The organism is Ensifer adhaerens, from assembly GCF_013283195.1.
GTDB classification, from domain to species: Bacteria; Pseudomonadota; Alphaproteobacteria; order Rhizobiales; family Rhizobiaceae; genus Ensifer; species Ensifer adhaerens_G.
Genome location: NZ_JABEKT010000004.1, coordinates 1 through 57388 on the forward strand (window position 1 = coordinate 1; position 57388 = coordinate 57388).

Annotated in this window: 49 protein-coding genes and 1 pseudogene (1 of these 50 cut by a window edge); 28 read left to right on the top strand and 22 right to left on the bottom strand. The window is 62.1% G+C overall.

Going from position 1 to position 57388, the window contains the following annotated elements; all coding sequences use genetic code 11:
• Positions 1-188 (top strand): annotated as a pseudogene (locus LPJGGPFB_RS33365) (sulfate ABC transporter ATP-binding protein); the annotation flags it as partial.
• A 62-nt stretch (positions 189-250) separates the two neighbouring features.
• Here the strand turns inward: LPJGGPFB_RS33365 and LPJGGPFB_RS26590 are convergent.
• The 4 genes from LPJGGPFB_RS26590 to LPJGGPFB_RS26605 all read right to left on the bottom strand — a co-directional run bounded on the left by LPJGGPFB_RS26590 (position 251) and on the right by LPJGGPFB_RS26605 (position 5045).
• Entirely contained in the window at positions 251-1693 is a 1443-nt protein-coding gene (locus LPJGGPFB_RS26590; protein ID WP_173422949.1) for an amidohydrolase family protein, read from the bottom strand.
• Positions 1686-2792: an amino acid ABC transporter permease gene (locus LPJGGPFB_RS26595; protein ID WP_234903099.1), complete on the bottom strand. Its 1107-nt coding sequence runs from the start codon at positions 2790-2792 to the stop codon at positions 1686-1688. Before LPJGGPFB_RS26595 ends, LPJGGPFB_RS26590 begins: the two co-directional genes overlap by 8 nt.
• 3 nt (positions 2793-2795) lie before the next feature.
• On the bottom strand, positions 2796-3944 hold the full coding sequence (locus tag LPJGGPFB_RS26600) for an amino acid ABC transporter permease (protein ID WP_173422950.1): 1149 nt from the start codon (positions 3942-3944) through the stop codon (positions 2796-2798).
• A gap of 72 nt (positions 3945-4016) precedes the next feature.
• The gene (locus LPJGGPFB_RS26605) at positions 4017-5045 is read right to left on the bottom strand and encodes an amino acid ABC transporter substrate-binding protein (protein WP_173422951.1); all 1029 of its coding nucleotides are present in this window, start codon (positions 5043-5045) and stop codon (positions 4017-4019) included.
• Between the two features lie 240 nt (positions 5046-5285).
• Here LPJGGPFB_RS26605 and LPJGGPFB_RS26610 point away from each other — a divergent pair, with 240 nt between their 5' ends.
• Positions 5286-5972 carry a GntR family transcriptional regulator gene (locus tag LPJGGPFB_RS26610; protein ID WP_234903100.1) on the top strand — a complete coding sequence of 229 codons (687 nt, stop codon included), beginning with the start codon at positions 5286-5288 and terminating at the stop codon, positions 5970-5972.
• Positions 5973-5992: 20 nt separating this feature from the next.
• Positions 5993-6343: a hypothetical protein gene (locus tag LPJGGPFB_RS33370; protein WP_427858509.1), complete on the top strand. Its 351-nt coding sequence runs from the start codon at positions 5993-5995 to the stop codon at positions 6341-6343.
• Here LPJGGPFB_RS33370 and LPJGGPFB_RS26620 read toward each other — a convergent pair.
• The 4 genes from LPJGGPFB_RS26620 to LPJGGPFB_RS26635 form a co-directional block, all read right to left on the bottom strand.
• On the bottom strand, positions 6340-7011 hold the full coding sequence (locus LPJGGPFB_RS26620) for an HAD family hydrolase (RefSeq protein WP_173422953.1): 672 nt from the start codon (positions 7009-7011) through the stop codon (positions 6340-6342). The two genes, LPJGGPFB_RS33370 and LPJGGPFB_RS26620, sit on opposite strands and share 4 nt — an antisense overlap.
• A 127-nt stretch (positions 7012-7138) precedes the next feature.
• On the bottom strand, positions 7139-7804 hold the full coding sequence (locus LPJGGPFB_RS26625) for a metallophosphoesterase family protein (protein WP_173422954.1): 666 nt from the start codon (positions 7802-7804) through the stop codon (positions 7139-7141).
• 197 nt (positions 7805-8001) lie between these two features.
• A complete protein-coding gene (locus LPJGGPFB_RS26630; protein WP_173422955.1) occupies positions 8002-8382 on the bottom strand; it encodes a hypothetical protein in 381 nt (126 codons plus the stop codon).
• 181 nt (positions 8383-8563) lie between these two features.
• On the bottom strand, positions 8564-10294 hold the full coding sequence (locus LPJGGPFB_RS26635; protein WP_173422956.1) for a phosphoethanolamine transferase: 1731 nt from the start codon (positions 10292-10294) through the stop codon (positions 8564-8566).
• Between the two features lie 279 nt (positions 10295-10573).
• Between LPJGGPFB_RS26635 and LPJGGPFB_RS26640 the strand changes: the two genes are divergently transcribed.
• The 8 genes from LPJGGPFB_RS26640 (at position 10574) to LPJGGPFB_RS26675 (ending at position 19794) form a co-directional block, all read left to right on the top strand.
• A complete protein-coding gene (locus LPJGGPFB_RS26640; RefSeq protein ID WP_077505651.1) occupies positions 10574-11248 on the top strand; it encodes a response regulator transcription factor in 675 nt (224 codons plus the stop codon).
• Positions 11245-12618 carry a sensor histidine kinase gene (locus LPJGGPFB_RS26645; protein WP_173422957.1) on the top strand — a complete coding sequence of 458 codons (1374 nt, stop codon included), beginning with the start codon at positions 11245-11247 and terminating at the stop codon, positions 12616-12618. The genes LPJGGPFB_RS26640 and LPJGGPFB_RS26645 overlap by 4 nt, the downstream gene beginning before the upstream one ends.
• Positions 12619-12775: 157 nt before the next feature.
• Positions 12776-13942, top strand: coding sequence for an HPP family protein (locus tag LPJGGPFB_RS26650; protein WP_173422958.1), 1167 nt, complete (start codon positions 12776-12778; stop codon positions 13940-13942).
• A gap of 145 nt (positions 13943-14087) precedes the next feature.
• Complete coding sequence (locus LPJGGPFB_RS26655) at positions 14088-14792, top strand: CerR family C-terminal domain-containing protein (RefSeq protein WP_173422959.1); 705 nt, start codon at positions 14088-14090, stop codon at positions 14790-14792.
• A complete protein-coding gene (gene hlyD, locus LPJGGPFB_RS26660) occupies positions 14789-15799 on the top strand; it encodes a secretion protein HlyD (protein WP_173422960.1) in 1011 nt (336 codons plus the stop codon). The genes LPJGGPFB_RS26655 and hlyD overlap by 4 nt, the downstream gene beginning before the upstream one ends.
• A complete protein-coding gene (locus LPJGGPFB_RS26665) occupies positions 15796-17535 on the top strand; it encodes an ATP-binding cassette domain-containing protein (protein WP_173422961.1) in 1740 nt (579 codons plus the stop codon). The genes hlyD and LPJGGPFB_RS26665 overlap by 4 nt, the downstream gene beginning before the upstream one ends.
• A complete protein-coding gene (locus tag LPJGGPFB_RS26670; protein ID WP_173422962.1) occupies positions 17532-18680 on the top strand; it encodes an ABC transporter permease in 1149 nt (382 codons plus the stop codon). The genes LPJGGPFB_RS26665 and LPJGGPFB_RS26670 overlap by 4 nt, the downstream gene beginning before the upstream one ends.
• A 1-nt stretch (position 18681) precedes the next feature.
• On the top strand, positions 18682-19794 hold the full coding sequence (locus LPJGGPFB_RS26675) for an ABC transporter permease (protein WP_173422963.1): 1113 nt from the start codon (positions 18682-18684) through the stop codon (positions 19792-19794).
• 3 nt (positions 19795-19797) lie between these two features.
• On the opposite strand, the gene LPJGGPFB_RS26680 is transcribed toward LPJGGPFB_RS26675, so the two are convergent.
• Both LPJGGPFB_RS26680 and LPJGGPFB_RS26685 read right to left on the bottom strand, forming a co-directional pair.
• Positions 19798-20400 (bottom strand): alpha/beta hydrolase, encoded by a 603-nt coding sequence (locus LPJGGPFB_RS26680; protein WP_173422964.1) that lies wholly within the window; start codon positions 20398-20400, stop codon positions 19798-19800.
• Between the two features lie 66 nt (positions 20401-20466).
• Entirely contained in the window at positions 20467-21399 is a 933-nt protein-coding gene (locus tag LPJGGPFB_RS26685) for a VOC family protein (RefSeq protein ID WP_173422965.1), read from the bottom strand.
• A 248-nt stretch (positions 21400-21647) separates the two neighbouring features.
• Between LPJGGPFB_RS26685 and LPJGGPFB_RS26690 the strand changes: the two genes are divergently transcribed.
• Positions 21648-23474 carry an ATP-binding protein gene (locus LPJGGPFB_RS26690; RefSeq protein WP_173422966.1) on the top strand — a complete coding sequence of 609 codons (1827 nt, stop codon included), beginning with the start codon at positions 21648-21650 and terminating at the stop codon, positions 23472-23474.
• The gene (locus tag LPJGGPFB_RS26695; protein WP_173422967.1) at positions 23471-24838 is read left to right on the top strand and encodes a sigma-54-dependent transcriptional regulator; all 1368 of its coding nucleotides are present in this window, start codon (positions 23471-23473) and stop codon (positions 24836-24838) included. The genes LPJGGPFB_RS26690 and LPJGGPFB_RS26695 overlap by 4 nt, the downstream gene beginning before the upstream one ends.
• A 76-nt stretch (positions 24839-24914) precedes the next feature.
• Here the strand turns inward: LPJGGPFB_RS26695 and LPJGGPFB_RS26700 are convergent, their stop codons facing one another.
• Genes LPJGGPFB_RS26700 through LPJGGPFB_RS26715 form a run of 4 tightly spaced genes read right to left on the bottom strand, consistent with a single transcriptional unit; the run spans position 24915 to position 30217 of the window.
• Positions 24915-26516 (bottom strand): ABC transporter ATP-binding protein, encoded by a 1602-nt coding sequence (locus tag LPJGGPFB_RS26700; RefSeq protein WP_173422968.1) that lies wholly within the window; start codon positions 26514-26516, stop codon positions 24915-24917.
• Between the two features lies 1 nt (position 26517).
• Positions 26518-27648: an ABC transporter permease gene (locus tag LPJGGPFB_RS26705; RefSeq protein ID WP_173422969.1), complete on the bottom strand. Its 1131-nt coding sequence runs from the start codon at positions 27646-27648 to the stop codon at positions 26518-26520.
• Positions 27641-28564 (bottom strand): oligopeptide ABC transporter permease OppB, encoded by a 924-nt coding sequence (oppB, locus tag LPJGGPFB_RS26710; protein ID WP_173422970.1) that lies wholly within the window; start codon positions 28562-28564, stop codon positions 27641-27643. The genes LPJGGPFB_RS26705 and oppB overlap by 8 nt, the downstream gene beginning before the upstream one ends.
• Before the next feature lie 54 nt (positions 28565-28618).
• Positions 28619-30217 (bottom strand): peptide ABC transporter substrate-binding protein, encoded by a 1599-nt coding sequence (locus LPJGGPFB_RS26715; protein ID WP_173422971.1) that lies wholly within the window; start codon positions 30215-30217, stop codon positions 28619-28621.
• A 754-nt stretch (positions 30218-30971) separates the two neighbouring features.
• Between LPJGGPFB_RS26715 and fba the strand changes: the two genes are divergently transcribed.
• The gene (fba, locus tag LPJGGPFB_RS26720) at positions 30972-32015 is read left to right on the top strand and encodes a class II fructose-bisphosphate aldolase (RefSeq protein ID WP_057211221.1); all 1044 of its coding nucleotides are present in this window, start codon (positions 30972-30974) and stop codon (positions 32013-32015) included.
• A gap of 21 nt (positions 32016-32036) precedes the next feature.
• On the opposite strand, the gene LPJGGPFB_RS26725 is transcribed toward fba, so the two are convergent.
• Entirely contained in the window at positions 32037-32849 is an 813-nt protein-coding gene (locus LPJGGPFB_RS26725) for a MerR family transcriptional regulator (RefSeq protein ID WP_173422972.1), read from the bottom strand.
• A 230-nt stretch (positions 32850-33079) separates the two neighbouring features.
• Here LPJGGPFB_RS26725 and LPJGGPFB_RS26730 point away from each other — a divergent pair, with 230 nt between their 5' ends.
• The gene (locus tag LPJGGPFB_RS26730) at positions 33080-34348 is read left to right on the top strand and encodes a 4-aminobutyrate--2-oxoglutarate transaminase (RefSeq protein ID WP_173422973.1); all 1269 of its coding nucleotides are present in this window, start codon (positions 33080-33082) and stop codon (positions 34346-34348) included.
• Positions 34349-34485: 137 nt separating this feature from the next.
• Positions 34486-35961, top strand: a complete 1476-nt coding sequence (locus LPJGGPFB_RS26735) for an NAD-dependent succinate-semialdehyde dehydrogenase (protein WP_173422974.1) — start codon at positions 34486-34488, stop codon at positions 35959-35961.
• A gap of 23 nt (positions 35962-35984) precedes the next feature.
• On the opposite strand, the gene fabI is transcribed toward LPJGGPFB_RS26735, so the two are convergent.
• From fabI to LPJGGPFB_RS26755, 4 genes are read right to left on the bottom strand one after another with little or no spacing between them, the layout of a single operon-like run.
• Positions 35985-36770: an enoyl-ACP reductase FabI gene (fabI, locus tag LPJGGPFB_RS26740; RefSeq protein ID WP_173422975.1), complete on the bottom strand. Its 786-nt coding sequence runs from the start codon at positions 36768-36770 to the stop codon at positions 35985-35987.
• 17 nt (positions 36771-36787) lie between these two features.
• Positions 36788-37972, bottom strand: coding sequence for an acetate/propionate family kinase (locus LPJGGPFB_RS26745; RefSeq protein ID WP_173422976.1), 1185 nt, complete (start codon positions 37970-37972; stop codon positions 36788-36790).
• Between the two features lie 2 nt (positions 37973-37974).
• The gene (locus LPJGGPFB_RS26750; RefSeq protein WP_173422977.1) at positions 37975-38931 is read right to left on the bottom strand and encodes a phosphate acetyltransferase; all 957 of its coding nucleotides are present in this window, start codon (positions 38929-38931) and stop codon (positions 37975-37977) included.
• Positions 38932-38951: 20 nt separating this feature from the next.
• The gene (locus LPJGGPFB_RS26755; protein WP_173422978.1) at positions 38952-41156 is read right to left on the bottom strand and encodes a DUF3141 domain-containing protein; all 2205 of its coding nucleotides are present in this window, start codon (positions 41154-41156) and stop codon (positions 38952-38954) included.
• A gap of 339 nt (positions 41157-41495) precedes the next feature.
• Between LPJGGPFB_RS26755 and htpG the strand changes: the two genes are divergently transcribed.
• Complete coding sequence (gene htpG, locus LPJGGPFB_RS26760) at positions 41496-43385, top strand: molecular chaperone HtpG (protein ID WP_173422979.1); 1890 nt, start codon at positions 41496-41498, stop codon at positions 43383-43385.
• Positions 43386-43445: 60 nt separating this feature from the next.
• Here the strand turns inward: htpG and LPJGGPFB_RS26765 are convergent, their stop codons facing one another.
• Positions 43446-44639, bottom strand: coding sequence for a CaiB/BaiF CoA transferase family protein (locus tag LPJGGPFB_RS26765; protein ID WP_173422980.1), 1194 nt, complete (start codon positions 44637-44639; stop codon positions 43446-43448).
• 10 nt (positions 44640-44649) lie between these two features.
• Complete coding sequence (locus LPJGGPFB_RS26770; protein ID WP_173422981.1) at positions 44650-45837, bottom strand: acyl-CoA dehydrogenase; 1188 nt, start codon at positions 45835-45837, stop codon at positions 44650-44652.
• 94 nt (positions 45838-45931) lie between these two features.
• Here LPJGGPFB_RS26770 and LPJGGPFB_RS26775 point away from each other — a divergent pair, with 94 nt between their 5' ends.
• The 10 genes from LPJGGPFB_RS26775 (at position 45932) to phnN (ending at position 56315) form a co-directional block, all read left to right on the top strand.
• The gene (locus LPJGGPFB_RS26775) at positions 45932-46810 is read left to right on the top strand and encodes a hypothetical protein (RefSeq protein ID WP_173422982.1); all 879 of its coding nucleotides are present in this window, start codon (positions 45932-45934) and stop codon (positions 46808-46810) included.
• A 182-nt stretch (positions 46811-46992) separates the two neighbouring features.
• Positions 46993-47949, top strand: a complete 957-nt coding sequence (locus tag LPJGGPFB_RS26780) for a LysR family transcriptional regulator (protein ID WP_173422983.1) — start codon at positions 46993-46995, stop codon at positions 47947-47949.
• Positions 47950-48029: 80 nt separating this feature from the next.
• Positions 48030-49157, top strand: coding sequence for an NAD(P)/FAD-dependent oxidoreductase (locus LPJGGPFB_RS26785; RefSeq protein WP_173422984.1), 1128 nt, complete (start codon positions 48030-48032; stop codon positions 49155-49157).
• A gap of 167 nt (positions 49158-49324) precedes the next feature.
• Positions 49325-50167: a phosphonate ABC transporter ATP-binding protein gene (gene phnC / locus LPJGGPFB_RS26790; protein ID WP_173422985.1), complete on the top strand. Its 843-nt coding sequence runs from the start codon at positions 49325-49327 to the stop codon at positions 50165-50167.
• An 86-nt stretch (positions 50168-50253) separates the two neighbouring features.
• A complete protein-coding gene (gene phnD / locus LPJGGPFB_RS26795) occupies positions 50254-51159 on the top strand; it encodes a phosphonate ABC transporter substrate-binding protein (RefSeq protein WP_173422986.1) in 906 nt (301 codons plus the stop codon).
• 107 nt (positions 51160-51266) lie between these two features.
• Positions 51267-52229 (top strand): phosphonate ABC transporter, permease protein PhnE, encoded by a 963-nt coding sequence (phnE, locus tag LPJGGPFB_RS26800; RefSeq protein WP_173422987.1) that lies wholly within the window; start codon positions 51267-51269, stop codon positions 52227-52229.
• Positions 52230-52238: 9 nt separating this feature from the next.
• The gene (gene phnE / locus LPJGGPFB_RS26805) at positions 52239-53756 is read left to right on the top strand and encodes a phosphonate ABC transporter, permease protein PhnE (RefSeq protein WP_173422988.1); all 1518 of its coding nucleotides are present in this window, start codon (positions 52239-52241) and stop codon (positions 53754-53756) included.
• Between the two features lie 126 nt (positions 53757-53882).
• The gene (locus LPJGGPFB_RS26810) at positions 53883-54590 is read left to right on the top strand and encodes a DUF1045 domain-containing protein (protein WP_173422989.1); all 708 of its coding nucleotides are present in this window, start codon (positions 53883-53885) and stop codon (positions 54588-54590) included.
• 1 nt (position 54591) lies between these two features.
• Positions 54592-55731, top strand: coding sequence for an alpha-D-ribose 1-methylphosphonate 5-triphosphate diphosphatase (locus tag LPJGGPFB_RS26815; RefSeq protein ID WP_173422990.1), 1140 nt, complete (start codon positions 54592-54594; stop codon positions 55729-55731).
• Entirely contained in the window at positions 55728-56315 is a 588-nt protein-coding gene (gene phnN, locus LPJGGPFB_RS26820) for a phosphonate metabolism protein/1,5-bisphosphokinase (PRPP-forming) PhnN (protein WP_173422991.1), read from the top strand. The genes LPJGGPFB_RS26815 and phnN overlap by 4 nt, the downstream gene beginning before the upstream one ends.
• A gap of 280 nt (positions 56316-56595) precedes the next feature.
• Here phnN and LPJGGPFB_RS26825 read toward each other — a convergent pair whose 3' ends face one another.
• Positions 56596-56796, bottom strand: coding sequence for a hypothetical protein (locus LPJGGPFB_RS26825; protein ID WP_173422992.1), 201 nt, complete (start codon positions 56794-56796; stop codon positions 56596-56598).
• A 459-nt stretch (positions 56797-57255) separates the two neighbouring features.
• On the opposite strand from LPJGGPFB_RS26825, the gene hutI reads away from it, so the two are divergent.
• Positions 57256-57388: the 5' end (the start) of an imidazolonepropionase gene (hutI, locus tag LPJGGPFB_RS26830; RefSeq protein WP_173422993.1), read on the top strand. It continues 1112 nt past the right edge of the window; 133 of the gene's 1245 nt are visible here — the first part of the coding sequence; its start codon is at positions 57256-57258; its stop codon lies off the right edge, out of view.

Genomic DNA, 57388 nt, shown 5'->3' on the forward strand with positions numbered 1-57388 from the left:
TCGACCTCGGCCGTAACCACCCGCATGCCGAAATCGAACTGCCGCCAGAACGCACCACAACACAGGACCGCGCAAGGGTCGCGTTCCGACCGACAAAGTGGAAACTGTTCAGGGACGGGCACGCTCTCGCCACGCCGAAGCAGGACGGTGCTGCGGCTGAAGAACCGCAACTGGTCGCGCAAGCCTGAAACACGAAAGCGCCGGCACTGCCGGCGCTCCCCCAGTTCATGTTCGCGGATCGCTCCGCTGCCTACTGCCCGACGGGCAGCGACAGCGGCGCCAGGTCGCGCATCGGCCGTTTCTTCGGATCGTTTTCCGGCGCCTTGCGACACGCGTAATCCTGGGCTTCCTGCAGCAGCGCCACGGCGCCGTCGTAGTCGATCATGGTCGGACGTCCATCACGCACGACGCATTGCCCGTCGACATAGACCTCCTCGACCGCCCGTTCGGCCGCGCAATGCAGCAGGTTGCGCAAGGGATCATAGACCGGCTGCATCGCGTGGTGTTTCAGATCGACGACAAGAAAGTCCGCCTTCGCGCCGACCGCAACCCTGCCAATATCGTCACGGCCAAGCGCACGGGCGCCTGCAAGCGTTGCCGTCTCGAGAATATCCGCGGTCGAGACGTCGAACACCGATTTGCCGGAAAGCCTGGCGCAGATCATCGCCTGGCGCATCTCTTCCAGCATGTTGAAGGGATAGCTGTCGGTGCCGAGCGCAACGTTGACGCCGGCGCGGCGATAGCGGCCGACCGATTCCAGCGCCATGCCGCTTCGCGAAAAGGTGACGGGGCAATGGCCCACAGTGGTGCGCCGTGCCGCCAGCAGGCCGAGATCGATGTCGGTGCGCTGGCGTGTCCAGGAATGGCTGTCGACGAAGATGCAATGGCCAAGGATCAGGTTGTCGCCGAGGACGCCGAGGCTTTCCAGATACTGCACCGCAGTCAGGCCGGTCCGGCGCAGAAGTTCTTCATGCTCCGCCATCGTCTGGGCGGAGTGGATGGTGATCGGCATGCCGCGCTTGCGCGCCTCGGCTGCCGCGTCCTGCAGCAATTCGGCCGAACAGGTTTCGATCTGCGATGGCGCCACCACGCCACCAAGGCGGCCTGAGGGATGGCTTGCGGCCGCATCGACGACATCGAGCGCCCGGGCGAACGCATCGCGGCCGCGCGCCTTGTCCCAGATGAAGTCGAGGCGATGGCTGTCTTCGACGTGCCACTGCGCTTCGCGGAAACCGGGAGCGACGAAGGCGCGGGCGCCGCTTCGCGCCAATGTCGGCAGCCAGCTTTCATGGGGTCCGGCAATATCGAGCAGCGTCGTCACGCCGCTGCGCATCAGGTCGCCCAGCATCACGGTCAACGACGCCTCGATGGCACCGTCGTCGATCTCCAGCAGGTTGGAGTATTCGTAGAGAGCATTGCCCCAAAGCGCTGACGTCCCTGCATCTTCGAAGATGCCCTTGGAGATCGGCTCCTCGCCGGAATGGCAATGCACATTGACGAAACCGGGCATCACCATGCGGTCAACGCCTGAGTTTTCGCTGGTGAAGGCACCGTCGTAGTGTCCGCCGACATGCACGAAGCCGGTCTCGTCATAGGCGACGTCGGCGTCGTAGAGGTAGACATGGCTCTTCGCTTCGGCATTGAAGCCGACGACGGTGTGCGCCTTGCGGATGACGTGAACTGACTTAGTCATGCGTGGTCCTGAAATATTGCTCGAGGAAACGACTGTAAGCGCCCATCAGTGCGCTGAAAAAGAAGTAAACGACCGCGGCGAAGACGTAGCCTTCGAGCACGGCGATGCCCTGCCATTGCGGGTCGCGCATGGCGGTACGCACGGTATCGAGGAAATCAAGCAGGCCGACGATGGTTACCAGCGTCGTATCCTGGAAGAAGCCGATGAACAGGCCAACAAGCGGCGGGATGACCTTCTTCAACGCCTGCGGCAGCACGATCTTGGACATGATCTGCCAATAGTGCAGCCCGAGCGAATGGCCAGCTTCGATCTGCCCCTTGGGCACTGCCTGCAGGCCGCCGCGCACGATTTCGGCGATATAGGCGGCGGCAAAGAGAATGATCGCCACCTGGGCCCGCAGCAATTTGTCGATGGTGATACCGTCGGGCATGAACAGCGGCAGCATGACGGTTGCCATGAACAGGATGCTGATCAACGGGACGCCGCGGACGATCTCGATGAAGCCGACGCCGAGGACACGGATCGCCGGCAGGCTCGAAGCGCGCGCAAGGGCAAGGGCGATCCCCAGCGGCAAGGCACAGGCGAGCCCGACGAAGGAGAGCATGAAGGACAGCGGCAGGCCGCCCCATTGCGTGGTCGGCACCGGTGTCAGGCCGAACATGCCGCCGGCCATCAGCGTGTAGAGCGTCGGCAGGATCACGACGATCCAGGCAACGGCAAGTACCCTGCCCCAGGTCCGCGGCACCATCGAGGCACCGCAGGCGCCGAGGAACAGAAGCATCGCCGTCAGCGGCCGCCACTGCTCGTCGAAGGGGTAGAAGCCGAAGAAGATATAGCGCAGCTTGGCAGACAGGAACGGCCAGCACGCGCCGCTGGACGCCTTGCACTCCGCCGGCGTGCCGGCAAAGATCGCATCGACGAACAGCCAGCCGATCGCGAGCTTGGCAAGGCCGAAGATCGTGCCGAGGCAGACGATCGTAATCAGGGCGTTGCCTGGCGTTCCGAAATAGGCCGAAAGCCAGGTGCGGTTGTGGGCGGGCGGCCGGGCAGCGGGCGCCATCAGGGTCGGGTCGGCAACGAAGCCTTCGAACTGGGCCATGGCTCAGCGCTCCCTCAGCGCAACGCGTGCGTTGTACCAGTTCATCACCAGCGAGATCAGGATGGACAGGCCGAGATAGACGGCCATGAAGATGGCGATGGCTTCGATCGCCTGGCCGGTCTGGTTCATGATCGTGTTGGAGACCATCACGAGATCGGGGTAGCCGATGGCAATCGCGAGCGAGCTGTTCTTGAAGACCGTCAGATAGGTATTGGTCAGCGGCGGCACGATGATGCGCAACGCCTGCGGCAGGATGACGAGCTTCAGCGTGCGCGAGCGCGGCAGGCCGAGGGCGGTTGCCGCCTCCCATTGTCCCTTGCTGACCGCTTGAATACCGGCACGGACGATTTCGGCGACGTTGGCCGAAGCGCTCAGTGTCAGGCCGATCAACAGTGCCACGAATTCCGGGCGCACGTGGTAGCCGCCGGTCAGGCGGAACCGGCCGAGCTCGGGGACGTCAAGAGACACCGAGATGTCGGCGAAGAGCAAGGTTGCCGCAAGCGGCAGCAGCAGGGCGAGCGCGGCGAAGGTCGCAATCGGCATGTCCTTGCCGGTCGTAATCCGGCGGCGAGCAAGGATGCGCTCGATCACCACGGCGGCAACGATGCCGACGACAACGGCGACAAATAGCGCCTCGAAACCGCTTGCCCAGCGCATGGCCGGCATCACCAGGCCGCTATTGGACAGGAAGACGCCCGGCAACATCTCGATCGCCTGCTTGACGGGCGGAAACACCGAGATGATCAGCGAATACCAGAGCAGGAGATAGAGGAGCAACGGAACGTTGCGCAGCGCCTCGACATAGGCAAGCATCAAGCGCGACAGCACCGGGTTGTGCGAGAGACGGCCGATGCCGACGAGCACGCCGAGGATCGTTCCGAAGAAAACGGCGAGCGCCGAAACCTTCACCGTATTGGCGATACCGACAAGGATGGCACGGCCGAAGGTATCCGTCGGCTCGTAGGCGATCGCGGTCTCGGTGATGACGAAACCCGCCTGGCGCGCCAGGAAGCCGAAGCCGGTGGCGATATCCTGCTTGGCAAGGTTGGCGCTCGCCGTACTGAACATCGCCCAGGCGACGAAGACGACGGCGCCGATCGCGACCAGTTGGTAGAGGAACGCGCGGATGCGCGCGTCATAAATCAGGGACATGGCGACACGTCTGCCGGGCAAGGGGAACGTCGAAGACGGAAAGGCCCGCGCCTAGGCGCGGGCCGACGAATATCAACGGAACGGCGGTGCGTAGAGCAGGCCGCCTTCGCTCCAGCGGGTGTTCGGCCCACGGGTCAGGCCAAGCGCCGTCTTGGTGCCGAGGTTGCGCTCGAACACTTCACCGTAGTTGCCCACACCCTTGACGATGTTGTAGCCCCACTTGTTGTCGAGGTTGAGCATCTTGCCGAGCTCTTCGCTGACGCCGAGCATGCGCTGGATTTCCGGATCCTCGCTCTTGGCCATCTCGTCGACATTGGCCTGAGTGATGCCGCGCTCTTCAGCCGCCATCAGCATCCAGACCGACCAGGAGACGATATCGCGCCAGTTGGAATCGTTCTGTCGGACGGACGGCGCAAGCGGCTCCTTGGAGATCGTCTCGGGCAGAACGACATAGTCGTCCGGGTTGTTGGCGACGGCGCGGATCGATGCCAGGTCAGAGCGGTCGGACGAGATCGCCTCGCAACGGCCGGAGAAGAAGGCGTTGCGGTTTTCATCCGGGCTTTCGAAGACGACCAGCTCGAACTTGCCGCCGATCGAGCGGAAGAAGTCGCTGAGGTTCTGGGCAGTGGTCGTGCCGGGCAGCGTGCAGATTGCCGCGTCCGTCAATTCCTTGGCGCTGTTGACGCCGAGCGACTTCGGCACCATCAGGCCCTGGCCGTCGTAGAACACAGTCGGACCGAAATCGAGACCGAGCGAGACTTCACGCGAAAAGGTGTGGGTGGTCTGGCGCGACAGCATGTCGATTTCGCCTGACTGCAGCGCCTGGAAGCGGGTGTTGATGTTCGTCAGGACGAAATCGACCTTTTCCGGATCCCCGAAAACCGCCGAAGCAACGGCACGGCAGACGTCGACGTCGAAGCCCTGCATGTGACCCTTGGCATCTGCTGTGGCAAAGCCGGGCGTGCTCATCGAGACGCCGCAGATCAGCTTGCCGCGCGCCTTGACCGTTTCAAGCGTGGTCGCAGCGTTGGCGGCAAACGCCGTCAGGCCGATCGCCATGCCGGCTACCGTGGCGCAGAGTTGCAGAATTCTTTTCTTCATTTTCCCCTCCCGATGACTACGACAATCTCGACCTCTTGCGGGTCACGCGATCCTCTTCGCATGCCTCCTCCCGCATGGGCCGGCACCAAGGGTGTACCACCGGCGCCATCAATTGCATACGATAGTCGGATACAAATGGCAACATTATTGTATACAATATTGACGCGCATGGCTGGGGGCGCTATCGAAGTCATGGGACATGTTTTGCCGACCGCATTCGGCTTGCTTGGGGAGGCAACCTTGTCTGAGAGATCTAGCCGCAGCGAGGTCGTCTATCGGTTGTTGCGCCAGGCAATCCTGGAGCAGGCCCTGAAGCCAGGCACCAAACTTTCCGAAGACACGATCGCCGATCATTTCAAGGTCAGCCGCACCAGCGTGCGCGGTGCGCTCGTGCGCCTGAACGCCGAGGGGATCGTCGATCTCAGAGCCAACAAGGGCGCATGCGTGGCCGAACCGACGCTGGAAGAGGCGCGCGACATCTTCTCGCTGCGCCGCATGCTGGAGGCGGAGGTCATCCGGCGCCTCGTGGCGGACCTCGGCACTACAGGCTTCAAGCGCCTTGAGCAGCATGTGCGCGAGGAGCAGGCGGCGCTTTCCGATCACGGACCGCTGTCGATACGTCTTGCCGGCGAGTTTCATATTCTGCTCGCGGAATTGACGGGCTCCCAGGCGCTGACACGGTTTGTGCGTGAAGTCGTCTCGCGCTGCTCGCTGATCCTCGCCCGCTTTGCCCGCCTGCACTCGCCAGAATGCGCGGTCGACGAACATATTCAGATCATTCGCGCGCTGCGGTCGAAGGATATTGCCGCGGCCGAAAAGATCATGCTTGAGCATCTCGACGCCGTCGAGCTTCGCGCCGAACTCAACCCTGACAAGGCCGAGCCGGATATTTCCGAGATCCTGAAACGCTACGCCGGCGAGAGCTGACAGCCGTTACAGCGCCGTTGTTGGCGTTCAACAGCCTCCTCGCTTACAGGCGGCATCACCATCGACCTGAGGCGCGAACCGCGCGACCGACGCAGGATCAAGTCTATTCGATCTCCCATCTGTCGATGGCCGAGTTGAACGACACCCGCTTTCTACGCGAAGACTTCGTCGAGCTGATCCCTGCCGCCCACGGCGAACTCGACGAGGGCGGCGGCTGGATCGACGATCCGAATGGCGAACTGACGGGGGGCCACGGCCAGGTTCGTCAAAAGGAAAAGCCGGAGGCCCTGGATCAGGCTCTCCGGCAATCATCAGCGTCTTGGCTTAAGCAGCTCTCGCACCGGCGAGCGCCGCCCGATGCCGACGCTTAGCGGCGGCGCAGCGACAGCATGCCGTCGTCGGCAATACCCGCTTCGATATCGTTGTAGCGGGCGAGCGTCATGTGCTGCGTGTCGGCTGCGGCGTCATGCGCACCGGTGATGACGATGACTTCCGCGCCGGCTGCCCTGCCGGCGAGAATTCCGGCCGGTGCGTCTTCGAAAACGATGCAGTCTTCCGGGCGAACACCCAGTTTCTCGGCAGCCAGGAGATACCCTTCCGGATGGGGTTTTCCGACAGACACATCTTCGCCGGTGATCATCAGCTTCGGCGTCGGGATGCCGGCGGCCGCGAGGCGGCGAACGGCGAGGTCGAGCGGCGCCGACGTGACGATCGCCCACTTCTCCGCCGGCAATGAATTGAGAAAGGCAATGGCGCCCTCGATCTCGATGATGCCTTCGACGTCGGCGATTTCAGCGAGCGCAAGCTCGTGGGCTTCATGCTCCGGATCAACGCCCGGCAGTTCAAGTGTGCGGATCGTGTCCACGGCGCGAACGCCATGGACCGTCTTCATCATTTCCACGGGATCGAGACCGTTGCGCACGGCCCATGCACCCCAGACGCGTTCGACGACGGCCATAGAGTTGAGCAGCGTGCCATCCATATCGAAAAGGAGAGCAGCAAAATTCTTGGCGAAGAGAGATGAAGGCGCGGTATCCAACGGTGATCCCCTGAAGCTGCGATAATGGGCGGGAAAGCCAGCCCGACAGTTTCGGCACACCTACAGCCTGCCGGGCAGGCGCACAACGCAATTCGGCGAACCCTTGATCATCTTCCGCAACGCCAAGTTACAAACGGTCACCGCCGCCAACGCTCAGAAAACCGATGGGGCCGCCCGGAATGTCGTCGTCAAAGATGGCGCAGGAAAGACTGCCGCCGAACACGGCAGCCGAATCCACATTTGTGCGGTTGCCAACCGTCGAAGGGTTTCTTCGGCTCGGCGTGTGGCCGTGGCAAAGATGTTTGCCCCAATAGTCACCCGAATAATGATCCGGGCGCCGGATCCAGAGGAAGATTTCGTCGCCCTGCCGCTCCAGCGGCATGGTCTCGTCGACGCCCGCATGCACGAAGATGCGAAACGGCTCGACGATAATGGAAGGAAGCTGCATCAGCCACTTCAGATGGGTTCCGGGAATGACGTTGTCGTAGGATGCCAGTGTCTCTTTGCCACCGTTGAATAACCACCAGTCGACATCGCTCTCGCCGCTACGGGCACCGAGCAGCATTTCCTCATGGTTGCCCTTGAGTGCCAGCCAGCTCCAGCCCTGCTTCTGCGGACCTGCCATGATCAACTCGACGACGCCACGGCTATCGGGGCCGCGATCGATCATGTCGCCAAGAATGATCACCCTGCCCTCAGGCGCATAAGCTTCGATCTGAAGCAGAAGCGCCTGTAGCTCGGCCAGGCAGCCATGGATATCGCCGACGGCAAAGGTCAAATGCTGCGCACACATGCGCCAGTCCTCCGGCGTTCGACGAACACATAGACGCCGCAACGGATGTCCGACGTTTGAATGCGAACGCCGATAGACTGCACGGATGGCGGAAACACGGCAAGGCCGCCAATCGCAGCGCCGGCAAAACAGACGACCCGCCGGTCAGGAATGACGCCTCGTCTCAGGTTCGAACTGGAGCACGGAAATCGTCGTCGCTAGCGACGGGAATTTCCCTTGGCGATAGCCGAACTGGCAATGGAAACGGGATCGCTGGCCGGAAAGGTGTCTTCGAGACCTTCGTCGAGCTGCTCTTCCATCGTTCCCGTGTCATGCGCAGTGCGCGCATTGGGCAGGGGGTCCCTCGCCGCGGCACCCGGACGCGGTTGATTGGACGCCTCCAGCGCCGTTTCGTCGGCTTCAATCGCCGCCGACAGAATGGCCTTTGCCCTGGCCACCGCATTCAACCTGTTCAACGACGCCTGCGCATCCTGCGGACACGTGACCGTGACGACTTCGCCTTCCGCGCCAACGAACTCTACGGTGAAGCCGGCCTTGCCGGCGCGTTCAGCGGAAACCTGTATTCCGACGACCTGCATCAGTTTCTCCCTCAGCAAAAGGACGGATTGCCGGCGCCGACTGGCGTGGCGTCTCCGTCCCCACGCGCTTGCAGCAGACTTGCTGCCGCAAACAAATGGATATGCAGGGAAGTGCGCGGACGGATGCTTTGTTCCAAGCGTCGATCCGATTTGTTCTGCCTCCAGCGGTCGGGCTGGACCGTTAGAGCGCCTTGGCGTCTGGCGGGGCGGTAACAGGCACGACCGCGGCCGGCAGGTCCTTCGCCGTATCGGCAGCCTGGAAGGTTGACACGGCCGGTTTGCCCGCAGGCCCCTGCCGGGTGCAGTTGGCGAATGCATCGAGATCGCGGTTGTAGACCTTCGTCTCAACATCCATCATGCCAAGCACGGTGTGGAACAGGTTGTCATGTGACTTCGGCTGGTCCGTCTCCTTGGCAAGGCAGCTCGTATCGACGCCCATCGCCGCCTGATACGGCTTTGAAAACCATGTGACGAAAGGGACCTGCGTCTGCTCGCGCGGGGCGATCGCATAGGGCGCGCCGTGCAGATAGATGCCGTTCTCGCCGAGGGATTCGCCGTGATCGGACATGTAGATCATCGCGCCCGAGATGTCGTTCTGATGCTTTTCCAACAGGCGGGCAACGCTTGCGAGCACATAGTCGGTGTAGAGGATGGTGTTGTCGTAGGCGTTGGTGATTTCCTCGACCGAGCATTTCATCAGTTCGGGCGTGCGGCAATCCGGTTTGAACTTCCGGAATTTTTCCGGATAGCGCAGATAGTAGGACGGACCGTGGCTGCCGAGCTGATGGAGCACGATGACGCTGTTCGACTTGGTCGCCGACAGCTTCTTGTCCAGTTCGCCGAGAAAAATCTCGTCGAGGCATTCGCCATTGTTGCACAGCGGGCTGTTCTTCTGGCCGGTCATGCTGGCGAAGTTGATGAGGTCGGCGATGCCCTTGCTGCCGGTGTTGTTGTCCCACCAGGACACGGACACGCCAGCGCGGGTCAGCACGTTCATGAGGTTTTCGGTCGAACGGGCCTTCCAGTCGCTATACTCGTTGCGCGGATAGACGGAGAACATGCAGGGAAGCGAAATCGCCGTTGCCGTGCCGCAGCTTGTTGTGTCCGTGTAATTGATGACCCCGAGAGATTTGAGTTCGGGATTGGTTTCCCTCTCGTAGCCGTTCAGCGAGAAGTTCATCGCCCTGGCGGTTTCACCGGCAACGACGACTACGACGACCGGCTTGCCTGCCGCCGCAACGCGCGCGCCCTGCCGGGCATCGGTGCCGAGCGGCTGCACCACGAGGTTGCGCTCCTTGTAAGTCGAGGAAGCGTATCTGACGGCCGCGGAAACGGGCCCGGTCGGATTGAAGCGCTTCATCAGATCCTTGTGCTCGCGGATGACATAGGCAACGCTGGCGAAATCCGAATAGATCAACCCGCCGCTGACGAGCAGGCACGGGGTTATGACGGCGAGATTGAAAGCCGCCTTGGGCAGAAGGCGCCGATGGCGAACCTTGACCCAAAGCACGAACATCGAAGGAATGACCGCATAAACCAACAGGTGCAGCATCAGGCTGCCGGTCAGAAGATGGCCCGCTTCCGCCTGGGTGGTGACGGCCGCATTACCGATCATGTCCTTGTCGATGATCACACCGAAATAGTCGACGAAATAGGCTGACGACGCGGAGACGACGATGAGGAAGATCAGCACCGGCTTCATGACGTATTTGACCGACGCAAACGTCAGAACAGCGAAAGTCGCAAGCGCGAGCGCTGTCCCGAACGACAGCAGCGACAGCCGCGAGTGATCGAAATAGATCACCGCGTGCTTCCAGAAGGAATTGTTGGTGATAGCGAGCAGATAGATGCTGACGATTGCGCTGAGCGTGATGCTGCCGAGCACTGGCCGGCGAATTCTTGGGACCATCAAAACAGTCTTCTCCTGCTGCGACTGCCGGGCCGATTTTTGGCATGCGGCCAACGTTGTCGCGGGCATCCATTAGAGGCGGAGGCCGCGTCATGCGGGGTCGCCGGTTCGATTGCAGCCTCCTCCTGCCCTGTCGAGATACGCCCGGTAAGCTGTCGAAACCCCGTCAAGATTGCCTATTGGCTCTTCGACACCCGTTTTGGTTGGCCCCGGCGAAGGAGTTGGCAGCCGCGGAGAAAGCCCATATGGTCGGGCCAAGAATGGTCATACCGAGACGACTCGATGCGCCTGCTCCTGGTTGAAGACAGTCCGCGACTGGTAGAACTGGTCGGAGAAACCATGCGCGACGCCGGCTGGCGGCTCGACGCGGTCTCGAGCGTTTCGGACGCTGAAGCCGCCATCGCGGCTCAGGAGCACGATCTGATCCTGCTGGACCTCGGCCTGCCGGATGGCGATGGACTGGCGCTGTTGCGCCGCGTTCGCCAGGAGTATCCTGGTCTGCCCGTCTTGATCATCACCGCTCGGGGATCGGTCGACGAGCGGATTGCCGGTCTGGATGCCGGCGCCGACGACTATCTGGTCAAGCCCTTTCACCATCGCGAGCTATTGTCGCGGTGCCGCGCCATGCTGCGGCGAAATCCGCAAGCCGTGCAGCCGGTGCTCGAGGCGGGCACTCTGCGCTACGACCCTGCAACCGCAGACCTGACCTGCGACGGCGTCGTCGTCCCGCTGCCGCCACGCGAACGTTCGCTGATCGAGATCCTCATGCGCGAGGTCGGTCGCGTCGTGCCCAAACGGAAGCTCGAAACCGCCCTCTCGGAGTATGGCCAGGAAGTCAGCCCCAACGCACTTGAACTCGCGGTTTCTCGGGTGCGCAAGCGGCTGCAGGCCTACGAGACCGGCATCCAGATCGAGACCGTGCGCGGAATTGGTTATCTTCTCAGGCGCGCTTCATGACGAAGCCGAACCCGTCGCTGATCGGTATCGTCTCCCGTCGCATCCTCGCCTTTTCCCTGCTCGCGATGGCAATCCAGATCGGCGTTGTCTTTGCGGACTACTGGTTCGACGACGACAAGCTCAGCGTCCTCATGCTGCAGCAGGAAACGGAAGCGCTTTCCAGCGCCATCCATGTCCGCAATGGCATTGCGAGTTTCGAGCCGGACCGCGAACTGAGTGAACGTTACCTGGACCGCCATGACCGCGATGGTTCGATCTTCCTGAGGGTGCGAACGGCGTCTGGCGCTTTGCTCTACTCAAACTGCACAACGGAATGTGCCGAGCATTTTTTGCCGCTCAGCATCGATGCGCCGAATTTCTGGAAGCGCGAAATTCAGCCGGGCAAGCCGTTCAGCGTCGCCGGAGGGCAGACCTTCGAGCGTGCTGGCGCGACGGTCCTGGTCGAACTGGCCATCCTGAAAGATCCGAATGGCTTCATGTACGGCGCGCTGCTGCACGAGATGTTTGATTCGATGATCGTGCCGATGACCTTGATGTTCTGCCTCGTCATCGGCGCGACGATCTGGTCGATCCGAAGCGCACTGAAACCGGTGGCCATGGCGGCGGCGGCGGCGGATCGGCTGGATCCGCGCGACAGCAGTGCACGCCTGCCGCTCACCCGCATGCCGGAGGAGATTGCGCGTCTGGTCACGGCCGTCAACCGTATGCTGGCCCGGGTTGCCGACCTCATCCAGTCCCAGAAGCTGTTCTCCTCTTCCATCGCGCACGAGATCCGCACACCTGTTTCGATCGCGAAGATGGAACTCAGCCATATCGACGACCCGCGCGCCCGCAACGCCGAGCGGGATCTCGACGCCCTCACGCATATTCTCGAGCAATTGACCTCTCTTGCCCGCGCCGACGCCGTCGATCCGTCGGCCTATCAGGCGGCGGATCTTTCTCAGATCGGTGCTGGCCTTGCGGAGGCGATCGCGCCCTTTGTCTTCGATCACGACAAGTCGCTGGAATTCGTCGACGAGGGAACGCCCACTGTCACGGTCATCCCGGCGCTCGTCGAAAACATGCTGCGCAACCTGATCGAGAACGCGGTCAAGCATAATCCGCCGGGCACCCGTATCGTGCTAGCCTGCGGCCCGGGCGCAACGGTCAGCGTCGAGGATGATGGCCGGGGGCTGGTCGACCTCCCCGAACATCATGAAGATCTTGGCTACATCAAACGATCGGGTCAGATTGGTCTCGGGTTGAAAATCGTCCAGCGTATCAGCGAGTTGCATAATGCCCCGATCACGGTCGAGACTGCGCCCGACAAAGGGACGAAGATTACCATCGACTTCTCAGCGGCGCGGTCTGACGGCATGACGGTTTCATGATCAGCGGCTGCGCGGCTTGCGCCCACAATGCTTCCGATGCAGGCGCCATGCATATATTTTAATCCGTCGCGTTTTTTTGGATGCAGATTCCCTGCCCAATCCATCGCCATATGCTATTGGACTGAGCAATCAGTGATCCAGTCGCCCGCGAGTTTCCATGTCGAAGGCCAGCGCTTATCTCAAGCGTTTCATCCCATCGCTCGTTCCGATCAGCCATACGGAGCGGCTACGCGCGTCGCTTGGCGCGCTTGTCGGCATTCTTCTGACCGGCCTCGTCAGCACGCTGGCACTTGGCGCCGATGCCAACCTGCCGCTGCTGATAGCCCCCATGGGCGCGTCCGCAGTCCTGCTGTTTGCCGCGCCGTCCAGCCCGCTGGCGCAGCCCTGGTCCATCCTCGGGGGCAACATCGTCGCGTCCGTGATCGGGGTTACCTCGGCCCTTCTCATTCCGGAACCGGTCATTGCCGCGGCAGTCGCCGTCGGGCTTGCAATCGCGATCATGCTGTTGCTCGGCTGTCTTCACCCACCAAGCGGCGCGGTCGCCTTGACTGCAGTGCTTGGCGGCACATCAATCCATGAGGCCGGCTACTGGTTCGTACTGTCGCCGGTCGCGATCAATTCCGCCCTCATCCTCGTCGTCGCCCTGTTGTTCAACAACGCGACGGGCCGGCGCTACCCTCACCTGGCGCCCGCCGGCAACACGCACCGCACCGACGATCCCCTGCCGACGCACCGTCTCGGCATCGTCCCGGACGACTTGCAGGCAGTGCTGGCGCAATATGGCGAGGTTGTCGATATCAGCCCTGACGAGCTCGATGCGCTCATCCATCAGGCGCAGATCCGCGCCTTCAATCGACGCTCGGGCGAAATCACCTGCGGCGAAGTCATGTCGCGCGACGTGGCGACTGCAACGCCGGAGACCTCGCTGCGCAAAGCCTGGCAGACCTTGCTCGAACACGACATCAAGGCCTTGCCGGTTGTGACAGAAAAGGATGGCCTCGTCGGCATCATCACCCAGACCGACTTCATCAAACACGCGATGCTGGCACCGCATGCCGGCTTCACGCAACGGCTCGGCAGCGTCATCGGCTTTGGACCGAAAGCCCCCCGGCTCGTTTCCGAGATCATGACACGTCGCGTGCAATCGGCACTGCCGGAAACGATGATCGCCAAACTCGTCCCACCGATGGCCGACATGGGGCTGCACCACATGCCCGTCGTCGACGCCGACAACCGGTTGGTCGGCATCGTCACGCAGTCCGATCTGATTGCCGCACTCTTCCAGCGCAGGCTGGAGAATGACGACGAGCGCGACGTCGCCTGACATATTCCGAGTTCGCTGCCTGTAAGAGCGCTACCAAGCCGAGTCTGAGCGAATAGTGCGCCGGGCTTGCCAGCGGCAGGCGTCACCCGAGCCATCATAAATTCATTCGATTGACTTAATTGCTTGGCTGTCGTAATATGCGCACATGATGAAAAACAAGAACTCCCCATCCGGCCCCAAACCCGATCGCGGCGACGCCACGAAAGAGAAGCTGCTTTCGACATCGATCGATGTCTTCGGACGCTATGGTTTCGACGGCGCAAGCACCCGCAAGCTCGCGGATGCCGCTGGCGTCAACCTGCAGGCGATCCCCTACTATTTCGGCGGCAAGGAAGGTCTCTACATTGCTGCGGCCGAGCATCTGGCGGCGATCATCGGCGGGCACGTCGCCGACCTGCGAACGGTCATCCTGGAGCGACTGGCACGGCTTGATGCGGAAGGTGTCGCAATGAGCGCCAAGGAGGCACGTGCCCTGCTGACGCAGATGGTCCAGCGCATGGTTGGTTTGTTTGTCAGCCGGCAATCCGAGAGTTGGGCACGCTTCATTATCCGCGAACAGATGGAGCCGACGGAAGCCTTCGCGCGGGTCTATGACAACATCATGGGACCGATGATCTCAATGGCCGGCCGGCTGGTCGGCACGATCCTGGGTGAAGATCCGGCATCGGAGCGCGTGCGGCTGAAGACACTGTCCTTCGTCGGCAGCATCCTCGTCTTCCGCATGGCGCACGCCGCAGTGTTGCGGCAGATGCGGTGGGACGCCGTCGGCCCCGCCGAACTCGAAATACTGAAAAGCCACGCAGCCGGGCTCGTCGAAGGGCTCGGCGACAATACGGACCGCCAGCCATGAGCCGGAAAATTCCCATCGCCATCGCCGTGCTTGCCGGAGCCGCAGCCGCCGGCTGGTGGTTCGAGCTTCCTGCACGGTTCGGATGGTTGGAGCAGCGGCCGGCCTCGGTGCTCTACGGCAATGTCGATATCAGGCAGGTGTCTCTCGGCTTTCGCGTCAGCGGGCGCATAGCCAAACTGGCCGTCGACGAAGGCGACCCGGTCAAGACCGGTGATCTTCTTGGCAACCTCGATCCCACGCCTTTTCAGCAGGCAGTGGACGCGGCGGATGCTGATCTTGGTGCACTGCGCGCCAATCTTGAAAAGCTGAAGGCCGGCGCACGCAAGAGCGAGATCGCTCAGGCGCGGGCCGTCCACGAGGAGCGGATCGCCGAACTCCAGAATGCTGACCTTGCCTATGAGCGGGCCGTGCAGTTGCGGCCAAACGGCACGATTTCGCAGGCGAACCTGGATGAAGCGAGTGCGGCACGCGCAGCGGCCGCCGCCCGCACCACCTCCGCCCGCGAAGCGCTCGCGTTGCTCGAGGAGGGAAGTCGGGTCGAAGACATCGCCGCTGCCGCCGCGCAGGTCCAGGCGGCGGAGGCAAGGCTCGCCAGTGCGCGCACCTCGCTTTCCGACACTCGGCTGCTGGCGCCCGACGATGGCATCGTCCTTTCCCGCGTTCACGAAACTGGCGCGATGATTGCGCCGTCGGACACAGCCTATGTGATTTCCTTGAACCAGCCCGTATGGGTGCGCGCCTACATCGCCGAACCCGACCTCGGACGCGTCCATCCCGGCATGAAAGTCGAGATCGTCTCGGATACGGCCCCGGACCGGCCGTACGAGGCAACGGTGGGCTTCATTTCTCCCGTTGCCGAATTCACGCCGAAGTCGGTGGAAACACCGGAACTGCGGACCGATCTCGTCTATCGCCTGCGTATCGTCGTGGCGAAGCCGGGAGTGGATCTGCGCCAGGGCATGCCGGTTACCGTTCGCCTGCCAAGCGCTGCGGGAGGCACATCATGATCGCCGACGAGCGCTTCGTGCAGATCTCCGGTGTCGTCAAGCGTTTTGGCAAAGAAGCGCCCGCGCTTGATCATGTCGACGGAGACATTCTCGGCGGTCGCATCACCGGTCTTGTCGGCCCCGACGGCGCGGGAAAGACGACGCTGATCCGGCTGATGACCGGCCTGATGCTTCCCGACGAAGGGACAGTGACGGTATTGGGCTTCGACACCGCCAAGGACGCCGCCAGCATTCAGGCATCCATCGGCTACATGCCGCAGCGCTTCGGGCTTTACGAAGACCTGAGCGTGCAGGAAAACCTCGATCTTTACGCCGACCTGCGCGGCCTTCCGCTCGTTGAACGCACGGCGACATACGACGAACTGCTGGAATTCACCGACCTCAAGCGCTTTACATCCCGGCTGGCCGGCAAGCTTTCCGGAGGCATGAAGCAGAAACTCGGGCTTGCCTGCGCTTTGCTGCGCAAACCGCGTCTTCTTCTGCTCGACGAACCGGGCGTCGGCGTCGACCCCATATCCCGGCGAGACCTGTGGAAAATGGTCGAAAACCTGACCGCTTCCGGTATCGGCGTTGTTTGGTCGACGGCCTATCTCGACGAGGCGGAAGCCTGCGACAGGGTGTTGTTGCTGAACGAAGGCAAATTGCTTTTCGAGGGTGCGCCCGCCGAGTTGACAGGACGGGTCGCCGATCGCGTCTTCAAGATTTCCGGCACGACCGGACGAAAACGCGAGGCCCTTGCGCACTACCTTGACGGGGACGGTGTCGTCGATGGCGTTATCCAGGGGGACGCCATTCGGCTCGTCATAGCGCCGGGGTTTGCCCCCCCTGAAGAGCCGGCCGACACGACCGGAACCGCGCCATCGGCAACCGTGGCGCCGCCGCGGTTTGAAGACGCATTCATCGATATGCTGGGTGGTGGTCCCGGCGGCCGTTCGAAGCTGGCGGAAGCCCAGACGCCGTTTGCCAACGAGGATGGCAAGCCAGTGATCGAGGCGCATGGGCTGACGAAGCGCTTCGGCGATTTCACCGCAGCCGACGACATAAGCTTCGACATTCCACGCGGCCAGATTTTTGGCCTGCTCGGGCCGAATGGCGCGGGAAAGTCGACGACGTTCAAAATGCTGTGCGGACTGCTGAAGCCGAGTGCCGGCGAAGGCCGGGTCGCCGGCTTCGACCTTCGCCGTGATGCCGCCGAAGCCCGCAATCGCCTCGGATATATGGCACAGAAGTTCTCGCTCTATGGCGATCTCAGCGTCGCGCAGAACCTGAATTTCTTTGCCGGGGTCTATGGTTTGTCCGGCGAACGCAAGCGGGAGCGGACGCGGCTGATGGTCGAGATTTTTGGGTTTGGTCGCCTGCTCGACATGTCTGCCAAGGACCTGCCGCTCGGCCTCAAGCAGCGCCTCGCGCTTGCCTGCGCCGTTCTGCACGAACCGGAAGCCCTGTTTCTCGACGAGCCTACCTCCGGCGTCGACCCGATCACGCGGCGTGAATTCTGGACCCATATCAACGGCCTCGTCGAAAAGGGCGTGACGGTGCTGGTCACCACTCACTTCATGGACGAGGCCGAATACTGCGATCGCATTTCGCTCATCTATCGCGGCCGCTCGATTGCGCTCGGCTCGCCCGACGACCTGAAAAAGCAGGTGGCCACTGCGGCGCTCCCCGACCCGACGATGGAGGACGCCTTCATCGCGCTGGTGCAGGGATCGGAAGAGAGGCAGGCGGCGGCATGACGACGCCTGCGCAAATCGAGACACCGACATCCGGACGAGGACGCCGCTTTGCTGCACTGGTACGCAAGGAAAGCTACCAGATCGTCCGCGATCCCAGCAGCATTCTCATCGCCTTCGTCCTGCCTCTGATCCTTTTGTTCCTGTTCGGCTACGGCGTATCGCTCGACACGACGCAGACGCGCATCGGCCTCGTGGTGGAACAGGAGACGCCACTGACGCGCGATCTCGCGGCCGGCTTCCAGGCATCGCGCTATTTCTCCGTCAGCCTCGGCCGAGACCGCCGCGATTTCGAGGACGATCTCGTGCTCGGGCGGCTCCGCGGGATCGTCGTCATCCCTGCCCGCTTTACGGCCGACCACGCCGCCGGACGGCATCCGGCATTGCAGGTCCTGGTCGACGGCTCAGACCCGAACACGGCCAACTTCGTGCAGAATTACGCCCAGGCGACAGTCGCCAACTGGGAGCGCCAGCAACGCGGGCAAGACGCCGGCCCGCCACCGGCGATCTCGGCCGAACAACGCTTCTGGTTCAACCCGGAGCTGACCAGCCGCAATTTCCTCGTGCCCGGCTCGATCGCCATCGTCATGACGCTCGTCGGCACGCTTTTGACCTCACTGGTGGTCGCGCGCGAGTGGGAGCGCGGCACGATGGAGGCGATGATGGCGACGCCGGTATCGGCAGCAGAACTGCTCGCCGGCAAGCTCCTGCCCTATTTCCTGCTCGGGCTGGCGTCGATGACGCTCTGCGTGCTCCTGGCCGTCTTTCTCTTCGGCGTGCCGTTCCGGGGCTCGGTTGCGGCACTCTATGCGCTCTCGGCGACATTCCTGATGCCGGCACTCGGTCAGGGCCTTTTGATTTCAGCGGCGACCAAGAACCAGTTCCTGGCGTCGCAACTTGCGCTGATCTCGGCCTTTCTGCCCGCCTTCCTGCTCTCCGGCTTCCTGTTCGAGATCAACTCCATGCCGACGGTCATTCAGTGGATCACCTTCATCGTGCCGGCGCGCTATCTCATCCCGAGCCTGCAGACGGTGTTTCTGGCTGGCGACATCTGGCCGATGTTCCTGCAGGCGATTGCCGTCATGCTTTTGATCGGCTGCGTCTTTTTCGCGCTCGCGGCACGAAGCACCCGCAAAAGGATCGGCTGACATGTGGTGGACACGGCTGAAAGCGCTGATCGTCAAAGAACTGCTGGCGGTGCTGCGCGATCCCAAGGGTCGGGCGATCCTGATCGGACCGCCGATCCTCCAGCTTCTGGTCTTTTCCTATGCGGCCACGCTCGAAGTGACGAACGTCGACGTCATGGTTCTCAACCGTGACAGTGGCCATTGGGGCCACGAACTCGTCGAGCGGATCGACGGCTCCCCAACGTTTCGAAGCATCGCGTTCACCGATAATCAAAACGAGGTTCGCGACGCAATCGACAGGCAACGTACGATTGCCGCCCTGGAGATCGGCCCGACCTTCTCGCGTGACATCGAAGCCGGCCGGCCCGCCGAGGTCCAGATTATCCTCGACGGGCGCCGATCGAACGCGTCGCAGATCGTCTCGGGCTATCTGGGACGCATCGTCGCCGCGCTTGCCGCCGATACGCCGGCCGGCAAACGCTCGGCCTCCGCGGCGATCGCGGTCATCGCACGAAACTGGTTCAATCCCAACCTCACCTATCAATGGTTCATGGTGCCCAATCTGGTGGCCAGCATCGCATTGTTGATTGGCCTTATCGTTACCGCACTGTCGATCGCGCGCGAAAGGGAACTGGGCACCTTCGACCAGCTAATGGTTTCGCCGCTCAGAACACATGAGATCCTGATCGGCAAGTTGATACCGCCAATGATGATCGGGATGTTCCACATCACGGTCTACATTCTCGCCGCGGTCTTCATCTTCGGCGTGCCGCTGCGCGGGTCGCTGTTCCTGCTTTATGGCAGCGCGGTCTTCTATCTTGCGGCGGTGGTTGGTCTCGGGCTGTTCATTTCAGCGTTGTCGATGACGCAGCAGCAGGCGATCCTTGGCGCCTTCCTGTTCATGGTGCCGGCAATGTTGCTCTCGGGCTTTGCGACACCGATCGAGAACATGCCTGCCTGGCTGCAGCCGGTGACGCTCGTCAATCCGCTGCGCTACTTCCTGGTGATCGTGAAGGGGGTGTTCCTGAAGGATATCCCGCTGGCCGAGGTCGTGCGCCAGACGATACCGCTTTGCGTCATCGCCCTCGTCACGCTCTCGGCCGCTTCGTGGTTGTTCCGCCGCCGGCTGGAGTAACTTTCAGCCCCTGACGAAGCGCTCGACTGCGGAGATTTCATTCTGGCGGATGTCGTGGCCACCGGCATGCCATTCGATTTCGGTGTCGGTGGCCTGCGCCGTGAAATAGTCCGCCAGCGCCTGCGTCTGGGGCGCCGGGCAAATCGGGTCGCGTTCGCCGGCCGTGATCAGGACGTGGCGCCCTGCAAGCCCCGCATTGTCCTTCGGCCGGAACGGGATCAACGGATGCATCAGCACCGCCTTGTCGAAAAGGCCATACTCGATCAACACGTTGGCAAGAATGTTTGCCCCATTCGAGTAACCGAGGCCAACGATCTCAGACGCCTGGTGTTCGTCGGCAAGGGCCTTGACGAAATCGGCCATCTTCTTCGTCGCTCGGGACAGGTCCGCCATGTCGTAGACGCCCTCGCCCGTCCGCTTGAAGAAGCGGGCAGCGCCATGCTCCGACACGTCGCCACGCGGCGACACGATGGTCGCCTCGGGCATGAGTTGCGCGCCGAAGGTGAAGAACTGGTTCTCGTCGCCGCCCGTGCCGTGGAAGACGAGGAAAATGGGATTGCCGGGCTGACCGGCTTTCAGTTTGTGGACGTAGCCGTGATCGGCCATGGAGATCTCCTTGTTTCTTGCGGGGTGTCGCATCGGCGGCGGGGCATCGCCCGACCGCGCTGCGCCCTAAGCTTCAAGCTTCTGCAGTTGGCTTTCGAGAACCGGGCGCAGGTGCTTGTGTTGTTGCGGCAGCTTCAGCGCTTCGCCGAGATGGGCGAGTTCTTCGTCGCGGCTGAAGCCCGGTTCGTTGGTGGCGATTTCGAACAGGACGCCGCCCGGCGTGCGGAAGTAGATCGCCCAGAAGTAGTCGCGATCGATCACCGGGGTCACCTGATAGCCGGTGTCCATCAGCGCCTTGCGCACTTCGAGCTGCTTTTCGCGATTGTCGACCGCAAAGGCGATGTGATGCACGGAGCCTGCGCCCTGGGCAGCGCGATTGAGGTTCGGCATGGTCTCGAGGTCGATCAGACCCGCGCCATTGCCCCCAGGCAGGATCAGTCGTGTAACGCCATCCTTGCGATCCAGCTCCTCGTAGCCCATGAACTTCAGAAGCTCCGCTGTCGCGCCTTCGTCGCGCAGCCGCATCGCCGCCGAATGAAAGCCGCGGATCGCGTGGTCCCCCGAAACACCGCCATCTGTCCAGGGCGCCCGCTTGTCGTCGCGCACTTCGACAAGCGCGAAGCCGTCGCCATCAGGGCCTGCGAAATTCAAGCGCTTTTCACCGAAGGTCTGTTCCTCCTTGAGGCCGGTGACACCGAGTTTTGCGAGCCGCTCGCGCCAGAAGCCGAGCGCACCTTCAGGAACGGAAAAGACCGTTGTGCCGACTTCGCCGGTGCCGGCACGCCCGCGCGGCATCTGTGGAAACGGAAAATAGGTCATGACCGTGCCGGGGGTTCCGGCCTCATCGCCATAATAGAGGTGATAGACGTCAGGGGAATCGAAGTTCACCGTTTTCTTGACGCGGCGCATGCCGAGTGTCTTGGTGAAGAACTGGTTGTTGGTGAAGGCATCGTCGGCCATCGAGGTCACGTGATGCAGGCCCTTGATCTGATTGAGCATTGCCTTGATCCTTTCCGCCCGCCGAGACGGGGCTTTGTCATGACGCATAGATGCGCTCATCCCGGTCGTTGCGAAAGACAGTCGCCACCAAACGCATTGTCTACGTTTTGTTGACGACAAGGGAAAATCGTTGAACGAACAGTGAGGACATAGCCGACGCCTTGTGGGTGGGCCGGCGCCTGCTTAAGATTGGTATCAGCCACAGCGTGGCTATCGGGAGCGAGCGGGAGGAGGAGCCCAGACATTCCGTGAAATACCGCCTGATCTTTGCCGTCCTCCTGCTGCCGCTGGCGGTTGCCGTCCTTGCCTGGCAGGGCAATGCCGTGGCGACGCGCAGCTATCTCGACGAAGCATCTGCCCAGGCAAACACCGCCCTGCGGCTCGCGGTGGCGGCGCTGGACGGCCACCTCAACCGATACCAGGCCCTGCCCGCCCTGATCGCCGATCACGACGATATCAAGGAGCTTGCCACGCGGCCCCGCGACCGGCGTCTGCGGGAATCGGTCAACGCCTATCTCAAGGATATCAATGGGCTGCTGCACTCCTCCGATATCTATGTGATCACACCCGGCGGCGATACCATCGCCGCCAGCAATTATGACGGCCCGACGAGCTTCGTCGGACAGAACTTCAGCTATCGCCCCTATTTCCAGGAGGCGTTGCAAGGGCGGCAGTCCAGGTTCTACGCGCTTGGCACGACCTCGCTGAAGCGTGGCTATTTTTTCGGCGCTCCCATCCGCGTCGGCGAGGATATCCGCGGTGTCATCGTCTTCAAGGTCGATGTCGAAAGCATTGAGGCGTCCTGGCAGGGCGGTGAGTACAAGATTTTTGTCTCCGATCCCGAGGGCATCATTTTCATGACCGGGACGCCGGAGTGGCTCTATACGGCTATCCTGCCCCTGACGGAGGAGCGGCGCGCCCAGACGGTGGCTTCGAGGCGCTATGCGGATGCCACCGTTCGCCCCTTGCCTCTGACGCGCCACGACAGCGGCGACCACCACTTGATGCGCATATCCTCCGGTCAGTCCGGCCGCGAATATCTTGTCGTGTCGCAATACATGACGGACGCCGACTGGACCGTGAACGTGCTGGCGGACACGGCCTCGGTGAAAACGCAGGCCCTTACGACGACGATTGCGGCGCTGCTGCTGATCTGCCTTGCCGGACTGGCGGCCGGGATCCTATGGCAAAGACGTGCGCGGCTCAACGAACGTATCTCGATGCAGGCCGAGGCACAGGCGGAACTGGAACGGCGCGTGGATGAACGAACGGCGGATCTCGCACGCGTCAACGCGCAGATCGAGGAGGAGATAGCCGAGCGCCGCCTGACCGAGCAACAACTGCGCCGCACCCAGGCCGATCTCATCCAGGCCGGCAAGCTTGCGGGCCTCGGGCAGATGTCGGCGGCGTTGTCGCACGAGTTCAATCAGCCGCTGGCGGCCGCAAAGACCTATGCTGACAGTGCAACCTTGCTGATTGAGCGCGGGCGAACCGATGAAGCCAGCGACAATGTCAGGCGGATCTCCGGCCTCGTCGACCGCATGGCCGCCATCAGCCGGCACTTGCGCAATTTTGCCCGTAAGCCCAACGAGAAGCTCGGACCAGTGCTGATCGAGGATGTCGTGCGCGACACGATGGAAATCGTCACGGTCAGGCTCAAGGCGGCGGCCGCCGACATCGACATCGATCTCGGGCCGGAGCCGCTGGTGGTTCGCGCCGGTTCCGTTCGCCTGCAGCAGGTTCTGGTCAACGTGATCTCCAACGCGGCCGATGCGGTCGAGGGACTGGAGGATCGCCACATTCGGCTTCGTGCCTGGCGCGACGGAGACAAGGTTGTGCTTGCGGTCAGCGACCACGGCCCCGGCGTGCCGGCGGCAATCGCCGAACGGATCTTCGACCCGTTCTTTTCGACCAAGGGGGTCGGCAAGGGGCTAGGCCTTGGCCTGTCGATTTCCTATAACATCGTCAAGGACTTCGGCGGCAGCCTTGTTGCCACGAACCTCGCTGAAGGCGGTGCGGAATTCCGCATCGAACTTCCCGTTGCAGACGACCTGGGCCAGGAGGCCGCCGAATGATCGAAAGCCGTGTCCTGCTCGTCGATGACGAAGAGGAACTGCGCCATTCGAGTGCGCAGGCGCTGGAGCTTGCCGGCTTCCGCGTCGAAACGTTTGCCAGCGCCGAGCGCGCCCTGGAATTCATCGGGTTCAGTTTTCCCGGCGTCGTCATCAGCGACATCCGCATGCCTGGCATGGACGGCATGACCTTCCTCCAGCGCATCCGCGAGATCGACGTCGAGGTGCCGGTGATCCTTGTTACCGGCCATGGCGACGTTCAGCTCGCCGTCCGCGCCATGCGCGAAGGCGCCTATGACTTCGTCGAAAAACCCTTCACCGCCCAGATGCTCGCCGGCACCATTCGCCGCGCGCTCGACTGGCGCGCGCTGGTGCTTGAGAACCGTCGGCTCAAGGCAGTTGCCGGCAAGCGCGACGACATCGAGCAGCGACTGCCCGGCCGCAGCCAGGTCATGGTCGACCTGCGTTACCGCATCCGTGCTATCGGCGCTTCCGATGCCGATACGCTGATCATCGGCGAGACCGGTGTCGGCAAGGAGGTCGTGGCTCGTACCCTGCACGATCTGAGTGCTCGGGCGAACAGTCCCTTCATCGCCATCAACTGCGCAGCCCTGCCGGAAAACCTGATCGAGAGCGAACTTTTCGGCCATGAGCCAGGCGCTTTTCCCGGCGCGATCCGTCCACGCTACGGCAAGTTCGAACATGGACGCGGCGGAACCATTCTGCTCGACGAAATCGGCTCGATGCCGATCGACCTGCAGGCAAAATTTCTGCGCGTTCTGCAAGAGCGCGTGATCACGCGGCTGGGCTCCAACGAGGTTGTGCCGCTCGACGTCCGTTTCATCGCCACCAACAAGGTAGATCTGGAGCTGGAAGTGGCAGCAGGTCGCTTCCGGCCCGACCTTCTCTATCGCCTCAATGTCGCGACGCTGCGCGTGCCGCCGCTCGCGCAACGCCGCGCCGACATTCCGCTCCTGTTCCTGCAACTCGCGCGCGAATCCGCTGCGCGTTATGGCCGAGACGAAGTCGAGGTGTCACAAAACATGCTGGCAGAGATGGCGGAACGCAACTGGCCGGGCAACGTGCGCGAACTGCGCAATGCTGCCGAAAGGCTTGTGCTTGGGCTGGACTCCACATCGAGCGAGGCCGCCTCGCCCATGACGACCGGCACCCGCCTGGCAGACAAGGTCGCAGCCTTTGAGAAGGGGCTGATCGCCAACGCCATCGCCACCCATGGCGGCGCGCTAAAACCGGTCTATGAATCGCTCGGCATCTCGCGCAAGACGCTCTATGAAAAGATGCAGAAGTTCGGGCTCGACAAGAAGCTGGTGGCCGCCGACCTGTCCAGCGACGGTGACAGTCTCTAGGCCTGTCGTTTACCCCCAACCAAAAGCAGGGGCGCGAAAATCGCGCCCCTGCAAAGCTGTAACAGGACTGGTGGCCTCAAACGTTGAAGGCCGCGCCGATCAGCGTCCTGGTATACGGCTCCTTCGGAGCATCGAAGATCCCGTCGGTATCGCCTTCTTCGACGATCTTGCCGTTTTTCATGACGATCACGTAGTCCGACATCGCCTTCACCACGGACAGATCGTGGCTGATGAAGATGTAGGACAGGCCGTGTGAGCGCTGCAGATCTCGCAGAAGCTCGATCACCTGCCCCTGGACCGAGCGGTCCAGCGCCGATGTCGGTTCGTCGAGAATGACGACCTTCGGCTTCAGGATCATGGCGCGAGCAATCGCGATGCGCTGCCGCTGGCCACCCGAAAACTCGTGCGGATAACGGTTGCGCGAAGCCGGATCGAGCCCGACTTCCTTCAGCGCTTCGATGGCGCGACGGTCGCGATCGGCGCGGCTGAGCGCCGGCTCGTGCACGTGCAGACCTTCGGTGATGATTTCACCGACGGTGCGGCGTGGCGACAGCGAACCGTAGGGATCCTGGAAGACCAGCTGCAGCGCACGCCTGAGCGGACGCATCTGGCCGCGATCGAAGCCGGAAATGTCAGTCGTTCCGAAGCGGTAGTAGCCGCTGCTCGGCAGAAGCCGCAACAGCGCCCGCCCGAGCGTCGATTTGCCGGACCCGGATTCGCCGACAACGCCGATGGTCTGGCCTTCGCGGAGCTTCAGGGTGACCTTGTCGACGGCACGGAAGACGGCGTTGCCGCGGGTGAAGAAGCCGCCGCCGATCGCGTAGTCGACACAGACGTCCCGGCCTTCAAGGATGATCGGTGCATTGTCTGTCGGGGGAGCCTTGCGACCGCTCGGTTCTGCCGCGAGCAGCATCTTCGTGTAGTCGGCCTGCGGCCGCTCGAAGATGTCAGCGGTGGTGCCCTGCTCCACCACTTCGCCGCGGCGCATCACTGCCACCCGTTCAGCGAAATGCTTGACGATGCCGAGGTCGTGCGTGATCAGCACGATCGCCATGCCGAAGCGCTTCTGCAGCGACTTTAACAGATCGAGGATCTGCGCCTGGATCGTCACGTCAAGGGCCGTCGTCGGTTCGTCGGCGATCAGAAGATCCGGTTCGTTGGCAAGCGCCATCGCGATCATCACACGCTGGCGCTGGCCGCCCGAAAGCTCGTGCGGATAGCTGTCGATGCGCCGACCCGGCTCGGGAATGCCTACCAGTTCGAGCAGTTCCAGCACGCGCTTGCGCGCCTGCTTGAATGTGCCGCCGCGGTGATGAACGATCGGTTCGGCAATCTGCCGGCCGATCGTATAGAGCGGATCGAGCGAGGTCATCGGCTCCTGGAAGATCATGGTGATCTTGGAACCGCGCACGCCATTGAGCGCCTTGGGCGAGAGGCCCACCAGTTCCTGACCGCGATAGCGGGCAGAACCGGTGACGGTGCCGTTCTTGGCGAGCAGGCCCATGATGCCCATCATCGTCTGGCTCTTGCCCGAGCCAGACTCGCCGACGACGGCAAGCGTCTCGCCGGTGCGCACATCGAGATCGATGCCCTTGACCGCTTCGACCGTACCGTCCGGCGTCGAGAAGTTCACCTTGAGGCCGCGGACGGCCAGAATGGTTTCGTTTGTGTCAGCCATATCAGCGGTCCTTCGGGTCGAGCGCGTCGCGCAGGCCGTCGCCGACGAAGTTCAGCGAGAACAGCGTCAGAACAAAGAAGATGGCCGGGAAGATCAAGAGCCAGGGGTACGACTGGATATTCTTGGCGCCTTCCGAGATCAACGCGCCCCAGCTCGTCAGCGGCGCCTGGACGCCCAGGCCGAGGAAGGAGAGGAAGCTCTCGAGCAGGATCACCTTCGGCACGACGACGGTGACGAAGACGATGACGGGACCGATGGTGTTCGGAATGATGTGCCGACGGATGATCTGCCAGTCAGTCAGACCGAGCGCCTGCGCTGCGCCGACGAATTCCCGCCGTTTCAGCGCCAGGGTCTGACCGCGCACGATGCGGGCCATATCCAGCCATTCGACCGCGCCGATCACCAGGAAGATCAGGATGAACGAGCGCCCGAAGAAGACGGCGAGAACGACGACGAGGAAGACGAAGGGCAGAGAATACATGATCTCCACCAATCGCATCATGACGTTGTCGACGCGGCCGCCGATATAACCCGACGTCGCGCCATAGACGACGCCGATGCCGAGCGACACGAGACTGGCGAGCAGGCCGACGGCGATCGAGATCTGGCCGCCGAGCATGACGCGGACCAAGAGGTCGCGACCGTTCGAATCGGTGCCGAACGGGAAGTATTCGCGGTCGACCTGGCCGGTCACCTTGAGGGTGCGGCCTTCATCCTCGGTCGCCACGACCTGTGTGTCGCGGAACTCATTGGCACGATCGAAGTAGCGCGTCGCGCGTGCATCGATCGGCTGCTCGGAGGTGATGGTCGCGGTGAAGGTCTCCCCCTCGACGTTGAACTCCTTCAACGTGACGCGGGCACGTGTCGCGATCCCTTCCATGACCCCTTGCAGGGTGGACGCATCCGGACGAGGCTCGAGGCTCGGCCCGATATTCACATAGGACGGGAACACCTGATCATAGGTGTGCGGCACGAACAGCGGCCCCAGGAACGAGAAGATCGCGATCAGGGCAAGCATGACGCAGCCCGCCATGGCCGCACGGTTGCGCTTGAAGCGCATGGCAGCCAGTTGGAAGAGGCTACGCCCCTTGGTTTCCGGCGTTGCCGCCGGTGTCTGGACGATATCAGTCATGGCGAACCCTCGGATCGAGCAGGCCGTAAAGAATGTCGACCAAAAGATTGAAAACGATAACGAAGATGGCAACGAGAATGACCGTGCCCATCACCAGCGTATAGTCGCGGTTGATCGCCCCGAGGACGAAGTAGCGGCCGACGCCAGGAATGGTGAAGATCGTCTCGACCACGGCGGAGCCCGTCAGCAACGCCGCCGCGCAAGGTGCGAGGTAGGAGACGACAGGCAGCATCGCCCCGCGCATGGCGTGGGTGACGACAACCGTTCTTGCGGGAAGACCATAGGCCTTGGCGGTGCGGATATGATCGGTGTGCAGCGCCTCGATCATCGAACCGCGGGTCAGGCGCGCGAAGACTGCCAATTGCGGCAGGGCGAGCGCGATCATCGGCAGGATCAGGTAGCGCATCGAACCGTCACCCCAGCCACCGGCCGGCAGCCAGGCGAGGAAAATGGCGAAAATCAGCGTCAAGACTGGGCCGACGACAAAGTTCGGCACGGTGACGCCGAGCGTCGAGACTGACATGATGGTGAAGTCGAGGATGCTGTTCTGCCGAAGTGCAGCGATCGTGCCGGCGATGACGCCGCCAATTACCGCGAACAGCAGCGCATACAGGCCGAGTTCTATCGAATAGGGCAAGCCCTTGCCGATCAACTGCGCAACGTTGTTGTCCTTGTAGATGTAGCTCGGGCCAAAGTCGCCGGTCACTGCATTGCTGAGGTAGTGAACATACTGGCGCCACAGGGGCTGGTCGAGCTGATACGTCGCCATCAAGTTCGCCATCGTTTGTGGCGGAAGGGGACGCTCAAGGTTGAAGGGGCCGCCTGGGGCAAACCGCATCAGGAAAAAGGAAATGGTGACGACGATAAACAAGGTCGGCACCGCACTCGCCAATCGGCGAAGGATGAAGGAAATCATGGACGTACTCCGGAGGCGACGCGCGGCATTTTCGCCGCGCGTCGTCCCTGTTCGTTATTCGGCGACGCTCAGGAACCGGCTAAGGTGCTGGTTCGGCGAGTTGTCCTGCCAGCCCTTGACGCGGTCGGAAACCAGCCAAAGGTCGGCCTGGGTCAGAAGCGGAGCGATCGGCTGTTCCTTCATCAGCAGAGCTTCGGCTTCATGCAGCAGCTTGGAGCGCGCTGCCGGATCCTGCTCCTCGTAGGACTTCTTCATCAGGCCATCGAATTCAGCGTTTTCGAAGTGGCCGTAGTTGAAGGTCTTGTTGGAGCTGAGGCTGAGAGCGAGGAAGTTCTCGGCATCGGCGTAGTCGGCAACCCAGCCGGCGCGCGCCACGTTGAACTTGCCGCCTTCCTGCAGGTAGGCGTAGTGCGAAGACACGTCGAGGTTCACCAGCGACACCTTGGCGCCGAAGGTGTTCTTCCACATGTCAGCAACGGCAGTTGCAACGCGCTCGTGGTTCGGATTGGTGTTGTAGCGCAGCTCGATTTCGAGCGGCTTGCCACCTTCGCCGTAACCGGCTTCCTTCATCAGGGCCAGTGCCTTGTCTTCACGATCGAGCTGCGACAGGGTGCCGAACTCGGCCTTGGACGGCTCACCGTAGCTCTCGATGCCCGGGGGCACCATCGAGTAGGCCGGAAGCTGCGAACCAGCGTAGATTTCCTTGGCAAGGAAGTCGCGGTCGACGGCCATGGACAGCGCCTGACGGACGCGAACGTCGCTATAGGGCTCCTGGCGGGTGTCGAAGGCATAGTAGTAGGTCGCGAGCGTCGGCGACACGTGGACCTGATCGCCATGGGACTTGCGCAGACGATCGAGCTGATCGGCCGAGAAGTTGTAGGCGAGATCCATTTCCTTGGCTTCGAAGCGGCGGACCGAAGCGGCCTGGTCGTCGATCGGGTAGAAGATGACCTTGTCGAGCTTGACGTTAGCGGCATCCCAGTAGTTGGGGTTCTTGACGGCGGTCAGGCTGTCGTTCGGAACGTGGGCGGCAAGCGTGAACGCACCGTTCGAAACCATAACGCCGGGCTTGACGAAGTCCGCGCCGTTCTTTTCGACGCTGGCCTTGCTGACCGGAAGTGCAGTCTGGTGCGCAAGCAGTTCGAGGAAGAACGGGGTCGGGCGCTCAAGCGTGATTTCAAGCGTCTTGTCGTCGACGGCCTTCATGCCAAGCTGGTCGGTCGGCAGTTCGCCCTTGTTGACCTTTTCGGCGTTCTTGATCGGGAAGAGAATGTTGGCGTAACCGGCCGCAACCTTCGGGTCTTCGACACGGCGGAACGAGAAGACGAAATCTTCGGCCGTCACCGGCGAACCGTCGGACCACTTGGCATCAGCGCGCAGCTTGAAGGTGTAGACCGTGCCGTCGTCCGAAAGCTCCCACGTTTCGGCTGCACCCGGGACGATCTTGCCCGATGCGTCATAGACGGTGAGGCCTTCGTAGAGATCCTTCAGGATGAACTCTTCGATGTTGATCGACGTATGGGCCTGGTCCAGCGTCTGCGGCTCACCGGCATTGCCACGATGCAGGACAGCTTCGGCAAGAGCCGGGCTTGCTCCGATGAGCAACGAGCCGATCAGCGCGGCAGCGCTAAGGTTGAGTTTCAGTGAGGCCATTTCGTTTCTCTCCTTCCCCTTTTTTGGGTTTGTGATCGCAGGAGAGAAGTGCAAATCTTTCTCAAACGCAAGGCGGATTCTGCAGCCGGCTGCATCTTTATCTATAGAGCCGTAATTTTGTGAACTTTAAAGTTGTATTTCGTTTGCGATCGTTTTCGTCGTTTTTGCGACGCAGATATGACAGCGGCGCGGTAATCCACGCCTATCTCCTGTAACGTTTTAGATGCGACCGCCATTTTGCCGGATCGAGGCCAAGAATCAGCCGTCGTGCAAACTTCGTGAATTCGAGGGGCAGTTTACGTAATGTGCGAAAAGAAACAGGGCCTTTGCCGCAATCTTCTTGCAGCACGTCCGCTGAACGGTCACGCCGCGCTTCCTCACAGGCCATTTCCAACTCGGTGCAGCTCGCCATCGGCGCGCGCAAAGGTAGCATTTAGCCCGATCGATCCGACCCGCGGTGACGCACCACTAGAAAGCGAAACGGTTAGATCCGTCCTGTTGCATCCAGTCCACAGTAAAATCGATTGAAGCGCGTCCGGCACCCCTCGCAGCCAGCCTGTCGCCCGTTGCCAAACCACTTTGATGAACTATTGTGCGCCTGACTTCGGTGGGCGCGACCATTTCGCACGCGTTGTCACGTCGCACGACAAATCCGGCCATCGACTGGTGTCGATGAAACCACGTGCGGCGGCATGGCCGGACCATTTTCGTCGCGCACCAAGCTGCGCAGAGACATATAAAGGGAGATTATCGAATGGCATTGATCACATTGCGGCAACTGCTCGACCATGCGGCGGAGAACGACTACGCACTGCCGGCGTTCAATGTGAACAATCTCGAATACATTCAGGCCGTCATGCGCGCTGCAGACGCGACTGATTCTCCCGTTATCCTGCAAGCAAGCCGCGGCGCTCGCTCCTACGCGGGTGACGCCTTCCTGCGCCACCTCATCCTGGGTGCTGCTGAAGAATATCCGCATATTCCGGTTTGTCTGCATCTCGACCACGGCGACCAGCCGTCGACGTGCATTTCGGCGATCACCAACGGCTTTACATCGGTCATGATGGACGGGTCGCTGGAAAAGGACGGCAAGACCGTCGCGAGCTATGAATACAATGTCGCAGTCACCGCCGAAGTCGTGAAGATCGCGCACGCGGCCGGCGTTTCCGTCGAAGGCGAACTCGGCTGCCTTGGCAACCTGGAAACCGGCGCTGGCGACAAGGAAGATGGCCACGGCTTCGAGGGCAAGCTGTCGCGCGAGGAACTGCTGACCGATCCGGAGCAGGCTTTCGACTTCGTCACCAAGACCGGTGTGGATGCGCTCGCCGTCGCCATCGGCACCAGCCATGGCGCCTACAAGTTTACCCGTGAGCCGGATGGCGACATCCTGTCGATCGAAACCATTGCCAAGATCAACAAGCGTCTGCCGAACACCCATCTCGTGATGCACGGCTCGTCCTCTGTTCCGAAGGATCTACAGGATCTGTTCAACACCTATGGCGGCAAGATGAAGCCGACCTGGGGCGTTCCGGTCTCGGAAATCCAGAAGGCGATCCCGCTCGGCGTTCGCAAGGTCAATATCGACACCGACCTGCGTCTCGCCATGACCGGCACGATCCGCAAGAACTTTGCCGAAAATCCGGAAAATTTCGACCCGCGCACCTACCTGAAGCCGGCGACGGCGCTCATGACCGAGGTTTGCCGCGAGCGCTTCGAAGCCTTCCGTACCGCCGGCAAGGCATCGAAGATCCGCACCCTGCGCCTGCCGGAAATGGCCAAGCGCTACGCCGCGGCCTGATCGGCATCAGGCACGCCGCCGTCAGAATGTCGGCGGCGTGTTGATCCACAGAAGGACCGTTTCGCCGTCATGCCGGTTTGTCCAGGCATGGCGGCGTTTGCTTTCGAAGTAGAGCGAATCGCCGACCCCAAGGTCGTAAAACTGGTCATTGTCGAGAATGAACTCGACGCGCCCCGAAAGCACATAGACGAATTCCTCCCCCTCATGCCGGTAAGCGCCTTCGCTTGAAGCACCGGGCTCCAGCACGAAACGATGGCAGTCCATCTGGTTGCGACCGTCGGCAAGGAGCTGGACCGTGACGCCGGGCGTGGTCTTCGGCCAGGCCCGCCATTCTCCCGCCCGGACAACGGCGCGTGCGTCCGCCTCTTCCTCGCCCGACAGGCTCGAAACCGTCGATCCGAAATATGCGGCGATGTTGTGCAAAACGGCAACTGACACGCCTTGCGAGGTGCGCTCGAGCGTCGAGAGTACGGAAGCGGCAATCCCGATCTCGCCCGCAACCAGCTCCAGCGTCTTGCCGGCGGCATGGCGCAGACTGCGCAATTTGCGGCCGACCTGGTTGTCGATACCGCTCTCTCCCGGCGCAGGCGCGTCATCATCCGCAGCCACCTCGGCTTCGAGTGCTTCTCTGATAGCCGCCGGGTTGAGACCGCGTTCGACGCGAAACCAGGAAATGCGTTTCAGTCGCGCCAGATCGGCTTCCGTGTATTGCCGGTGGCCCGTCGGTGAACGCTCCGGCACGACCAGTCCTTGCGTTTCCCACAATCGGAGCGTCGAGGCGGACACTCCCGCCAATCGTGCAGCCTCGGCAACCTTGTAGCGCACGCCGCTCATTTTCTCTTCCTTGTTACAACCGCCTGGTCCGGCAACGAATCTGCGCCGCACCCGCGCGCTCACGAACTTATCCGCCCGACCTAAGCTTTTACAAGAATGCCTCATCAGCGCCGGTGTTCTCTCGATCACCAAATTTGATTTGCATTCCATTTTGAAAGATGTACCACTTCCCAAATAAACTTGCAGAAAAAATGCAACATATTGCCTTCGCCAGCAACAGGACACGCACCATGACTAGCCTCACCGATCGTAAGAACGCTGCCATTTCCCGCGGCGTGGGCATGACCACGCAGATCTACGCCGACCGTGCGGAGAACGCCGAAATCTGGGACAAGGAAGGCAACCGCTATATCGACTTCGCCTCCGGCATCGCCGTCGTCAACACCGGCCATCGCCATCCGAAGGTGATCGCCGCCGTCAAGGCGCAGCTCGATCGCTTCACCCACACCTGCCATCAGGTCGTACCCTACGAGACCTATGTGCATCTCGCCGAGCGCCTGAACGCGCTTGCGCCCGGCGATTTCGCCAAGAAGACGATCTTCGTCACCACAGGTGCCGAAGCCGTAGAAAATGCAGTCAAGATCGCCCGTGCGGCGACTGGTCGCCAGGCCGTGATCGCCTTTGGCGGCGGCTTCCATGGCCGCACATTCATGGGCATGGCGCTTACCGGCAAGGTGGTGCCTTACAAGGTTGGCTTCGGCGCCATGCCGGGCGACGTCTTCCACGCGCCCTTCCCGATCGAACTTCACGGCATCACCGTCGAGCAGTCGCTGGCCGCGCTGAAGAAACTGTTTGCTGCCGATGTCGATCCTGGCCGGGTCGCTGCGATCATCATCGAGCCGGTGCAGGGCGAAGGCGGCTTCTACCCGGTTCCGCCAGCCTTCATGAAGGCACTGCGCGAAATCTGCGACCAGCACGGCATTCTTTTGATTGCCGATGAAGTCCAGACCGGCTTTGCCCGCACGGGCAAGATGTTTGCGATGGATCATCATGAGGTCGCAGCCGACCTGATGACGATGGCAAAGAGCCTTGCCGGTGGCTTCCCGCTCGCTGCCGTCACCGGCCGCGCCGAGATCATGGACGCGCCGGCCCCCGGCGGTCTTGGCGGCACCTATGGTGGCAATCCGCTCGGTATTGCCGCGGCGCATGCCGTGCTCGATGTCATCGCCGAGGAGAAACTTTGCGAACGGGCCGAACAGCTTGGCGGCCGACTGAAGCAGCGCCTTGCCGCGATCCGCGAGCAGGCGCCCGAGATCGTCGACATCCGCGGCCCGGGCTTTATGAACGCCGTGGAATTCAATGATGTGAAGACCAATCTGCCGAGCGCCGACTTTGCCAACAAGGTTCGGCTGATCGCGCTCGACAAGGGCCTGATCCTGCTCACCTGCGGCGTGCACGGCAACGTCATCCGGTTCCTGGCACCGATCACGATCCAGGACAACGTCTTTGCCGAGGCGCTCGACATCCTCGAAGCCTCGATCCTCGAAGCGCGCGGTTGACGCCTTGCCGGGCGACCGCTAACGCGGTTGTCTGGGCCGATGAAATGGCTCCGGGCGTCGGGAGGAACGACGCCCGCAAGAACAAACAGGAAGCGGGCCGGTCGGCATGCGACGGGCATCGCTGGAGGATGCCCATCATGAGCCTGACGCCCGCCTTGACCAGACACTTGCGCGATGCGGAATTGTTTTCCGCATTGGACGGTATTGCGCATACGGCCGGGGCCTGGGACGGCGAGACTTTCGACGTCTTCAATCCGTCGACCGGAGAGCTGCTGGCGACCCTGCCGGATATGGGCATTGCACAGGCGAGCGCTGCGATCGATGCGGCCGCCGCCGCGCAAGCCCTTTGGGCAGCAAAACCGGCCAAGGACCGAAGTGCGGTGCTTCGGCGCTGGCACGACCTGATCATTTCCCATGCCGACGATCTCGCCGCCATCCTCACCGCCGAAATGGGCAAGCCGATCGGCGAATCGAAGGGCGAGGTGCTGCACGCTGCCGCCTATGTCGAATGGTACGCCGAGGAGGCGAAGCGCATCTATGGCGAAACCTTCCCGGCACCGGCCAATGACCGACGCATGCTGGTCATCAAGCAGCCGGTCGGCGTCGTCGGGACGATCACCCCTTGGAACTTCCCTGCTTCCATGGTCGCCCGCAAGATCGCGCCCGCGCTTGCCGCCGGCTGCGCCATCGTGTTGAAGCCCGCAGAACAGACACCGCTCGTTGCCGGCGCCATGTTCGTGCTCGCCGAGAAGGCCGGCTTCCCTGCAGGCGTCGTCAATCTGCTCTACGCTTCGGAAGGGGCTGCGATCGGGCGCGAACTCTGCAGCAACCCCAAGGTCCGCAAGATCAGCTTTACCGGCTCGACGGAAGTCGGCCGCCTGCTGATGCGCCAGTGTTCAGACCAGATCAAGAAGGTGAGCCTGGAACTCGGCGGCAACGCCCCCTTCATCGTCTTCGACGATGCCGATATCGACGAGGCGGTCGATGGGGCTGTCCAGGCGAAATTCCGCAACGCCGGCCAGACCTGCGTTTCGGCAAACCGCATCTATGTGCAATCGGCCGTGCATGACGCGTTTGCGGAGAAATTCGTGGCACGCGTCGCCGAACTCTCCGTCGGCGACGGCTTTTCCGCCGGCGTCACCATCGGCCCGATGATCGACCGGCATGCGATCGAGAAGATCGAGGCCCACGTCGCCGACGCCGTGTCGAAGGGCGCTAAGGTGCGCGCCGGCGGTCATCGCATCGGCGCGTCGGGCACGTTCTTCGAGCCGACGGTCCTCACCGGCATCTCGACCGACATGCGCGTCGCGCAAGAAGAGACATTCGGCCCCATCGCTCCGATCATCCGCTTCGAGACCGCCGAACAGGTGATCGCCGAGGCGAACGATACGATCTATGGCCTCGCCGCCTATTTCTACGCCGAGAACCTCAAGCGCGTATGGCATGTGGCCGAGGCGCTCGAATACGGCATGGTCGGCATCAACACCGGCCGCATGTCCTCGGAGGCTGCCCCCTTCGGCGGCATCAAGCAGTCGGGTATCGGCCGCGAAGGCTCCCGCCACGGGCTCGAGGACTATCTGGAGATGAAGTATCTCTGCATGGGCAACATCTGACGTTTCAAGCGTGATCCTGGCGATCAATCGATGATGTGGTAGCCGCCGTCGACATAGAGAACCTGCCCGGTTATCAGCCGCGCGGCATCGTGAGCGAGAAATGCCGTAGCGGCACCAACGTCGTCGATGTCCACAAGCTCGCGGGCCGGCGACTTGACCTTGGTCTTTTCAAGCAGCGCATCGAATTCCGGGATGCCGGAGGCGGCACGGGTCGCAAGTGCGCCAGGCGAAATGGCGTGAACGCGGATGCCCTTCGGGCCAAGTTCGGCGGCGAGATAGCGGACGGCACTTTCCAGTGCCGCCTTGGCGACACCCATGATGTTGTAATTTTCCACCACGACCTGCGAGCCGTGATAGGTCATGGTGAAGAGCGTGCCGCCATTCTTCATCAGTGGTTCGGCCAGATGCGCCATGCGGATGAACGACCAGCAGGATATGTCCATGGTCTTCAGGAAGCCCTCGCGCGGCACGTCGACGACGCGTCCGCCGAGCGTATCCTTCGGCGAAAAGGCGATGGAATGCACGACGAAGTCGAGCTCTCCCCAGCTCTTCGCGATCTCCTCGAAGACCGCTTCCATCTGACCGGGAATAGCAACGTCGAGCGGGAGGAAGATCGGCGCTTCGAGCTCGCGCGCCAACGGCTCCACATGGGGCTTGGCCTTGTCATTGAGATAGGTGACGGCGACTTCGGCCCCGAAGGCGCGGAAGGCGCGAGCGCAACCCCACGCAATCGAGCGGTCGTTGGCGATGCCAACGATGAGGCCTTTGCGGCCTTCGAGAAGCTTGGCCTTCGCGGCGGGAATGGACATGGATTGCCTCCGTTGGGTCAAGCTGCAAGGGTTTTCAGAAGTGCCAGCGTGTGGCGCGCGATCATCAATTCCTCATCGGTCGGAAGAACGTAGAGCGCGACGCGGCTTGAAGCCGTGGAGATCAGGGTGGCTCCGCTGTCGTTGGCGACTGGGTCGAGTTCAGCTCCAAGCCACGCGAGACCTTCCGCGATCCGAGCACGGATCGGGGCGGAGTTCTCGCCGACGCCTGCGGTGAAGACGAAGGCGTCGATGCCGCCGAGCGCGGCCGCAAGCATCCCGGCGTTGAGCCCGCAGCGATAGACGAAGTGATCGATGGCGAGTTTGGCATGCGGATCGTTGCTTGCCAGGAGATCGCGCATGTCGTTCGACACCCCGGAGAGCCCCTTGAGTCCGGCGTCATGGTAGAGCAGATCCGATACCGCCTTCGCACTCATGCCGCGCTGGAGGATCAGGTAAAGCACGACGCCCGGATCGAGCTGACCCGGCCTGGTACCCATCGGCAGGCCATCGAGCGCAGTGAAGCCCATGGTCGTCTCGACGCTGTGCCCGTCGCGCAGGGCACACATCGAAGCACCGCTGCCAAGATGAGCAACAATCACCCTGCCCCGCGCATCGCGCGGCGCTACCTCGCCGAGGTGCTCGGCTATGTACTCGTAGGAAAGGCCATGGAAGCCATAGCGCCGCACGCCCTCGTCATAGAAGCGGCGCGGCATCGCATAGCAGTTCACCTCTTCGGGGTGCCCGTGATGGAAGGCGGTATCGAAGCAGGCGACCTGCGGCACGTCGGGATTGATTGCCATTGCCTGACGAATGGGCGCGAGGTTGTTGGGCTGGTGCAAAGGCGCCAGATCCTGATAGCTCGCCAGCCGGTCAAGCACGGCCGCGTCGATCAGCACGGGCGCGGCATAGTCCGGTCCGCCATGCACCACCCGATGGCCGATTGCGCGCAAAGTGAAACCCTCAAGCGTCAGCAGCCAATCCCGCGCCGCCGCAATTGCTGCTGGCAAATCGCGAACAGCATCTGCCTCGTAGCTCCGGTCGACGAGTACGGCACCGTCGGCACTCTTCGCCTGCAAGCGCGGACGTGTGCCGATACCACCAATCTGGCCTTTGATCTGACGTATGAGGCCTGCGTCGGCAATCCCGAACAACTGAAACTTTAGACTGGACGACCCGGCATTGACGACGAGGAGTGCGTCCATGATCACACCGCTGCAACTTGTGCGACCCGCCGCCGTGCCGCGTAGAGCGCGGCTACGGCACAGGAAGCGAGACGCGTACGAACCGTATCCGCCCGCGATGTCAGCACGATCGGCACGCGTGCGCCAAGCACGATGCCGGCGGCGTCGGCATGGGAAAGGAAGGTAAGGTTCTTGGCGAGCATGTTGCCGGCCTCGAGATCCGGCACCACCAGGATCTGGCCACGGCCGGCGACCGGCGAAACGATGCCCTTGATGCGGGCGGCCTCCGGGTCAATCGCGTTGTCGAAGGCGAGCGGGCCATCGAGCAGGCCGCCGGTGATCTGGCCGCGCTCTGCCATCTTGCAGAGCGCCGCTGCTTCGATCGTCGACGGTATTTTCGTCGTTACAGTCTCCACCGCCGACAGAATGGCGACACGCGGCTGGCCGAGGCCGATCGTCACCCAGAGATCGATCGCGTTCTGCACGATGTCGCGCTTGGCCTCGAGGTCCGGAAAGATGTTGATCGCGGCATCGGTGATGAACAACGTCTCGGCATGGCCAGGCACATCCATGATGAAGACGTGGCTGATCCTTCGGTCGGTCCTGAGCCCGGTTGCGGAGGCCGCAACTTCCTTCATCAGCTCGTCCGTGTGCAGGCTCCCCTTCATCAGGAGCTCGCCGCAGCCCTCTCGGATCATTGCTACGGCCTTGGCGGCGGCCGCATGGCTGTGCGGCACATCGACGATCTCGCGCCCGGCGAGGTCGAGGCCGTGCTCCGCGGCGACAGAGCGGATCTTCGCTTCCGGCCCGACGAGAACGGGCGCGATCAGGCCCATGTGGGAAGCTTCCAACGCACCGCGCAACGAAGTCTCGTCGCAAGGATGCGCCACGATCGTGACAGCCGGCGTTTCGTCCCGCGCGGCTGCGATCAGGCGGTCGTATTTGGACAGTTCAGGCGTCGGTGTGCTTGCTTCGGACACGTCGGAAACTCCCTCGTCGATCAGGATGCCTTGCGATTGCGAACGGTCTTGCCGGCAGTGATCGAGACCGGTGGTTCGCCGCCGAGGCGAAAGAGCGTCGCCACCCGTTGCAGCCGCTCGGCGGCGACGCCCGTCACCGCACCGGACGCTTCGAGGACTTCCCGCAGGGCGGCAAAAGCCGATCGCCGCTCCTCCATCGCCTCCGGCAACAATGCCGGAAGGGCCGCAAGCGCGGCATCTTCGTCGATCAGCAGCATGAAGTATTGCTCCCGCATCACCGCCTTGAACGCGGCAAGATCCAATTGCCGCGTTTCCGGACGAGCCTGCCGCAGCCGGCGCACAGCCTCGAATCCGCGCTCGTCGGCGCCGCCGCGCGCCATGCCGACGAAAGTCAGTGCTCTGGCGAGACCTTCACAGGTCCCGCCCTGCTCCATTCGGGATCGAAGTTCGCCGATCCGCGCCTCGACGAGTTCCTGATGCAGAAGGCTTTTTGCTGCCTTGCGCGGTTTCCCGGCGCGCGCATCGATGCCGAGCGCCGCCTGCAGGGTCGGAGAGCCGTAAATGGCGTGAAAGCTCTGTTCCGAAAGATACTCGGCCGTCCGCCGCCATCCCTCGAACCCGTCGACGATCTGTTGAGACAAGGCCTCCTGCCATGCGACGAAAGGGTTCTCCGGGGCTACCGGCTCGCGGGTTTCACGGACCTGCTCTGCAAGAGCCCTCGCCCAATCCATGAAGGGATTGTCAGGCCCGAACAGCGCATATTGCAGGCGCAGCGGATGCAGATTCCGCATCGCCGCGGCCACCGACGGCGTCACCGCCGCCTTGACTGCTGGCTGCAGGTAGGTGCGGTAGAGCGCGAGATTGACTTCCGAGAGCTTCGCCGCGGTGGCGAAACGGCGTTCATCCTCGGCGTCGTTGCCACCAAGCGCGCGGATATCGTCGAGCGTGCGTGGTTCGCAGCGCATCAGCCATTCGCCGGAAGCGAACTCCCTGCCTTCGGCGACCTCTCCTGCCGGTGTCAGCACGGCTTCGTACAACCCAGGGGGCAACACATCGATCAGGTCGATGTTGGAAGCGAATTCGTCGTGCTCCTTGCGCGCAACACCGGCCGACACGAAGATGCCGAGATGCCCGATCGTCTCATGGACGGTGTAGACGATGGTCTGGCCATAGGCGCGGATCTCGTCGACGCTGTCATAGAGATCGAGGATCCAGTCGAGTGCCTGCTGCGGCGGCGTAATGTTGTCGCCCTTCGAGCAGAAGACCACGATTGGAGAATTTACGTTGCGCAGATCGATAGCGGTTCCATCTGATGTCCGGATCTCGCCGGCCGCAAGCTTGTTGCCGACAAAGAGTTCATCGACGATGAACTGCATTTCCTCAGCGTTCAGCGTCACATGGCCGCCCCACCAGCGCTCAAAGCCGAGATAGCGCGCCGCTTCGGTATCGATCTTCGAATAGAGATTGTACTGCTTGGTCCAGAGCGTGTTGGCCGGGTTCTGGTTTTCGAAGTTTTGCACCAGCCAGGCGCCATCGAAGATACCGGCGCCGAGATCGCCGGTCAGCGCCGTCAGCCAGCTGCCGCCGAGAAGTCCGCCGGAATAGCGCATCGGGTTCTGCCCCTTCACGCCGGCCCAATAGGAAAGCGGCGCGCCGGCGATAATGATCGGGCCGAACAGCTCTGGTCTGAGCGCGGCGACGATCATCACGGCCCACCCGGCCTGGCAATTGCCGATCACGCAGGGCTTGCCGTCCGCAGACGGATGGCGCGCAATGACGGTTTCGAGAAAGTTCGCTTCGGCAAGAGCAATATCCTCAATGGTCTGACCGGGCACGGGATCGGGAAGAAAGCCGATGAAATAGCAGGGATGGCCCGCCTTCAGCGCCACGCCGATTTCGCTATCGGCCTTGAAGCCGCCAATTCCGGGACCGTGGCCGGCACGGGGATCAACCACGACAAAAGGCCGTTTCGACAGGTCAACCGCCACACCTTCGGGCGGAACGATCTTGACCAGTGCATAGTTCACCGGCCGCGCGAGCGTGCGCCCGTCATGAATGAGTTCGACCTCGAATTCCAGCACGTTTGGAGCGGTTTGCGTGCGGTGTTCCTCGTATTGCGCGCCGCGCTCACGCATGACGTCGAGAAACAGCACCGAACGCTGCCACGCGTCCAACGAATAGGCGTAAGCGTCAGCAAATGTCGGAATGCTGGTTGGCTTGGGCATGATGTCCACTCCTCGGTGCGATTGAGGGTCGGGCCTGTTCCCGAAGGCTATAGGGCAGTGCAAGTGGTCAAGTGTTGATTTACGTCAAAAACGACATGCGTAGCGCGACCCGAAACGCCTCATCGGGGCCATAGGAATATATCTGCGGAGTGTTGCCGCGAATTCTCACCGTTGCGATATGCTAGGCTCGCACCCGGTCGACGGCGTCCACTTCTCACCTGTAGTCTCGTCTTCTTCGCACTGCAGCATCGTACAGAAACATGCACTCCACAAGACAACCCTTGAAATTTGAGACGCAGCTTGCCAATTGGGGCGAAACCCAAAGGAGGTCCCACCGCGATGAGCGAAACTGAAATGTCCGTAGAGAAACATGTCTTCGAAGCCGATGTAGCCAGGCTGCTCCATCTCATGGTGCACTCGGTCTATTCCGACAAGAACGTCTTCCTCCGCGAACTGATTTCCAACGCCGCGGACGCCTGCGAGAAGTTGCGATACGAGGCGATCGTCTCGCCCGAGCTTTTGGCCGGCGACACGAGCCCCGGCATCAAGCTGACGCTCGACGAGGAAAACAACCGCCTCGTCGTCGAGGACAACGGCATCGGCATGAGCCGCGACGAGCTCGTTGAAGCGCTCGGCACCATCGCCCGCTCGGGCACGCGCGCCTTCATGGAGCGCATCGAGGCCGCCCAGGGCAAGGAAGGCGCGCAGCTCATCGGCCAGTTCGGCGTCGGCTTCTATTCCGCCTTCATGGTCGCCGACAAGGTTGACGTCATCTCGCGCCGAGCCGGCTCCGATCACGCCTGGCTCTGGTCGTCCGACGGCAAGGGCAGCTACACGGTGGCAGCAGCCGATCTCGCAGACGCGCCGGCGCGCGGCACGCGCATCACCCTGCACCTGATGGACGATGCCAAGACCTACACCTCGCGCTGGACGGTCGAGCGCATCGTCAAGGATCAGTCCGGCCATGTGCCCGTGCCGATCTCAATCGTCGAGAAGCCCGGCGCCGAGCCGGTCTCCGTCGGCGATGGCACGGCGCTCTGGACAAAGCAGAAGAGCGAGATTTCCAAGGAAGACTACGCCGATTTCTACCGCGGCGTTTCCGGCCAGTACGACGACCCGGCATTGACGGTGCATTTCCGTGCCGAGGGCCGGCACGAATATACCGCACTTGCCTTCGTACCTGGCTCCAAGCCCTTCGACCTCTTCGATCAGGACCGCAAGGGCCGGATGAAGCTCTACGTCAAACGTGTCTTCATCACCGACGAGGCGGAGTTGCTGCCGCGCTACCTGCGCTTCGTGCGCGGGCTCGTCGACACTTCGGATCTTCCGCTCAACGTTTCGCGCGAGATGATCCAGGAAAGTCCGCTGCTGTCGAGCATCCGCAAGGGTCTCACCAACCGCGTGCTGACGGCGATCGAAAAGCTGGCCGAGAGCGACAAGGAAACGTTCGACAAGGTTTGGGAAAACTTCGGCAGCGTGCTGAAGGAAGGCATCTACGAGGACTTCGAACGCCGGACGCAGCTGATTGCGCTTTCCCGCTTCCGCACGACCGTGTCCGAAGACGGTCATCGCGGCCTTGCCGACTACGTCAAGGACATGAAAGACGGCCAGTCGGCGATCTATTACCTAACGGGTGACAACCTTGCCCAGCTCAAGGCCTCGCCGCAGCTCGAAGGTTTTCGCGCCCGCGGCATCGAGGTGCTGTTGCTGACCGACCCGGTCGACAGCTTCTGGGTGACCTCGGCACCGGACTTCGACGGCAAGCCGATGAAGTCGATCACGCAAGGCTCAGCCGATCTCGGCAGTGTCGCGAAGCCGGAAGGCAGCACCGACAGCGCGCCGGAAACAAGCCAGGCCGTAACGGACTTCGTCACCTTCGCCAAGGAAACACTGGGCGAGGCCGTATCAGAGGTTCGCACGTCGGATCGCCTCACGGAAAGCGCTGTCTGCCTGGTGGCGCCGGAGCATGGCCCCGACCGTCAGCTTGAGAAGATGCTACAGGGCGCCGGTCGCCTCGATGGCGCGGCCAAGCCGATCCTCGAGATCAACCCCGGCCATGCGCTGATTGCGGCAATCGCCGCTTGCCCGGCCGACGACAGCGCCTTCAGGACCGACGCCGTTCAGCTTCTGCTCGACCAGGCGCGCGTGCTCGATGGTGACAAGCCGCAGGACCCGCGCGCCTTCGCTGAGCGCCTGTCGCGCGTCTTCAACCGCGCGCTCAAGGTTTAACGCGCCGGCCCAACAGACTGTAATTGCAGGAGATGAAGGGGTGAGAGGGTGAAATCCCTCTCACCCTTTCGCTTGTTCGGGCACAGGCGTCATATCGATCTCGGCCAGCACCTCGGCCGTATGTTCGCCGAGACGCGGAACACCGCGGTCGAGCACCAGCGAGGCGTCGGAAAAGCGGATCGGCGTTCGGACGCCCGGCGAAGTTCCTCCAGCCGCGCCGGAATGCGGGGTGTCGATCTGCATCTGCCGATGCACGATCTGCGGATCGGCAAAGACGTCGGCGACCGTGTTGATCGGGCCGCCGGGAACCCCGGCCTCTTCCAGCAGCGTCAGAAGCGTATCTCGCTCGAACCTTGCCGTTTCCGCGCTGAGCGCCGGTGTCAGGCTGTCGCGATTCTGAACGCGGGAGGCGTTGGTCAGATAGCGCTCGTCTGTCGCCAGATCAGCGCGACCAAGCAGGTTGCAGAATTTCACGAACTGCCGGTCGTTGCCGACGGCAACGATCAGATGTCCGTCAGCCGTCGGAAAGACCTGATAGGGCGCGATATTCGGATGGGCGTTGCCAAGGCGGCGTGGCGCCTTTCCCGAGACCAGAAAATTGAGCGCCTGGTTGGCAAGCACGCCGGTCATGCAGTCAAGCAACGCCATATCGATCTGCTGGCCCTTGCCGGTGCGCTCACGCTGCGCCAAAGCTGCCTGTACGGCGATGACGCCGTAGAGCCCTGTGAAGATGTCGGCAAAGGCGACGCCGATCTTCTGCGGCTCGCGGTCCGGCTCGCCTGTCAGGTCCATGATCCCGCTCATGCCCTGGACGATATAGTCGTAGCCGGCGCGATGGGCGTAGGGTCCATCCTGGCCAAAGCCCGTCACCGAGCAATAGATCAGGCGCGGGTTGACCTTCTTCAGGCTCTCATAGTCGAGGCCATATTTCTCGAGGCCGCCGACCTTGAAATTCTCGAGCAACACGTCGGATTGCGCCACCAGCCGGCGAACGGCTTCCTGCCCTTCCTCGGTGGTGAAATCGAGCACGACCGAGCGCTTGCCGCGGTTGCAGGCGTGGAAATAGGCGGCATCGAGCTTCTCGCCGTCCTCGCCCTCCACGAAGGGAGGCCCCCAAGTGCGGGTGTCGTCACCCGCCGGGCTTTCCACCTTTATGACGTCGGCGCCGAGATCGGCCAACGTCTGGCCGATCCAGGGGCCCGCGAGAATGCGGGCGAGTTCCAGAACACGAATACCCTTCAGTGGCGCTTCCATGACCGGCGGCTCAGAAGAAGGCCTGGAGGCCGGTCTGGGCGCGACCGAGGATCAGCGCATGGACGTCATGCGTGCCCTCGTAGGTGTTGACCGTCTCGAGGTTCACCATGTGGCGCATGACCTGGTATTCCTCGGAAATGCCGTTGCCGCCGTGCATGTCGCGCGCCATGCGAGCGATATCGAGCGCCTTGCCGCAGTTGTTGCGCTTGACGAGCGAGATCATTTCAGGCGCCATCCGGCCTTCGTCCATCAGCCGGCCGACGCGGAGCGACCCTTGGAGACCGAGCGAAATCTCGGTCTGCATGTCTGCAAGCTTCTTCTGGAAGAGCTGCGTCTGTGCAAGCGGGCGGTTGAACTGCTTGCGGTCGAGACCGTACTGGCGCGCCGCGTGCCAGCAGAATTCGGCCGCACCGAGTGCGCCCCATGAGATGCCGTAGCGGGCGCGATTGAGGCAGCCGAACGGGCCCTTCAGCCCCTCCACGTTGGGCAGAAGCGCATCTTCGCCGACTTCGACGTTGTCCATGACGATTTCGCCGGTGATCGAAGCGCGAAGCGACAGTTTGCCCGCAATCTTCGGCGCCGAAAGGCCCTTCATACCCTTGTCCAGCACAAAGCCGCGAATGGCGTTGCCATGGGCCTCTGACTTCGCCCACACGACGAAGACATCGGCGAGCGGCGCATTGGAGATCCACATCTTCGAACCGACGAGGCGGTAGCCGTTGTCCGTCTTGATCGCCCGGGTTTTCATGCCCGCCGGGTCGGAGCCTGCATCCGGCTCGGTCAATCCGAAGCACCCGATCCACTCGCCGCTGATCAGCTTGGGCAGGTACTTCTGCTTCTGCTCTTCCGAGCCGTAGGCATAGATCGGGTAGATGACGAGCGAGGACTGCACGCTCATCATCGAGCGGTAGCCAGAATCGACGCGCTCGACTTCGCGGGCGACGAGACCGTAGGCGACATAGGAAGCGCCGACGCCACCATAGGTCTCCGAGACGGTGACGCCAAGCAGACCGAGATCGCCCATTTCGCGGAAGATTTCGGGATCGGTTGATTCTTCGCGATAGGCAGCAATGACCCTGGGCTGCAACCGATCCTGCGCATAGGCCCGCGCGGTATCGCGGATCATGCGCTCGTCCTCGGTCAACTGATCTTCGAGGAGGAACGCGTCATCCCATTGAAATTGCGTCTTGCCGGCCATGTCTCTCTCCCATCGGATTTTTCCACTTGCGGTTATGGCAAGCAGAACCAAGGCTTTCAAACGAAATTGAGGCACCGGCTCATGCGTCTGCGGAATGGCCCAGGCGGTCGGGGCGATCTTAACCTTGTTTAGAGACGCCTTATGGACCAGGCTTTATGGTTGCCATATCCTTAACGGGACATTTTATGGGAGTGCGTCCGTCATGGATCGTCGAATCTGCAATGTCCGTTTGACACCTTTCATCTGGTTCATCGCGCTGATGGTTGCCTGTCTGATCGCCATTCATTGCTTCGTCATGGTTTGCTGGACGATGAAGAGCTGCGGTCCCCTCACCGCATCGGTGACGAGTTTCGGCCACCTCTTCGATCTCAATCGCGAGCTCAACATTCCAAGCTGGGCAAGCTCCGTCCTGATCGTCCTGGTCGGCGCCGCTTGCATGCTGGTCGGATTGGCCGAACGGCAACAAGGCGGTTCAGCGTGGCCGTGGTGGGGGCTCGGCGTCGTGTTCGCCTACATGTCTCTGGATGAAGCGGCAGAGCTTCACGGGTTACTCGCCACCGACAAATTGGCATTGCCGGGCATGACGGGCGCCGGATTCGCCTGGATCGTGCCAGGGCTTGTGCTCGCCGCCATCATCGCCCTGGCCTATCTGCGCTGGGTGTTGAGGCAACCCGCAGAAATACGCAACCTCTTCTTCATCGCCGGCACCATCTATGTCACAGGTGCTCTCGGCTTCGAAGCAGTGGGCGGCCTGCTGGCCGATCCGACCTACTTCAACCCCGCCTATCTCGTTGCCTCCACGATCGAGGAAGCACTCGAGTTTCTCGGCATGCTGATCATGCTCTATGCCGTGCTGCGCCGACTGGACATGTCAGGCCTTGCCTTCGAGTTTGCCACGCCTCGGCCAGGCCAAATCGCGGTGGCGAAGAATGACATTCCGCGGAAAGGCCTGGGCGGAGCAACGACCGGGTGACCTTTCTCATGGGTAGGAATGGCCACCCGTCGCGGCGTGCTCTATCCGGCCGTACGCTCCGCTGCCTGCGTCTTGCAAATCACCTGCAATATGACGACAAGGCTAAAGGATGATCGGCGGAACGGCCCTTCCAGCCAGGCTGCCGGTTACCATCCACCGATAAAGGTCCAAGTAATCCATCCATGGCCAACGACCGTCTGGAACGCTTCGCGCATAACCTCGACTGGAATCTGCTACGCACCTTCGTCGTCGTCGTGGAGGAAGGCAGCATCACCGCCGCCGCCAACAGGCTGCTGTTGCAGCAGCCTGCTGTCAGCATGGCGCTCAAGCGGCTCGAACAGACTGTCGGGCAAAAGCTGATCGATCGCCGTCCGGGCCGGTTCGACCTGACAGACGCCGGAGCGAGGCTGCACGCACAGTGCCGCGACATCTTCGCCGCCGTCATCCGCCTTCCGAACGTCCTTGAAACGGCCGGCGAGGAAATCACCGGCCATCTCAACATTCATGTCGTCAGCCATGCCCACAATCCGGCCTGGGATCGCAAGCTCGAGAGTTTCTTTGCCAAGCACCCGAAGGCGACGATATCGGTGACTGTCGCCACGACTGTCGACGTGCTGAGTGCCGTCGAGCGCAACATCGCGACGATGGGGCTTTGCGACGGCAACATCCCGGACTGGCTGAACAAGGCCTTTCACGTCCGCGAACGCTATGCGCTCTACTGCGGTCGCGATCATCCGCTGTTCGGCGTCGAGGGCGTCGATTTCAACGACTTGCGCGGCAATGCCTATATCGCCTTCATCGCCGACGTGCTCGGCGGCCAGCACATGAACTCTGTTACAGCTGTGCGCGCCATCGGATCGTTCGGCCAGCAGGTTCGGGCCGTATCCTGCAATGTCGAGGAGGTTATGCGGCTGATCGCAGCCAATATCGGCATCGGTATGCTGCCGGACCATCTCGCCGCAGCCGGCGTTGCAGAGGGCCGGCTCTGGCAGCTTCCGCCCTACGACAACCTGCCGACGACAGACGTGTTTCGCATATCCAACCCCAACTCTATCCTCAACCCGGCGGAAGCTGCTTTCCTTGCACATGTGGCCGACACCGCCCCGCTTGACCACTGCCTCGAGCATCATCAAAATTGATAGCGGCATTTCCCGTTATAAATTTGAACGCAGATCGCGCGTTGCATATGGTCCGGCCAAATCAGGAGTGAGGTCGGGACATGCGTGAATTTGATGTGGCTATCATCGGCGGCGGCGTCGCAGGACTATCACTTGCTTATTTCCTGGCACCGCACCGCTCCGTCGCTATCATCGAAAGGGAAGACGGGCTCGGCTATCACAGCACCGGCCGCTCCGCCGCGGAATTCGTACTGCGTTACAACGCGCCCGAAGTGTGCAAGCTCGCCGCGATCTCCAAAACCTTCTTCGATCAGCCGCCGGAGGGCTTTTCCGACGTGCAGTTGCTCAAGCAGCGCGGCGGCGTGATGATCGCCAACGCGGAAAAGGCGGCGCGGCTGGAGGCGGTGTTTGCCGAAGAGAGTGCGGCCAATCCCGACCTCAAGAGACTGACGGTCGACGAAGCGATCGCGCTCGTTCCGGTCCTGCGACGCGAGTATGTCGCCGGCGCCTTCTACGATCCCAATTTCTGGGACATCGAGGTCGAGAACCTCATGCAAGGTTACCTGCGCGGTGCCCGTCGCCATGGCGCCGAGGTGATCGAGCGCAGCGACGTCATCGCTCCGCGCCGTGAGGGCGACCGCTGGGTGCTCTCGACGAGTGCAGGCGACATTCGCGCGCAAGTCGTCGTCAACGCCGCCGGCGGCTGGGCGGATCCGGTTGCCACTCTCTTCGGCGTGGAGCCGGTCGGCATCGTGCCACATCGCCGCACCGCGATCACCGTGGACCTCCCCGCAGAGATCGACGCCCTGACCCTGCCCGAGATCAACGAGATCGACGAGGACTTCTATATGAAGCCTGAAGGTGGGAGGCTGCTTGCCTCCCCCGCCGATGCCACACCGTGCGAGCCGAGCGACGTCCAGCCCGAGGAGATCGATGTCGCGTGGGCCGCCCATTATGTGGAGGAGGCAACGACCGTGCCCGTCCGCCGCATCTTCAAGAGCTGGTCGGGCCTGCGCAGCTTCTCGCCCGACAAGTTGCCGGTGATCGGTTATGCGAAGGGTCGGGCGGATTTCTTCTGGCTCGCCGGCCAGGGCGGCTACGGCATCCTGACATCACCGGCATTGGGCGCTTTTGCCGCCAACCTGCTGATCGGGGCGCCCGCACCCGAGAGCTTCGCCGCCAACGGCCTTGGTGCCACCATCTTTAGCGCGGAGCGCTTCCAGCAGTAGCAACGGGTCTTCCTGTCCCGCTGAATGTGTCACATTTTGTTAACGACGTCCTTGAGGGTGTGAACTGTAACACAAACGACAAGAAACTGACATTTCGCTTTCATGAAGCGCCGATATGGCAGGTGTCATACCGATGACCGGTCTCCCCGTAAGAGGACCTGCTAGAAATGTTTCAGTTGAAGAACGTAACCCGCCAGTTCGGCAAGAAGACAGCCGTGAGCTCGGTTACCTTCGACATCCCCCAGGGCCAGATGGTCGGCGTGATCGGTCGCTCCGGCGCTGGCAAGTCGACGTTGCTGCGCATGATCAATCGCCTGGTCGACCTGTCGTCCGGCTCGATCGAATTCGCCGGCACGGAAGTCTCGTCGCTGCGGGGTGCCGCCCTTCGCAATTGGCAGCGCGACTGCGCGATGATCTTCCAGCAGTTCAACCTGGTGCCGCGCCTCGACGTGTTGACCAATGTGCTGCTCGGCCGCCTCAACCATCGTTCGACGGTGCTCAGCATCCTCAACATGTTTACCCGCGAAGAGCGCATCATGGCGATCGGCGCGCTGGAACGCCTCGGCATCGAACAGACGGCATTGCAGGCAGCCGGCACGCTTTCCGGCGGACAGCAGCAGCGCGTGGCGATTGCCCGTGCCCTGATGCAGCAGCCGAAGGTGTTGCTCGCTGACGAACCGATCGCCTCGCTCGACCCGCTCAACGCCAAGATCGTCATGGATGCACTGCGCGACATCAACGAGCGCGACGGCATCACCGTGATCACCAACCTTCACACGCTCGATACCGCGCGCAACTACTGCGAACGCATCATCGGCATGGCCCACGGCCGCGTCGTCTTCGACGGACAGCCAAAGGATCTGACGGCGGCCGCCGTCACCGAGATCTACGGCGCCGATACGGGCATCGAGGAATCGATGACCTCGACAAGCATCAACATTCCCGCGGCCGTCCCGCAGGAACAAACGGCATCTGCCGGCCTCCAGCCGCTGGCACTGGCCGGCATCTGACGCCCGCCAGGATCGAAGGCCCACGTCAAGGGCACCTCTTTGAAACCGAATATCATCCGGCACAGCCGGAGAAACGGGAGAACCTTATGCTGAAGAAAGCTCTTCTGGGCACTGTTGCCCTGCTCGCCCTCCTCGGCCACGCCCAGGCCGAAGACCTCAAGGAATTCCGCGTCGGCATCATCGGCGGCGAAAACGAAGCGGACCGCCTGCGCAACTTCCAGTGCATCGTCGACAAGCTGCCGGCCGCAATCGGCGTCGAAAAGGTCTCGCTGTTCCCGGCCGCCGACTATGACGGCGTCATCCAGGGCCTGCTCGGCGGCACGCTCGACTACGCTGAACTCGGCGCGTCCGGCTTTGCCAAGATCTACCTCGCCAAGGCTGACGCGGTCGAGCCGATCCTGACGACGGTCCAGACCGACGGTTCGACCGGCTACCACTCGATCATGGTCGCCCGCAAGGATTCGGGCATCACCAAGCTCGAAGACCTGAAGGGCAAGAAGCTCGGCTTCGCCGATCCGGACTCGACCTCGGGCTACCTGATCCCGCTCGTCACCCTGCCGGAATCGATCGGCGCGCCGGTCAAGGAATTCTTCGCTGAAACCGGCTTCGGCGGCGGTCACGAAAACCTCGTTCTCGAAGTCGTCAAGGGCACCTTCGATGCCGGCACGACCTTCGGTTCGGGCGTCGGCGAATTCAAGGACGGCTACACCTCGGGCAACCTGAAGAAGATGGTCGACAAGGGCATCCTCGACATGAACGACCTGGTCGAGCTCTGGAAGTCGCCGCTGATCCCGAATGGCCCGATCGTCGTCCGCTCGACGATGAACGACGACATGAAGGCCAAGTTCAAGCAGTTCATGCTCGACCTGCCGAAGACCGATGCCGCCTGCTTCTCCGCCATCCAGGGCGGCGATTTCACCGGCTTCACCGAAGTCAACGCCGACTTCTACAAGCCGATCATCGACGCCCGCAAGGCGACGATCGGCGGCTGATCTTCCCGATCATTCAAGGACGCTGGCCGCCAAAGCGGCCAGCGTTCGCCTTTTTGCTAGGGCGCTGGTAGCGCCTGTCGACAGAGGCCGGCACTGCCGGAACATTCATGGCAACTTCCATGCTCCCGAAGCATCTGAGTGACAATGGCGCGCTAGTGGAGCGTCACTGGCAGGAGCTGAATTCCCGCCGTCGGCTCTACTCCTGGCTCGGCTTCGCCGTGCTGATGCTCGCCCTTTCCGGCTCGCTCTGGTTTGCCAACGATTCCAATGCCGGCAAATTCTTCGACCGGCTGCCGCACTTCTTCGATTTCGTCGGCGATCTCGCGCCGCGCGACGGCCTTGAAATCTTCCGCGCCATGTTCGACCTGCCCTCGCCCTATGACGACGGCAGCTTCAAGTACAATTACCCCGAAGGTCGGCTCTACCTGACGGAAAGCTTCTACATCCCCGAATATGTGCACAAGATGCTGGAGACCGTGAACATCGCGATCTTCTCCACCGTCATCGGCACCTTCTTCGGCTTCATCTTCTGTTTCCTCGCCGCCCGAAACCTGATGCCCAATCCGTGGATACGCGGATTTGTGCGGCGGTTGATGGAAATTCTGCGTGCGTTTCCCGAGGTGGTCATCGCCGGCTTCTTCCTAGCGATCCTCTCGCTCGGACCGATCCCGGCGATCGCGGCCGTCTCGATCCACACCATCGGCGCACTCGGCAAGCTGTTCTTCGAAGTGGTTGAAAATGCCGACATGAAGCCGGACGAGGGCCTGCGGGCTGCCGGCGGCAACTGGATCGAGCGGGTCTGGTTCGGCATGGTGCCGCAGGTCCTGCCCAATTTCGCCAGCTATTTCCTGCTGCGCCTCGAGATCAACGTGCGCGCCTCCACCATCATCGGCGCGGTCGGCGGCGGCGGTATCGGCGAGCTGCTGCGCCTGTCGATCGGCCAGGGCCACCAGGCGAAGACGCTGGCGATCGTCATCCTCCTGTTTGCGACGATCTTTGCCGTCGACCAGTTTTCCGCATGGCTGCGCCGTCGCCTCGTCGGCGACCAGGCCTTCCAGCTTGCCCAGTAGGTGCCCATCATGACCTCCGCGAACAGACTAAGCCCGCTCGAAATGGATGCGATTGCGTCGCGCCACCCGCACCTGCTGCAGGGCTCCTCGAACAAGCGCCTGCGCACCATCCTCATCAGCGCTGGCCTCGTGGTCTATCTCATCTTCAGCTGGTGGTTCTTCTCGATCGGGCATGTGCTCGGCAACGCCAACTGGGGCATCGCCGGAACCTATCTTGCCGACTGGGTCTCCTATGAGGTCCGCCCCGAGCTCAAGATCGCGCGCGACAAGACGATGACGATCGACTTCCAGCGCAACTCACCGCTCGGCCCCAATCCCAATCCGTCGTGGGTGGAACTCGACAAGGAGACCGTGACCCGGACCGTCGAGATCCCTGCGTCCGCCACACCGTCGGCAAAGCCGAAGGCAAGCTCGTCGTTCAGCTTCATGGCGCCCGGCTCGGCACTGGGCAGCACCGACGCCGCAAGCATGCAAAGCCGATCCGAGACCCGAACGGCTGAGGTCATTACGAGGGCGGTCATCACCCTGAACCGCTCGACGAAGATCGAAGTCGCCGACGGCCTGGTAACGGCCACACACAGGGGCGAAACCCTGACCATGGCCGTCGATGGCCAGGACACCGTCACGCCCCAAGGTACCCTTCCTGCCTGGGCCACACAAAAACGTCCCGGTGAAAAAATCACACTCGCTTTCGGCGCCACCGGCTGGGCGGAAGTCGAAGGCGACGACGTCTCGGTGCGCAACCGTTTCTTCGGCTGGGCCAATTTCCTGTTCGACACCAACTCGCCCTTCTTCGGCAAGAGCTCTGCCGAGGTGCTTTCGCTGATCACCAGCGGCGAGCGTATCGATCCGGCGCGATCAAACCTGGGGCTCGCCTGGAACAACGTTCTCTACAATGCAGAATGGCAACATCTTGATGTCTGGACCAAGCTGCTGCAGACGGTGGTCATGGCCTTCGTCGGCACACTTTTCGCCTCGCTGGTGGCGTTTCCGCTTTGCTTCCTGGCGGCGCGCAACATTACCCCGAATTTCCTGACCAACCAGATCGTCAAGCGCTTCTTCGACTTCCTGCGCTCGGTGGACATGTTCATCTGGGCACTGTTCTTCACCCGCGCCTTCGGCCCCGGGCCGCTTGCCGGCATGTCGGCGATCTTCTTCACCGACACCGGCACGCTCGGCAAGCTCTACTCGGAGGCGCTGGAGAACATCGATGACAAGCAGCGCGAAGGCGTGAAATCCGTTGGCGCCACGCCGCTTGCCGTCCAGCGCTTCGGCGTGCTGCCGCAGGTACTGCCGGTCTTCGCCAGCCAGGCGCTTTATTTCTGGGAATCCAACACGCGTTCGGCCACGATCATCGGAGCCGTCGGTGCCGGCGGCATTGGCCTTAAACTCTGGGAGGCGATGCGCACCAATTCCGATTGGGAAAATGTCGCCTATATGGTGCTTCTGATCTTGCTGGTTGTGTTTATTTTCGACAGCATCTCGAACGCCCTGCGTTCGCGGCTGATTGGCCAGAAAGCGCATTGACGAGATGAGCGTTTTGCAGCTTCGCCATCATGATGTTGTCATGGAAATCGGCTAGCTGCGCATCGCGTCCCGCGAACAATCGACCCGCCGTCCCGGCGGGCCGGTCGATACAAGAAAGTGAAGACCGTGCGTTATGCAATCTACTTCGCGCCGCCGGCGGATGACCGGCTGTCGCAGACGGCGGCCCGTTGGCTTGGCCGTGACGCCTTTACCGGCGAGACCAGTGAATTTCCGGCGCTGGCCGATCTCGATGCCGACACGCGGCACGCATTGACCGCCGACCCCCGACGCTATGGTTTTCATGGCACCCTCAAGGCTCCCTTCGCCCTTGCCGATGGCCGCAGCGAAGCCGAACTGGTCGCAGCCTTTGAGGCGTTTGCCGCAGATCTAGAACCTTTCGAGATACCGGAACTGACACTGCATCAGCTCGGCCCCTTCTTCGCGCTCGTCTCTGCAACCCATTGCGAGCCGCTGCAGAATTTGGCGGCTCAAGCCGTGCAGTACTTCGAGCCGTTCCGGGCACCTCTGTCGGCGACTGACATGGCACGGCGCAATCCTGAAAAATTGCCGGAGCGACAGAGAGAATACTTGAAAAAATGGGGATATCCCTATGTTTTCGAAGAATTCCAGTTCCACTTGACGCTGACCGGGCCCGTCCCCACCGAGACAGCGAAAACCATGCGGGCCGTGCTCGAGAGCACTTTTGCCGATCATATCGGCGACCCGCTTGACGTTACGTCAGTTGCGCTCTTCGTCGAGCCGCACCGTGGCGCACCGTTCCTGGTCCATTCCCTGCTGCCGCTTGGCGGCGCGACACAACGAAAGATCGCATGAGATGAGCAAAGAACAAGTCCTGACCAACGCCCGCATCGTTCTCGAGGACAGCATCCTCGACGGTTCAGTGCTGATCCGCGACGGCAAGATTGCCGATATCTCGAAGGGCACTGTAAGCACCGGCGAAGACTTCGAAGGCGACTATTTGCTACCGGGTCTCGTCGAACTGCACACCGACCATCTGGAGGCGCACTATTCGCCGCGCCCCGGCGTTCGCTGGCTGAAGATCGCGGCGATCCAGGCGCACGACGCGCAAGTGGTTACGTCCGGCATCACCACCGTGTTCGATTGCCTGCGCCTCGGCTCAGACGAGGACGGTGGTTTCCAGAAGGGCGAGATGCGCAGCATGGCCGACGCGCTGGCGCAAGCCCAGCAAGAGGGTCGCCTGCGCGCCGACCACCTGATCCACCTGCGCTGCGAGGTTTCCACTTCGGACGTGCTCGATCACTACGAAGACTTCCAGAACGACCCGCAGGTCAAGCTGGTATCGCTGATGGACCACGCGCCGGGCCAGCGTCAGTTCCAGACGATGGACCAGTACACGCTCTACTACAAATCCAAGCGCGGCCTGTCAGATGCCGAGTTCGAAAAGTTCGTCGCGCGCCAGCAGGCGCTTTCGGCGAAGTATGCCGGCCCGCACCGCGACGCCCTTGCCAAGGCCTGCGCCGAGCGCGGCATCACCATCGCCAGCCACGACGACGCCACGATCGCCCACGTCGACGAATCGATCGGCTACGGCATCAAGCTCGCCGAATTCCCGACGAGTTTCGAAGCGGCCGAAGCCTCCCATCGCGCCGGTCTCAGCGTGCTGATGGGCGCACCCAACATCGTGCGCGGCAAGTCGCACTCGGGCAACATCGCCGCCCGCGATCTGGCTGACCGCGGTGTGCTCGACGTGCTTTCGTCGGATTATGTGCCGTTCAGCCTGATCCACGCGCCGTTCGTACTGGCTGACGAACTTGAGGCCATCGACCTGCCGAAGGCGATTGCCATGGTCAGTGCGACACCCGCCCGCACCGTTGGCCTTGACGATCGCGGTCGCATCGCCGTCGGCCTGCGCGCCGATATCTCGCGGGTTCACCGACAGGAAGGCATTCCTGTCGTGCGTTCGGTCTGGCGTGAAGGCCGGCGCGTCGCATGAGTGCGTTCGAAAGCAGGCGCGGCGCACTCGTCGTCGTGGTCGGCCCGAGCGGCGCGGGCAAGGACAGTGTCATGGGCTTTGCCGCCCAGCACTTTTCCGACTGTCACGACGTGCATTTCGTCCGGCGCGTCATCACCCGCCCGTCGGACGCCGGCAGCGAGGTGCATGAAAGCGTCTCGGAAGACGATTTTCTGGACATGCAGAAGGACGGCGCCTTCGCCGTCTTCTGGGATGCGCACGGCCTGAAATACGGCATCCCCTCAGCAGTGCTTCAGAATGTCAGGGCCGGCATGACGGCGATCGTCAATGGCAGCCGCGGCGCTCTGCCGGCGTTCAGGGAAACGTTCGGCGACATCGCCGTCGTCGTCGTCACGGCGGAAGCCTCGGTGCTCGCTAAGCGGCTTGCCGAACGCGGTCGTGAGAGCGAGGAAGAGGTGCTGCGACGTCTCAGCCGCCAGGCACCCGACGTCACCTCGGGCCCCGGCGTCAGCGTGATCGACAACAGCGGCAGGCTGGAGATCGCCGGCAACCGCTTTGTCGAACTCGTTGAGCGGCTGCGTATCGACGCGGATCATGCGGCCTAGCGAGCACAGGATGGGAAGGCCACGCATTTGACCCGCAGCACGCATCGTCTCGTCAGAGCAATTCGGTAACTGCCGCGAACCAGAGACAGAACGAAGCCCCGGCGCCCGTCGCGTTTCGGGGCTTTCTTCGTAACACACAAGCAACTTGCGGCCTTAGATCGGGACCTAAACATCAAGCCCAACCTGATGCAGCGCAAACCACAGGTGGCAAACGACATGAGGAGCGTTTGCAACGCATTCGACAAAGCTTTGCAGCAGCGAGCCGCCGGCTACCAACAGATCACGATTTTCTCAGATCATCGTAGAGAATGGCAATCCCGGTCGCCATGACGCCGATCGGCGCCATCCAGATCATGATTTTGACTGGCTCAACCACGAAGAAAAACATCCATAGGAAGCCAGCTGCGCCGGCCAGCGCCATTGCGGCTCCCAAGGCAAGTGAAATCGCCTTCCTAGTCTGTGAGCGGTTATCGTTCTGCATGTCGTGACCGTACACGACGGACGCGATTTATCAACCCTTGCTGGTGCCAGGCAACGGCATCCCCCCTAGCCGATCGCCCAATCAGGGAAGATGACGGCGATGACTTCATCTCGGGTGATACCGCGTGCTTTGGCGAACCCGGCGTCTGTGGCCCGAGTCAGGTCGAGAGATCATCCGCGAAGTTCAGTAACACAAGGTGCTCACCGAACTGACGGCGCCGCTCGCCAAGGCGCTGTTCGACCGCGATGTGCGGACTACTCTCCGGTTGGAGTCCGCCCGCCAAATGCAACGGGAATTCTCGCAAAGATCAAAAGGCTGGCGTCGCCAGTTCAACTTCGAAACGGTGGCCAAGGCCTCGTTTCCACGCCACGGTCTCTTTCCTTTTCAGCCGGCTTCCCAAATTTCCTCTTGTGAAGCAGGTTAATATGTATATACATTATATTCAGTGGAGGCGACCTTATGAACGAACTCTCGACCCGCAAGCCGGCATCCGGACTCTGGCGCAACACGCGCCTTGTGACGCTCAGCGAAACCGCCGAAGGTGCTGGCCTCGTCGAGCACGCGGCCGTTGCAGTTGTCGATGGACGCATTG

Bases quoted from the DNA above. Each gene is read 5' to 3' on its own strand.
- LPJGGPFB_RS26640 (WP_077505651.1), top strand. From the start codon at position 10,574: ATGCGCCTGCTCCTGGTTGAAGACAGTCCGCGACTGGTAGAACTGGTC.
- LPJGGPFB_RS26785 (WP_173422984.1), top strand. From the start codon at position 48,030: ATGCGTGAATTTGATGTGGCTATCATCGGCGGCGGCGTCGCAGGACTA.
- LPJGGPFB_RS26745 (WP_173422976.1), bottom strand. From the start codon at position 37,972: ATGGACGCACTCCTCGTCGTCAATGCCGGGTCGTCCAGTCTAAAGTTT.
- LPJGGPFB_RS26685 (WP_173422965.1), bottom strand. From the start codon at position 21,399: ATGCTCAATCAGATCAAGGGCCTGCATCACGTGACCTCGATGGCCGAC.
- LPJGGPFB_RS26670 (WP_173422962.1), top strand. From the start codon at position 17,532: ATGACGACGCCTGCGCAAATCGAGACACCGACATCCGGACGAGGACGC.
- LPJGGPFB_RS26590 (WP_173422949.1), bottom strand. From the start codon at position 1,693: ATGACTAAGTCAGTTCACGTCATCCGCAAGGCGCACACCGTCGTCGGC.
- LPJGGPFB_RS26695 (WP_173422967.1), top strand. From the start codon at position 23,471: ATGATCGAAAGCCGTGTCCTGCTCGTCGATGACGAAGAGGAACTGCGC.
- LPJGGPFB_RS26605 (WP_173422951.1), bottom strand. From the start codon at position 5,045: ATGAAGAAAAGAATTCTGCAACTCTGCGCCACGGTAGCCGGCATGGCG.
- phnE (WP_173422987.1), top strand. From the start codon at position 51,267: ATGGCAACTTCCATGCTCCCGAAGCATCTGAGTGACAATGGCGCGCTA.
- LPJGGPFB_RS26770 (WP_173422981.1), bottom strand. From the start codon at position 45,837: ATGGCCGGCAAGACGCAATTTCAATGGGATGACGCGTTCCTCCTCGAA.
- LPJGGPFB_RS26815 (WP_173422990.1), top strand. From the start codon at position 54,592: ATGAGCAAAGAACAAGTCCTGACCAACGCCCGCATCGTTCTCGAGGAC.
- LPJGGPFB_RS26630 (WP_173422955.1), bottom strand. From the start codon at position 8,382: ATGCAGGTCGTCGGAATACAGGTTTCCGCTGAACGCGCCGGCAAGGCC.
- LPJGGPFB_RS26705 (WP_173422969.1), bottom strand. From the start codon at position 27,648: ATGACTGATATCGTCCAGACACCGGCGGCAACGCCGGAAACCAAGGGG.
- LPJGGPFB_RS26680 (WP_173422964.1), bottom strand. From the start codon at position 20,400: ATGGCCGATCACGGCTACGTCCACAAACTGAAAGCCGGTCAGCCCGGC.
- fabI (WP_173422975.1), bottom strand. From the start codon at position 36,770: ATGTCCATTCCCGCCGCGAAGGCCAAGCTTCTCGAAGGCCGCAAAGGC.
- fba (WP_057211221.1), top strand. From the start codon at position 30,972: ATGGCATTGATCACATTGCGGCAACTGCTCGACCATGCGGCGGAGAAC.
- LPJGGPFB_RS26765 (WP_173422980.1), bottom strand. From the start codon at position 44,639: ATGGAAGCGCCACTGAAGGGTATTCGTGTTCTGGAACTCGCCCGCATT.
- LPJGGPFB_RS26650 (WP_173422958.1), top strand. From the start codon at position 12,776: ATGTCGAAGGCCAGCGCTTATCTCAAGCGTTTCATCCCATCGCTCGTT.
- phnC (WP_173422985.1), top strand. From the start codon at position 49,325: ATGTTTCAGTTGAAGAACGTAACCCGCCAGTTCGGCAAGAAGACAGCC.
- hlyD (WP_173422960.1), top strand. From the start codon at position 14,789: ATGAGCCGGAAAATTCCCATCGCCATCGCCGTGCTTGCCGGAGCCGCA.
- LPJGGPFB_RS26675 (WP_173422963.1), top strand. From the start codon at position 18,682: ATGTGGTGGACACGGCTGAAAGCGCTGATCGTCAAAGAACTGCTGGCG.
- oppB (WP_173422970.1), bottom strand. From the start codon at position 28,564: ATGATTTCCTTCATCCTTCGCCGATTGGCGAGTGCGGTGCCGACCTTG.
- LPJGGPFB_RS26715 (WP_173422971.1), bottom strand. From the start codon at position 30,217: ATGGCCTCACTGAAACTCAACCTTAGCGCTGCCGCGCTGATCGGCTCG.
- LPJGGPFB_RS26780 (WP_173422983.1), top strand. From the start codon at position 46,993: ATGGCCAACGACCGTCTGGAACGCTTCGCGCATAACCTCGACTGGAAT.
- LPJGGPFB_RS26700 (WP_173422968.1), bottom strand. From the start codon at position 26,516: ATGGCTGACACAAACGAAACCATTCTGGCCGTCCGCGGCCTCAAGGTG.
- phnD (WP_173422986.1), top strand. From the start codon at position 50,254: ATGCTGAAGAAAGCTCTTCTGGGCACTGTTGCCCTGCTCGCCCTCCTC.
- LPJGGPFB_RS26825 (WP_173422992.1), bottom strand. From the start codon at position 56,796: ATGCAGAACGATAACCGCTCACAGACTAGGAAGGCGATTTCACTTGCC.
- phnN (WP_173422991.1), top strand. From the start codon at position 55,728: ATGAGTGCGTTCGAAAGCAGGCGCGGCGCACTCGTCGTCGTGGTCGGC.
- LPJGGPFB_RS26755 (WP_173422978.1), bottom strand. From the start codon at position 41,156: ATGCCCAAGCCAACCAGCATTCCGACATTTGCTGACGCTTACGCCTAT.
- LPJGGPFB_RS26625 (WP_173422954.1), bottom strand. From the start codon at position 7,804: ATGTGTGCGCAGCATTTGACCTTTGCCGTCGGCGATATCCATGGCTGC.
- LPJGGPFB_RS26595 (WP_234903099.1), bottom strand. From the start codon at position 2,792: ATGGCCCAGTTCGAAGGCTTCGTTGCCGACCCGACCCTGATGGCGCCC.
- LPJGGPFB_RS26655 (WP_173422959.1), top strand. From the start codon at position 14,088: ATGATGAAAAACAAGAACTCCCCATCCGGCCCCAAACCCGATCGCGGC.
- LPJGGPFB_RS26730 (WP_173422973.1), top strand. From the start codon at position 33,080: ATGACTAGCCTCACCGATCGTAAGAACGCTGCCATTTCCCGCGGCGTG.
- htpG (WP_173422979.1), top strand. From the start codon at position 41,496: ATGAGCGAAACTGAAATGTCCGTAGAGAAACATGTCTTCGAAGCCGAT.
- LPJGGPFB_RS26645 (WP_173422957.1), top strand. From the start codon at position 11,245: ATGACGAAGCCGAACCCGTCGCTGATCGGTATCGTCTCCCGTCGCATC.
- LPJGGPFB_RS26600 (WP_173422950.1), bottom strand. From the start codon at position 3,944: ATGTCCCTGATTTATGACGCGCGCATCCGCGCGTTCCTCTACCAACTG.
- LPJGGPFB_RS26735 (WP_173422974.1), top strand. From the start codon at position 34,486: ATGAGCCTGACGCCCGCCTTGACCAGACACTTGCGCGATGCGGAATTG.
- LPJGGPFB_RS26665 (WP_173422961.1), top strand. From the start codon at position 15,796: ATGATCGCCGACGAGCGCTTCGTGCAGATCTCCGGTGTCGTCAAGCGT.
- phnE (WP_173422988.1), top strand. From the start codon at position 52,239: ATGACCTCCGCGAACAGACTAAGCCCGCTCGAAATGGATGCGATTGCG.
- LPJGGPFB_RS26725 (WP_173422972.1), bottom strand. From the start codon at position 32,849: ATGAGCGGCGTGCGCTACAAGGTTGCCGAGGCTGCACGATTGGCGGGA.
- LPJGGPFB_RS26775 (WP_173422982.1), top strand. From the start codon at position 45,932: ATGGCCCAGGCGGTCGGGGCGATCTTAACCTTGTTTAGAGACGCCTTA.